General features: G+C 65.5%; 42 protein-coding genes and 1 tRNA gene (1 of these 43 running past the window's edge). 28 read left to right on the forward strand and 15 right to left on the reverse strand.

What is annotated here, in order from left to right:
• The 3 genes in view from H165_RS0108125 to nudC are tightly spaced (at most 43 nt apart) and all read left to right on the forward strand, a layout consistent with a single transcriptional unit that may run on beyond the window.
• Positions 1-341, forward strand: partial view of a crotonase/enoyl-CoA hydratase family protein gene (locus H165_RS0108125; protein ID WP_017938427.1) — the end only. The gene continues 472 nt to the left of window position 1, outside the view; the window shows 341 of its 813 coding nt (coding positions 473-813); its start codon lies off the left edge, out of view; it ends in the stop codon at positions 339-341.
• 43 nt (positions 342-384) lie between these two features.
• Complete coding sequence (locus H165_RS0108130) at positions 385-2,055, forward strand: FimL-related protein (RefSeq protein WP_026146463.1); 1,671 nt, start codon at positions 385-387, stop codon at positions 2,053-2,055.
• A gap of 1 nt (position 2,056) precedes the next feature.
• The gene (gene nudC, locus H165_RS0108135; RefSeq protein ID WP_017938429.1) at positions 2,057-2,887 is read left to right on the forward strand and encodes an NAD(+) diphosphatase; all 831 of its coding nucleotides are present in this window, start codon (positions 2,057-2,059) and stop codon (positions 2,885-2,887) included.
• A 20-nt stretch (positions 2,888-2,907) separates the two neighbouring features.
• Here the strand turns inward: nudC and H165_RS0108140 are convergent, their stop codons facing one another.
• Positions 2,908-3,693, reverse strand: coding sequence for a TSUP family transporter (locus H165_RS0108140; RefSeq protein ID WP_017938430.1), 786 nt, complete (start codon positions 3,691-3,693; stop codon positions 2,908-2,910).
• A gap of 100 nt (positions 3,694-3,793) precedes the next feature.
• On the opposite strand from H165_RS0108140, the gene H165_RS0108145 reads away from it, so the two are divergent.
• A complete protein-coding gene (locus H165_RS0108145; RefSeq protein WP_017938431.1) occupies positions 3,794-4,444 on the forward strand; it encodes a hypothetical protein in 651 nt (216 codons plus the stop codon).
• Between the two features lie 3 nt (positions 4,445-4,447).
• Here the strand turns inward: H165_RS0108145 and H165_RS0108150 are convergent, their stop codons facing one another.
• The 3 genes from H165_RS0108150 to H165_RS0108160 all read right to left on the reverse strand — a co-directional run bounded on the left by H165_RS0108150 (position 4,448) and on the right by H165_RS0108160 (position 7,454).
• The gene (locus tag H165_RS0108150; protein ID WP_017938432.1) at positions 4,448-5,215 is read right to left on the reverse strand and encodes a DODA-type extradiol aromatic ring-opening family dioxygenase; all 768 of its coding nucleotides are present in this window, start codon (positions 5,213-5,215) and stop codon (positions 4,448-4,450) included.
• Between the two features lie 100 nt (positions 5,216-5,315).
• Positions 5,316-6,044 carry a sulfite exporter TauE/SafE family protein gene (locus H165_RS0108155; RefSeq protein WP_017938433.1) on the reverse strand — a complete coding sequence of 243 codons (729 nt, stop codon included), beginning with the start codon at positions 6,042-6,044 and terminating at the stop codon, positions 5,316-5,318.
• A 72-nt stretch (positions 6,045-6,116) separates the two neighbouring features.
• Positions 6,117-7,454 (reverse strand): flavin-containing monooxygenase, encoded by a 1,338-nt coding sequence (locus H165_RS0108160; protein WP_017938434.1) that lies wholly within the window; start codon positions 7,452-7,454, stop codon positions 6,117-6,119.
• Positions 7,455-7,595: 141 nt separating this feature from the next.
• Between H165_RS0108160 and H165_RS0108165 the strand changes: the two genes are divergently transcribed.
• The gene (locus H165_RS0108165; protein ID WP_026146464.1) at positions 7,596-8,345 is read left to right on the forward strand and encodes a spermidine synthase; all 750 of its coding nucleotides are present in this window, start codon (positions 7,596-7,598) and stop codon (positions 8,343-8,345) included.
• Here H165_RS0108165 and H165_RS0108170 read toward each other — a convergent pair.
• Complete coding sequence (locus H165_RS0108170; RefSeq protein WP_017938436.1) at positions 8,342-8,536, reverse strand: hypothetical protein; 195 nt, start codon at positions 8,534-8,536, stop codon at positions 8,342-8,344. The genes H165_RS0108165 and H165_RS0108170 overlap by 4 nt on opposite strands.
• A gap of 343 nt (positions 8,537-8,879) precedes the next feature.
• Between H165_RS0108170 and H165_RS0108175 the strand changes: the two genes are divergently transcribed.
• Positions 8,880-10,541, forward strand: a complete 1,662-nt coding sequence (locus H165_RS0108175) for a DEAD/DEAH box helicase (RefSeq protein ID WP_017938437.1) — start codon at positions 8,880-8,882, stop codon at positions 10,539-10,541.
• 68 nt (positions 10,542-10,609) lie between these two features.
• Here H165_RS0108175 and H165_RS0108180 read toward each other — a convergent pair whose 3' ends face one another.
• Together H165_RS0108180 and H165_RS0108185 are read right to left on the reverse strand one after the other, a co-directional pair.
• Positions 10,610-10,891: a hypothetical protein gene (locus H165_RS0108180; RefSeq protein WP_017938438.1), complete on the reverse strand. Its 282-nt coding sequence runs from the start codon at positions 10,889-10,891 to the stop codon at positions 10,610-10,612.
• A gap of 8 nt (positions 10,892-10,899) precedes the next feature.
• On the reverse strand, positions 10,900-11,634 hold the full coding sequence (locus tag H165_RS0108185) for a phosphoadenylyl-sulfate reductase (protein WP_017938439.1): 735 nt from the start codon (positions 11,632-11,634) through the stop codon (positions 10,900-10,902).
• 184 nt (positions 11,635-11,818) lie between these two features.
• Between H165_RS0108185 and thrH the strand changes: the two genes are divergently transcribed.
• A complete protein-coding gene (gene thrH, locus H165_RS0108190; RefSeq protein ID WP_017938440.1) occupies positions 11,819-12,436 on the forward strand; it encodes a bifunctional phosphoserine phosphatase/homoserine phosphotransferase ThrH in 618 nt (205 codons plus the stop codon).
• Between the two features lie 44 nt (positions 12,437-12,480).
• Here the strand turns inward: thrH and pabB are convergent, their stop codons facing one another.
• Positions 12,481-13,824: an aminodeoxychorismate synthase component I gene (pabB, locus tag H165_RS0108195; RefSeq protein ID WP_026146466.1), complete on the reverse strand. Its 1,344-nt coding sequence runs from the start codon at positions 13,822-13,824 to the stop codon at positions 12,481-12,483.
• A gap of 160 nt (positions 13,825-13,984) precedes the next feature.
• On the opposite strand from pabB, the gene H165_RS0108200 reads away from it, so the two are divergent.
• From H165_RS0108200 to H165_RS0108230, 7 genes are all read left to right on the forward strand, one after another.
• On the forward strand, positions 13,985-16,696 hold the full coding sequence (locus H165_RS0108200; RefSeq protein ID WP_017938442.1) for a winged helix-turn-helix domain-containing protein: 2,712 nt from the start codon (positions 13,985-13,987) through the stop codon (positions 16,694-16,696).
• Positions 16,693-19,404 carry a winged helix-turn-helix domain-containing protein gene (locus H165_RS0108205; protein WP_040640602.1) on the forward strand — a complete coding sequence of 904 codons (2,712 nt, stop codon included), beginning with the start codon at positions 16,693-16,695 and terminating at the stop codon, positions 19,402-19,404. Before H165_RS0108200 ends, H165_RS0108205 begins: the two co-directional genes overlap by 4 nt.
• 209 nt (positions 19,405-19,613) lie before the next feature.
• Positions 19,614-20,081, forward strand: coding sequence for a DUF6160 family protein (locus H165_RS0108210; RefSeq protein WP_017938444.1), 468 nt, complete (start codon positions 19,614-19,616; stop codon positions 20,079-20,081).
• A gap of 90 nt (positions 20,082-20,171) precedes the next feature.
• A complete protein-coding gene (locus tag H165_RS0108215) occupies positions 20,172-20,933 on the forward strand; it encodes a C39 family peptidase (protein WP_017938445.1) in 762 nt (253 codons plus the stop codon).
• Positions 20,934-21,041: 108 nt separating this feature from the next.
• Positions 21,042-22,010, forward strand: a complete 969-nt coding sequence (locus H165_RS0108220; RefSeq protein WP_231492907.1) for a transporter — start codon at positions 21,042-21,044, stop codon at positions 22,008-22,010.
• Between the two features lie 15 nt (positions 22,011-22,025).
• Positions 22,026-23,618 carry an outer membrane protein transport protein gene (locus H165_RS0108225; RefSeq protein ID WP_026146468.1) on the forward strand — a complete coding sequence of 531 codons (1,593 nt, stop codon included), beginning with the start codon at positions 22,026-22,028 and terminating at the stop codon, positions 23,616-23,618.
• Between the two features lie 9 nt (positions 23,619-23,627).
• Positions 23,628-24,788 (forward strand): MalM family protein, encoded by a 1,161-nt coding sequence (locus tag H165_RS0108230; RefSeq protein WP_017938448.1) that lies wholly within the window; start codon positions 23,628-23,630, stop codon positions 24,786-24,788.
• 66 nt (positions 24,789-24,854) lie between these two features.
• Here the strand turns inward: H165_RS0108230 and H165_RS0108235 are convergent, their stop codons facing one another.
• From H165_RS0108235 to rloA, 3 genes are read right to left on the reverse strand one after another with little or no spacing between them, the layout of a single operon-like run.
• The gene (locus H165_RS0108235; RefSeq protein WP_017938449.1) at positions 24,855-25,847 is read right to left on the reverse strand and encodes an alpha-L-glutamate ligase-like protein; all 993 of its coding nucleotides are present in this window, start codon (positions 25,845-25,847) and stop codon (positions 24,855-24,857) included.
• Positions 25,848-25,850: 3 nt separating this feature from the next.
• Positions 25,851-27,377, reverse strand: coding sequence for an osmotic stress tolerance membrane protein RloB (gene rloB, locus H165_RS0108240; RefSeq protein WP_017938450.1), 1,527 nt, complete (start codon positions 27,375-27,377; stop codon positions 25,851-25,853).
• A 5-nt stretch (positions 27,378-27,382) separates the two neighbouring features.
• Positions 27,383-27,919, reverse strand: coding sequence for a retropepsin-like aspartic peptidase RloA (gene rloA, locus H165_RS0108245; protein ID WP_017938451.1), 537 nt, complete (start codon positions 27,917-27,919; stop codon positions 27,383-27,385).
• 250 nt (positions 27,920-28,169) lie between these two features.
• Between rloA and H165_RS0108250 the strand changes: the two genes are divergently transcribed.
• The 5 genes from H165_RS0108250 to prpF all read left to right on the forward strand — a co-directional run bounded on the left by H165_RS0108250 (position 28,170) and on the right by prpF (position 34,975).
• Positions 28,170-28,889: a GntR family transcriptional regulator gene (locus H165_RS0108250; RefSeq protein WP_017938452.1), complete on the forward strand. Its 720-nt coding sequence runs from the start codon at positions 28,170-28,172 to the stop codon at positions 28,887-28,889.
• A complete protein-coding gene (gene prpB, locus H165_RS0108255; protein WP_017938453.1) occupies positions 28,886-29,773 on the forward strand; it encodes a methylisocitrate lyase in 888 nt (295 codons plus the stop codon). Before H165_RS0108250 ends, prpB begins: the two co-directional genes overlap by 4 nt.
• Positions 29,774-29,857: 84 nt before the next feature.
• Positions 29,858-31,015, forward strand: a complete 1,158-nt coding sequence (gene prpC, locus H165_RS0108260) for a bifunctional 2-methylcitrate synthase/citrate synthase (protein WP_017938454.1) — start codon at positions 29,858-29,860, stop codon at positions 31,013-31,015.
• Between the two features lies 1 nt (position 31,016).
• The gene (acnD, locus tag H165_RS0108265; RefSeq protein ID WP_017938455.1) at positions 31,017-33,641 is read left to right on the forward strand and encodes a Fe/S-dependent 2-methylisocitrate dehydratase AcnD; all 2,625 of its coding nucleotides are present in this window, start codon (positions 31,017-31,019) and stop codon (positions 33,639-33,641) included.
• 146 nt (positions 33,642-33,787) lie between these two features.
• On the forward strand, positions 33,788-34,975 hold the full coding sequence (gene prpF, locus H165_RS0108270) for a 2-methylaconitate cis-trans isomerase PrpF (protein WP_017938456.1): 1,188 nt from the start codon (positions 33,788-33,790) through the stop codon (positions 34,973-34,975).
• A gap of 75 nt (positions 34,976-35,050) precedes the next feature.
• On the opposite strand, the gene ppsR is transcribed toward prpF, so the two are convergent.
• Complete coding sequence (gene ppsR / locus H165_RS0108275; RefSeq protein ID WP_017938457.1) at positions 35,051-35,869, reverse strand: posphoenolpyruvate synthetase regulatory kinase/phosphorylase PpsR; 819 nt, start codon at positions 35,867-35,869, stop codon at positions 35,051-35,053.
• 145 nt (positions 35,870-36,014) lie between these two features.
• Here ppsR and ppsA point away from each other — a divergent pair, with 145 nt between their 5' ends.
• Together ppsA and H165_RS0108285 are read left to right on the forward strand one after the other, a co-directional pair.
• On the forward strand, positions 36,015-38,387 hold the full coding sequence (ppsA, locus tag H165_RS0108280) for a phosphoenolpyruvate synthase (RefSeq protein ID WP_026146469.1): 2,373 nt from the start codon (positions 36,015-36,017) through the stop codon (positions 38,385-38,387).
• A gap of 126 nt (positions 38,388-38,513) precedes the next feature.
• The gene (locus H165_RS0108285) at positions 38,514-39,524 is read left to right on the forward strand and encodes an alpha/beta fold hydrolase (protein WP_017938459.1); all 1,011 of its coding nucleotides are present in this window, start codon (positions 38,514-38,516) and stop codon (positions 39,522-39,524) included.
• Here the strand turns inward: H165_RS0108285 and H165_RS0108290 are convergent.
• A complete protein-coding gene (locus tag H165_RS0108290) occupies positions 39,486-40,280 on the reverse strand; it encodes an SDR family NAD(P)-dependent oxidoreductase (RefSeq protein WP_017938460.1) in 795 nt (264 codons plus the stop codon). The genes H165_RS0108285 and H165_RS0108290 overlap by 39 nt on opposite strands.
• 211 nt (positions 40,281-40,491) lie before the next feature.
• Between H165_RS0108290 and rraA the strand changes: the two genes are divergently transcribed.
• The 5 genes from rraA (at position 40,492) to H165_RS0108315 (ending at position 44,101) form a co-directional block, all read left to right on the forward strand.
• Complete coding sequence (gene rraA / locus H165_RS0108295; RefSeq protein ID WP_017938461.1) at positions 40,492-40,980, forward strand: ribonuclease E activity regulator RraA; 489 nt, start codon at positions 40,492-40,494, stop codon at positions 40,978-40,980.
• Positions 40,981-41,273: 293 nt separating this feature from the next.
• Complete coding sequence (locus tag H165_RS0108300; RefSeq protein ID WP_017938462.1) at positions 41,274-41,519, forward strand: hypothetical protein; 246 nt, start codon at positions 41,274-41,276, stop codon at positions 41,517-41,519.
• A 1-nt stretch (position 41,520) separates the two neighbouring features.
• Positions 41,521-42,345 carry a mechanosensitive ion channel family protein gene (locus H165_RS0108305; RefSeq protein ID WP_017938463.1) on the forward strand — a complete coding sequence of 275 codons (825 nt, stop codon included), beginning with the start codon at positions 41,521-41,523 and terminating at the stop codon, positions 42,343-42,345.
• An 84-nt stretch (positions 42,346-42,429) separates the two neighbouring features.
• Entirely contained in the window at positions 42,430-43,020 is a 591-nt protein-coding gene (gene sigX, locus H165_RS0108310) for an RNA polymerase sigma factor SigX (RefSeq protein ID WP_026146470.1), read from the forward strand.
• 112 nt (positions 43,021-43,132) lie between these two features.
• Complete coding sequence (locus H165_RS0108315) at positions 43,133-44,101, forward strand: OmpA family protein (RefSeq protein WP_026146471.1); 969 nt, start codon at positions 43,133-43,135, stop codon at positions 44,099-44,101.
• Between the two features lie 117 nt (positions 44,102-44,218).
• Here the strand turns inward: H165_RS0108315 and H165_RS0108320 are convergent, their stop codons facing one another.
• Entirely contained in the window at positions 44,219-45,502 is a 1,284-nt protein-coding gene (locus tag H165_RS0108320; RefSeq protein WP_017938466.1) for an NAD(P)/FAD-dependent oxidoreductase, read from the reverse strand.
• A gap of 184 nt (positions 45,503-45,686) precedes the next feature.
• Between H165_RS0108320 and H165_RS0108325 the strand changes: the two genes are divergently transcribed.
• Both H165_RS0108325 and H165_RS0108330 read left to right on the forward strand, forming a co-directional pair.
• A tRNA-Val gene (locus H165_RS0108325) sits at positions 45,687-45,763 on the forward strand.
• Between the two features lie 422 nt (positions 45,764-46,185).
• A complete protein-coding gene (locus H165_RS0108330; RefSeq protein WP_026146472.1) occupies positions 46,186-47,304 on the forward strand; it encodes an aromatic ring-hydroxylating oxygenase subunit alpha in 1,119 nt (372 codons plus the stop codon).
• A gap of 64 nt (positions 47,305-47,368) precedes the next feature.
• Here the strand turns inward: H165_RS0108330 and H165_RS18465 are convergent.
• A partial coding sequence (locus tag H165_RS18465; protein WP_017938468.1) for a transposase occupies positions 47,369-47,669 on the reverse strand: 301 nt, incomplete at its 5' end.

Raw genomic sequence — 47,669 nt, forward strand, 5'->3', positions numbered from 1 at the left:
GCCTGCCGCGGATCATCGGCGACGGCCTGGCCCGCGAGCTGGCCTACACCGCGCGCACCATCAGCGGCGAGGAAGCCCGGCAGATCGGCCTGGTCAACCGCACCTACGCCGACTACGACGCGCTGATCTCCGGGGTCTTCGAAATCGCCGCGGAGATCGCTAGCAAGTCCCCGGTGGCGGTGCGTGGTACCAAGCGCATGCTGTCCTACATGCGCGACCATAGCATCGCCGACGGCCTGGAATACGTCGCCACCTGGAACTCGGCCATGCTGCAGTCCGCCGACGTGCGGGTGGCCATGGCCGCGTTCATGAGCAAGCAGAAGCCGGATTTCGCCGATTGAATCCGCTGCGTTCCGTCAATCCTGCGCGGGAGGCGCATTAGGCATGGTTTCCGGAGCTACGTCCCTGGGCATGGTGCGCGACGAGCTGTTCGCCACCATGGATGAAGCCGAACAGAGTCTCGAACACTTCATTGCCGAGCGGCACAACGGCGCGCCCCTGCAGCAGGCGGTGGACAACCTGCAGCAGGTGCGCGGCATCCTCAATCTGATCGAGCTGGCCGGTGCCGAGCTGCTGGCCCAGGAGATCCTCCAGCAGGCCACCGACATTCCCGCCGGCGCCGGCGCGGAGCGCGACGCCCAATTGGCAGCGCTGAGCAATGCCCTGCACGTGCTGCGTCGCTATCTGGAGAACGTCGAGACCCATCGCCAGGAGCTGCCCGAGGTGCTGCTGCCGGCGATCAACGACCTGCGCCAGGCCGGCGGCCAGTCGCCGCTGCCGGAAAGCTTCTTCTTCAGCGCCCGGCTCGACCTGGCGCGTCCGCCGGCGGAGTCGCGCCGACTGGAGCCGGGTGCCCGCGCCACCCTGGTACGCCAGCTGCGCCACATGTACCAGCTCGGTCTGCTGGGCTTTCTGCGTGACCAGAACCCGCAGGCCGGCATCAAGCTGATGGCCCGCGCCTTCGCCCGTCTGGACAGCCTGTTCGCCGGCGAGCCGAACGGCCGGCTGATCTGGATCGCCGCTGCCGCCCTGGAGGCGCAGCGCGACGGCCAACTGCTGCCGCGCAAGTCGCGCAAGCAGCTGTTCGCCCGTCTGGACCGCGAACTCAAGCAGCTGCTCGGCAACCCGCGGTACGAGGTACCGCGCAACCTGCTCAAGGAACTGCTCTACCTGGTGGCCCTAGCCGACAGCCAGGGGCCGCTGGCCAGCGAGGTGCGCGAGGTGTTCGGCCTGGCGCCGCTGCCGTTCACCGATCAGCTGCTGGAAGAGGAGTACCAGCGTCTCTCCGGTCCCGGACAGTCGGTGATGCGTTCGCTGTCCTCGGCGATCCGCGAGGAGCTCGCCGGAGTCAAGGACTTGGTCGACCTGATCGAGCGCGGTACCGCCGGAGCGGACAGCTTCTCCACCCTGCACGCGCAACTGGCCAAGCTGAGCAAGACCCTCGGCATGGTCGGCCTGAGTTCGGCCAGTGCCGCTCTGAGCAGTCAGTTGCCGGTCGTCGGTCAGTGGATGGAGAGCCGCCAGCCGGACGTTCAGGCGATGAACAAACTGGCCGACGCCGTGCTCTTCGTGGAAAGCATGGTGGCCAACCTGGAACGCGGCGAACGCCGCGAGGCGCGCGCCGTCAGCGGCCCGCAGGACGAACTGGATTCCTTCGCCCAGCACCAGCTGATCGAGGCGCGCATCGTGGTGATCGACGAGGCGCGGGCCGGCCTGGCGCTGGCCAAGCGGGCGATCACCTCCTATCTGGAAGCCGGCGGCGACAAGCTGCACCTGGCCAACGTGCCGTTCAGCCTGCAGGCGGTGCGCGGCGGCCTCTGGTTCCTCGGTCAGGAGCGCGCGGCCGCCCTGATTGGCGCCTGTGCCGAGTACATCCAGAAGCAGATGCTGGAAAACGCCCAGATGCCCTCCGAGCAGATGCTGGAGACCCTGGCCGATGCCCTGACCAGCCTCGAGTACTACCTTGAGGGCGGCGGTGCGCTGCGTCCGGAAACCAACCCCAGCGTGCTCGACCTCGCCGCGGAAAGCGTGCGGGCGCTCGGGATGGCAGCCTGAGATGGCGGGTTGGCAGACCACTCCGCCGCTCGACGACAGTCTGCCGGGCGGCTGGTGCGTGGTCCGCGGCCCGCAGGGCTTCCTTCTCGACGACAACGGGGTGCTGTTCCCGCGTCCCTGGCTACAGCAGCAGGGGCTGCCGCAGGTGGCTGAGCACGGCCTCGGCTACTTCGATGGCGAGCCGGTCTGGCTGGTGCTCCTCGACCAGGATACCGACCTGCCGGGCTGCCGCTGGCAGGGCATGCGGCCGTTCATGCTGCAGGCCGACTACCCGACCTTCCGCATGCTCTCCTTTGCCGAACAGGTGGCCAGCTGGAGTCGCGATCACCGTTTCTGCGGGCGCTGCGGCAGCCGCAACCTGCTGGTGCCCGGGGAACGCTGCATGCGCTGCCCGACTTGCGGCCTGGACAGCTACGCGCGCATCTCGCCGAGCATGATCGTGCTGGTCACCCGTGGCGACGAGATCCTCCTGGCCCGCTCGCCGCGCTTCGTTTCCGGCATGTACAGCACCCTGGCCGGCTTCGTCGAGCCTGGCGAGTCGGTGGAGGAGTGCGTGGCGCGCGAGGTGCGCGAGGAAGTCGGGGTGGAGGTCCGCAACCTGCAGTACCTGGGCAGCCAGGGCTGGCCCTTCCCCCATTCGCTGATGCTCGGCTTTCACGCCGAGTACGCCGGTGGCGAGATCACCCCGCAGCCCGAGGAGATCGAGGACGCCGCCTGGTTCCATATCGAGCGTCTACCGCCGCTGCCCATGCCGCGCTCCATCGCCCGCTATCTGATCGACCTCTACGTGGCCCGCCGCCTCGGTCTGCCGGAGCCTTCGCTGCAGCGCTGAAGCTGAGGCCTGGCGTTCGCTCAGGCCATGCCGAACCAGTGCTGCCAGGCCAGGCGCGCAGTGAGCGCCAGCACCACCAGGATGAATACCGGGCGGATGAACCTGGCGCCGCCGCGGATCGCCGTGCGTGCGCCGAAGAAGGCGCCGGCCATGAGGGCCAGCCCCATGCTGATGCCCAGCACCCAGGCTACCTGGCCGGCGACGATGAATACGCCGAGCGCCGTGGCGTTGCTGACGAAGTTCATGGTCCGCGCCACGCCGCTGGCCTTGAGCAGGTCGAGGGGATAGAGCAGCAGGCCGGAGACCGTCCAGAAGGCCCCGGTGCCGGGGCCGGCCACCCCGTCGTAGAAACCCAGGCTCAGGCCGTGCGGCCACTGGCGGCCTTGGGGGATCGCGGCCTCAGCCAGCAGCGGCGCATCCGGCGTGCGACTGAACAGCAGGTACAGGCCGCAGGCGAACACTACCACTGGCAGCATCTGGTTCAGCCAGGCCGCCGGCAGCCAGTGGGCCAGCAGGGCGCCGAGGAGGGCCCCGGCGAAGGTGCTCAGCAGTGCCGGGCGCCATTGCCGCGGGGTGAACAACTTGCGCTTGTAGAAGGTGAAGCTGGCGGTGCCGGAGCCGAAGGTGGCGCACAGCTTGTTGGTGCCCAGCACCAGGTGAGGTGGCAGGCCGGCGGTGAGCAGGGCGGGTATGGTCAGCAAGCCGCCGCCTCCCGCGATGGCGTCGATGAAGCCGGCGAGGAAGGCGACGCCGGCGAGGATCGCCAGGGTGAGAGGGTCGATGGCGAGTTCGAGGGGGAAGGGCATAAAAAGTTCGACTTGTGTCCGATTGTGGGAGGCGGCAACTGGTAGCTGCTCTGCTCGCTGCGCATAATGCCGGCTATTTTCAGCGCTAGGAAATGTGTTTATGCAGTATGACGGTTTGGCCTGGTGCATCGCATTGCTTGCACTGCTGGCTTTCCTGGTGGCCGGGCGGATCCTGTTCGATCGCCACTGGCTCCTCGGCTGGCTGCGCGGCACCCTCGGCCTGGGCTTCCTGGCCCTGGCCGTTCTGGTGGGGGGGTGCGCCTACGACCTGATGAGCTACACGGCGCTGCCCCAGGGCAAGCCGCTGGTGACCCTCAGCTTCGCCGCCGAGGGGCCGCAGCGCTACCGGGTCACCCTGCTGGAGGGGAGCGAGGAGCGCAGCCTGCTGCTGGAAGGCGATCTCTGGCAGCTGGATGCCCGGCTGTTCCGTTGGAAGGGCCTGGCCGAGCTGATCGGTCTGGCTCCCGGCTACCGCCTGGAGAAGCTCTCCGGGCGTTTCCTGGCCATCGAGCAGCAGGAAGTGGCCCTGCACGCCCAGGCGCAGCTGGCGCAGAGTCCCTACGGCATCGATTTGTGGCGCTGGCTGCGCCTCGGCCAGCATGACCTGCTGATCTTCGATGCCCAGGCCCTGCGGGTCAGTTACCTGCCGATGGTCGATGGCGCTGTCTATGCAGTGTCCCTGACCCCCACCGGGTTGCTCGCCCAGCCGCTCAACCAGGCCGCCGAGCAGGCGCTGAAGGAGTGGCGCTGAGACTCAGTCGAAGCGGTATACGTCCATGCCCAGGGCGCCCATGGTGAAGCCCTGGTAGACCACGGAGAAGCGCTCGCCGGCGCCGTAGGCGAAGTACAGCGGCAAGAGGTGCTCGTCGCTGGGGTGATTGCGGAGGGCATGGGGCGCCTGCCGGCGGTAGTCGACCAGCGCCGCCTCGTCGCCGCTGGCCAGCTTCTCCACCATCCAGTCGCGGAAAGCCCGCGCCCAGGGCGCGACCGTGCCGTCCGCGGCATTCCGGTACAGCTCGCGCAGGTTGTGGGTGATGCTCCCCGAGCCGATCAGCAGGACGCCCTGCTCGCGCAGTGCGCGCAAGGCCCGGCCGATGTGGACCTGCAGCTCCGGCCCCAAGTGGCTCGGCAGAGACAGCTGGAGCATCGGGATGTCGGCTTCGGGGTACATCAGCATGAGCGGCACCCAGGCACCGTGATCGAACGGCCGTTGCTCGTCCAGCGCAGCAGGCAGGCCCTGTTCGCCGAGCAGTTCGACGATCTCGCCGGCCAGTCGGGGAGCGCCAGACGCCGGGTATTGCAGGGCGTAGAGCTCGGGCGGAAAGCCGTAGAAGTCGTGCCAGGTCTCCGGCCGTTCGGCTCCGGTGAGCAGCAGCCCGTGGCTTTCCCAGTGCGCGGAGACCACCAGGATGGCCTTCGGCCGGGGCAGTTCGGCGGCCAGCCGGGCGAGGACCGGGCCGCTGTCGCCCGGCTCCAGGGCCAGCATGGGGGAGCCGTGGGAGATGAACAGGCTTGGCAGCATGACGACACTCCTGGGGGAAGGGCGGCTATCTTCGCCGCTCCGGCACCCGGCCATCCAGAGCGATTTTTCGAGGATTCCCATCGAATCTTCCGCGGCGCGTTCAGCGGCAGATCAGCAGCGCTCCGGTGACGCACAGCAGGAGGTGGAGGCCGATGCGGAAATGCCGTTCCTCGATCCGCTGATGCAGGTGCTCGCCCAGCAGCACGCCGATGACCAGCAGCGGCAGGTAGGCGGCGATCTGCGGTAGGGCCGGGGCCAGGCTGCCGCGCAGCAGGAAGGCCAGGGTCAGGCAGCCGTTGAGGATGAACCACACGCACACCAGGGTGGCGCGCAGGCGCGCCTTGTCCAGCCGGGTGCCGGCCAGGGCCTGGACCAGCAGTGGACCGCCGGAGGCGAACAGGCCATGGCTCAGGCCCGCGGCGCCGATCTGCAGGCGGGTCAGCCAGTCCGGCGGCGGGACGCTGGGCCTGCCTTGGCTAAGGTGCAGCAGTTCGCGCAGGGCGAAGCCGAGGATCAGCAGGCCGAAGCCGCGTTTCAGCACCAGGTCGTCCAGCCAGGGGCCCAGGGCCAGGCCGAGCAGGGTGCCGGTCAGCATCAGTGGCAGGATCGCCCGGCTCAACAGGCGTCGCTCGACGGCCGCGCGCAGCTTCCAGACCAGGAAGCCGCTCATGCACACATTGAGGCTCACCAGCACCGGCAGGATGGTCGGGATCGGCAGCAGCAGGGCGCCCAGGGACAGGGCGATCACCACACTGCCGAAGCCGGTCATGGCCTCCAGGGTATAGGCGAGGAAGATGCAGGCGCCCAGCCACAGCCAGGGGTCGATCATAGCGATTCCGTGCGGGGGACTCGTAGGGGAAGGGCAGGCCGGGGCACTGGACGGCCCCGGCGCTGGTTCGGCTCAGTGCTGGGCAACGGGGCGGGACGGCGCCAGCGGCTGGCTGGATAGTCCCTGGCGCAGCTCCTCGCTGTGGTGGCGCACGCTTGCCCGGTAGCTGTCCTTGTGCACGTAGTAGGCCATGCGCTCGAGGTTCAGGTAGTGGTAGCCGCCGTCCACCCGTACCCTGGCCTTGTCCCGCTTCAGCTGCTTGAAGCGCAGTGCGGCGGGGCTGCCGGCCTGCAGCTGGCGGATGTACAGGGCGACCAGCTCGGCCTGCTCGTCGCGGCCCTGCCAGCCGAGCCCGGAGGCCTCCACCATGCCCATCATGAACAGGTCGTCGTATTCCGGGTGGAACACGTTAAGGTACAGCTGCGGCGCGCCGGCGCCCTGGGGCCAGTTGAGGTGGGCGCGGTCGATGAAGGGGTAGTCCAGCTTGTAGCCGGTGCCCAGCAGGATCAGGTCGTACTCGGCCTGCTCGCCGTCACTGAAGGTCACCTGCTGGCCGTCGATGGCGGCGATGTCGCGGCGCGGCCGGATGTCGCCGTGGCCCAGGTGATGCAGCACCAGGGAGTTCATCACCGGGTGGGATTCGTAGAGCCGGTAGTCCGGATCGGGCAGGCCGTACTGCGAGGGCTTGCCGACCAGGGCGCGGATCAGCAGGCCGTCGAGGAACTGTTTGATGGGCCGCGGCAGCTTGATGGCGCCGCCGAAGGTGTCGGTGGGTCTGCCGAGGATGAACTTGGGCAGGAAGTAGTAGCCGCGGCGTACCGAGATGTCCACCGAGGCGGCCCGGTGCACGGCGTCCACGGCGATGTCGCAGGCCGAGTTGCCGCAGCCGACGATCAGCACCCGCTTGCCGGCGAAGATGTCCGCCGAACGGTAGGCGCTGGAGTGCAGCAGCTCGCCGCTGAACTCGCCGGGCAGCCGGGGCAGGTTCGGGGTGTGCAGGGTGCCGTTGGCGATCAGCACGCCGTCGACCAGCCATTCGCGGCGCTCGCCGGCCTGTTCGCTGGTCAGCTTCCAGCCCTTCTCCAGGCGCTCTACGGCGAGCACCCGGGTGTTGAACTGGTAGTGTTCGTAGAGGCCGAAGTGCCGGGCATAGTCGCGGAAGTAGCCGCGCATCTCGCTGTGGTGTGGGTAGACCGCCACTTCCGGGCGCATGGGGAATTCGCTGAACTCGGTGGTGCTCTTCGAGGAGATCAGGTGCGCCGAGTCGTACATGGTGCTGTGCGGGTTGTCGATGTCCCACAGGCCGCCGACGTCGCTGTGCAGCTCGAAGCCGACGAAGGGAATGCCGTGCTTTTTCAGTTGCCGGGCAGTACACAGGCCCATGGGGCCGGCGCCAATGATCGCGTACATGGGAACCTCGAGTTTCTTGTCGGTATGGCGGAATTATCCCGTGACCGCAGGGCCGGTCTTCAATGACAATCGGCGCCGTTGCGAACCGGGTGCGGGGCCCGGGATGTCATCCGGGAGAGGTCGATGGCCGACGATCATCAACTGCAAGAGGAGCGCCTGCTCGCCGAGGTGCGCGATGCCTTCGGGGTGATCCGAGTGGTGGAGGTGGGCGACTACCGCTTTCTCGAGTTCGGCGAGGAGGCTATCGAGCAGAGCTGTGTGTTCACTGCCGACCCCTGCTGGCTGGAGTACGACTACACCCGCGCCATGCTGCTCGCTGCGCTGGCTCATCCGCGGCCGGAGAGCGCGCTGTTCCTCGGCCTCGGCGCGGGTACCCTGACCCAGGCCTGCCTGAAGTTCCTGCCCCTCGAGGACGTGGAGTGCATCGAGCTGCGCCCGGAGGTGCCGCGCCTGGCCATGGAGTTCCTGGGCCTGAACGACGATCCGCGGCTGACCCTACGGGTCGGCGATGCCGTCGAATTGCTGCCGTCCGCGGAACGCGCCGACCTGATCTTCGTCGATCTCTACACCGACAGCGGCCCCGGCGCCGCGCACCTGGCCTGGAGCTTCCTGGAAGCCTGCCAGCGCAAGCTGGAACCGGGGGGCTGGCTGGTCATCAACCAGTGGGGCACCGACTGCGGCAAGCCGCTCGGTGCCGCACTGCTGCGCGGGCTGTTCCATCGCCACTACTGGGAGATCCCGGTGAAGGAGGGTAACGTGATCCTGCTGGTGCCCGCCGAGCTGGAGCAGGCCCTGGACCTCGCCGGGCTGGCGGCGCGGGCCGATGCCCTGGCGCCGCGCCTGGGCTATTCGCTGCAGCCGCTGCTGGAGGTGCTGCGCCCGGCGTCCTAGGCAGGTCGGGCCGCTGAAGTGGACCCGGGCGGCGTTTTGCATGGTGCGCGGGCCTCGGCGGTATCCTCGCTGGCCATCAGCGCCGGCACCGGGGTGGCGATGGCCGCCGCGTCGCCCTCGCTGAGCGCCCGGCGGTCCAGGCCGATCAGGAAGAAGTGGCCGCGGACGCGTCCGTTGGGAGTCTGGCTCATCGGGCATCCTTGTGCCGGATAGGGACTAGTCCTGTATGGAGCGCGGGGCGGGATTGTCCAGGGGGGCCGGGAGACCGCCCGGCGCCGGGATGCAAAAACTCGCCTCTCAACCAGGATTTTCCTGTATAGTTCGCGCTGGCCGTTGCTCCGGCCGCGTTTGAGGTAATGCAGTCTCCCCCGAAGCCCGCTTCGGCCGCGTGTCCGCTCTGCGGACTACCCTTGACGATTCATCCATCCACATTTCGCAAATCCCCAGCTATCTGGCTGCCAGGGTGACCCTAGGGTCGTACACGGCATGCGCAGCCTTGGGCATGGGTTTTTGCGGATTCAGAGGCAAAAACCCATGACTCAGGTATCCGGCGGATTCGCCGAGCTCGACCTTCTTCCCAGTATCGTCGCCGCGGTGCACGCCACCGGCTACGAGGAGCCGTCGCCGATCCAGGCCCAGGCCATTCCGGTGATCCTCGCCGGCCACGACATGATCGGCCAGGCGCAGACCGGCACCGGCAAGACTGCCGCCTTCGCGTTGCCGATCCTCTGCCGCATCGACCCGGATCGCAAGGAGCCCCAGGCCCTGGTGCTGGCGCCGACCCGCGAGTTGGCCCTGCAGGTGGCCACCGCCTTCGAGACCTACGCCGCGCAGATGCCCGGTGTGCGCGTGGTGGCCATCTACGGCGGCGCTCCCATGGGGCCGCAGCTCAAGGCCATCCGTCAGGGGGCGCAGATCATCGTTGCCACCCCGGGGCGCCTGTGCGACCACCTGCGCCGCGATGAGCACCTGCTCTCCACCGTGCACCACCTGGTGCTCGACGAGGCCGACGAGATGCTCAAGCTCGGCTTCATGGAAGATCTCGAGGTGATCTTCAACGCCATGCCGGAGAGCCGTCAGACCGTGCTGTTCTCAGCCACCCTGCCGGCCTCCATCCGCGCCATCGCCGAGCGCCACCTGCATGAGCCGAAGCACATCAGGATCGCCGCCAAGACCCAGACCGTGGCGCGCATCGACCAGGCGCACCTGATGATCCACGCCGACCAGAAGATCCCGGCGGTGCTGCGCCTGCTGGAGGTCGAGGACTTCGACGCGCTGATCGCCTTCGTGCGCACCAAGCAGGCCACCCTGGATCTGACCTCGGCCCTTGAGGCCAAGGGCTACAAGGTCGCCGCGCTGAACGGCGACATCGCCCAGAACCAGCGCGAGCGGGTCATCGAGTCGCTCAAGGACGGCCGACTGGACATCGTGGTGGCCACCGACGTGGCGGCCCGCGGCCTGGACGTGCCGCGCATCACCCATGTGCTCAACGTGGACATGCCCTACGACCCGGAGTCTTACGTACACCGCATCGGCCGCACCGGGCGTGCCGGCCGCGAAGGCCGCGCGCTGCTGCTGGTCACCCCGCGCGAACGGCGCATGCTGCAGGTGATCGAGCGGGTCACCAACCAGAAGGTCGCCGAGGTGCGCCTGCCCACCGCCCAGCAGGTGCTGGAAGCGCGCATCCGCAAGCTGACCGCCAGCCTGCAGCCGCTGCTGGAAGGTTCCGAGGCCAGCCATGGCGAGCTGCTCGACCGTCTGCTCACCGATCTCGGTTGCGAGCCGCGCCAGTTGGCCGCCGCGCTGCTGGCCAAGCTCACCCAGGGGCAGACCCTGGATCTGGAGCAGTTGGAGCGCGAGACCCCGCTGGTGCCCAGCGCACCGCGCGAACGTGCCCCGCGCAGCGGCGAAGGCCGCGAGCCGCGCGAACGCCGCGCTCCGCCGCCGCTGGCCGAAGGCAGGGTACGCTGCCGCACCGCCCTGGGGGCGCGCGACGGCATCGCCGCACGCAATCTGCTCGGCGCCATCCTCAATGAAGGCGGTCTGGCCCGCGAGGCCATCGGCCGCATCCAGATCCGAGAGACCTTCAGCCTGATCGAGCTGCCGGAGGAAGGCCTGGATCGCCTGCTCGGCAGGCTCAAGGACACCCGCGTCGCCGGCAAGGCGCTGAAGCTGCGCCGCTACCGCGAGGACTGATCCGGCAAGGTCTCCGGAAAGAGAAGCGGCCCGGCCTGCTCAGCACGCCGGGCCGTTTGCCGTGTCGGTTACTGGCTTTCAGCCGCCAGCACTTCCTGCAGGAAGCGTAGGAACACGGTGTAGACCTGTTCGCCGCCGTCCTCCCGCTGCACCACGAAGAAGGGGGCGCTGGCCACGCCGTAGTACTGGCTGGCCAGCCAGCCGGCGCTGGTCGGGTCACGCTCGTCGGCCACCAAGATGCGGTCGATGCGTCCGAGCAGGCCGCGCCTTTCCAGCTGCTGCAGCACGTCCCGGCACTTGGCGCAGTCCTGGCCGTCGGCCAGGACTTTCTTCACCAGAGTGATGCGCATGGGGGCTCTTACTTCTTGGCGATCAGGTTGCCGGCATGCAGGCCGCATTCCTTCTGGGTGGCTTCCTCCCACCACCAGCGGCCTTCGCGCTCGTGCTGGTTGGGTAGCACCGGGCGGGTGCAGGGCTCGCAGCCGATGCTGATGTAGCCGCGCTCGTGCAGGCTGTTGTAGGGCAGTTCGAGCATGCGGATGTAGGCCCAGACTTCCTCGCTGGTCATCTGCGCCAGCGGGTTGAATTTGTACAGGGGCTTCTCCGGGGTGGAGAAGGCGCCGTCCAGCTCCAGCACCGCCACCTGGCTGCGGGTGCCGGGACTCTGGTCGCGGCGCTGTCCGGTGGCCCAGGCCCTGACGGTGGCCAGCTTGCGCTTCAGGGGCTCGATCTTGCGGATCCCGCAGCATTCGCCGTGGCCGTCCTTGTAGAAGCTGAACAGGCCTTTTTCCTTGACGAAGGGCTCGAGCCGCGCGGGATCGGGGGAGAGCACCTCGATGGCGATGCCGTAGTGCTCGCGTACCTGGTCGATGAAGCGGTAGGTTTCCGGGTGCAGGCGGCCGGTATCCAGGCTGAACACCTTGACGTTCTTGTTCAGCTTCCAGGCCATGTCCACCAGCACCACGTCCTCGGCGCCGCTGAAGGAGATCCAGAGGTCGTCGCCGAAGTGCTGGAAGGCGAGCTTGAGGATGTCCTGGGGGGATTTGTTGGCGTAGGTCGTCGCCAGTTCGGCGACGTCGAAGGGATGGCTCATCAGGCGGATTCCTAGGCTGGCGTTCGTACGCTCTGTGGCCGGCGATGGTAGCAAATGTGGATTTATGCGCCTAAATAACCATCTGAAAGCATCACTGCATGTTTTGAATATAAGCGGCGCGTTGCACCGGGCGAGGCGAGCCGCTAGAGTGCCGCCTTTCGTCCAAAACCGCTGGGAGTCTGCTGTGGAAATCGCCTGTCTCGACCTGGAAGGGGTTCTGGTTCCGGAGATCTGGATCGCCTTTGCTGAAAAAACCGGTATCGATGCGCTCAAGGCGACCACCCGGGATATCCCCGACTATGACGTGCTGATGAAGCAGCGTCTGCGCATCCTCGACGAGCACGGCCTGAAGCTGCGGGACATCCAGGAAGTGATCGCCACCCTGAAGCCCTTGGAGGGCGCGGTGGAGTTCGTCGACTGGCTGCGCGAGCGCTTCCAGGTGGTGATCCTCTCCGACACCTTCTACGAGTTCTCCCAGCCGCTCATGCGCCAGCTGGGCTTCCCGACCCTGCTGTGCCATCGCCTGATCACCGACGAGAACGACCGTGTGGTGGACTACCAGCTGCGCCAGAAGGATCCCAAGCGCCAGTCGGTGATCGCCTTCAAGAGCCTCTACTATCGGGTGATCGCCGCCGGCGATTCCTACAACGATACCGCCATGCTCTCCGAGGCCCACGCCGGCATCCTGTTCCACGCGCCGGACAACGTGATCCGCGAGTTCCCGCAGTTCCCCGCGGTGCATACCTACGAGGATCTCAAGCGCGAGTTCATCAAGGCTTCCAACCGCCAGCTGAGCCTGTGATGCACAAGGCCGGGAGCCCTGTGGCTTCCCGGCCTTGTCCCGCCTTATAGCCCTTCCAGGGTTTCCAGTAGCACCCTTACCTTGGTCAGCGACTCGCGGTATTCGGCCTGCCAGTCGGAGTCGGCCACTATCCCGCCGCCACCCCAGCAGCTCACCTGACCATCCTTCACCAGCAGGGTGCGGATGGTGATGGAGCTGTCCATTTCCCCGCGCACGTCCAGGTAGAGCAGGGAGCCGCAGTAGATGGATCTGCGGGTCGGTTCCAGCTCGTCGATGATCTGCATGGCACGGATCTTCGGTGCGCCGGTGATGGAGCCGCCGGGGAAGCTGCCGGCGAGCAGGTCGAGGGGGTCCTTGCCGGGCACCAGCTCGCCTTCCACGCTGCTGACCAGGTGGTGCACGTTGGGGTAGCTCTCCAAGGCGAACAGCTCGGGTACCCGCACCGTGCCGATCCTGCAGCTGCGTCCCAGGTCGTTGCGCAGCAGGTCGACGATCATCAGGTTCTCGGCGCGGTCCTTGGTGCTGGCCTGCAGTTCGGCGGCATAGGCGCGGTCCTCGTCGGGCGTGCGGCCGCGCGGGCGGGTGCCCTTGATCGGCCGGGTCTCCACCCGATTGCGGCTGACCCGCATGAAGCGCTCGGGGGACAGGCTGAGGATGGCGCCGCCGTCGTCCAGGGTCAGGAAGCCCGCGAAGGGCGTCGGGCAGCTGGTGCGCAGGGCGAGGTAGGCGCTCCACGGATCGCCCTCGCAGGGCGCGCGGAAGCGCTGGGTGTAGTTCACCTGATAGCAGTCGCCGGCCTGGATGTAGGCCTGCACCCGTTCGATGGCCTGTCGATACTGTCCTTCGTCGATATCCGGGCGGAACGGTGCCAGCAGGCGGAAGGCACCGGCTTCTACGGGCGCCGGCTGGCTGAACAGGGCGATCAGCCGCTCGCGCTCATCGGCGGGCAGGCGTGGATGGAAGACCAACTGGCTGACGCCGGCCTGGTGGTCGCTGACCAGCGCCCAGGCGTACAGGCCGAAGCGTGCGTCGACCAGGCCCAGGTCGTCTACGGACTGGCCGGGCAGGCGTTCCAGGCGCCGGCCGAAATCGTAGGCGAGGTAGCCGAGCAGGCCGCCGGTGAAGGGCAGCTCGCAGCCCGCCGGTGCTTCGGCGCGACCGAGGCTGGCCAGCGCGGCGCGCAGGCGTTGCAGGAAGTCGTTGGCCGATTCGTCGGGCGCAGGTGCTAGCTCTGCCATTGGCCAGGCACTGAGAAGGTCATAGCGTCCGCGTTCCGCTCGTGGGCGTCCGGCGTCGAGCAATACTGCGCCCGGCGCATGGCGGATGACGGCGAAGTAATCGGCGGGGTCGGCCCGGTAGGGCAGTGGGTGTAGCGTGCAGGTTGGCATGCGTGGCTCGGACAGGCGCGTGGGCCGATTGTAGTCTGCCCTTGGTATTCGTCCTAGAGCCTGCGCACGGGTTTGCTTGGGGCGCAGCTCGCTGATTAGTATGCGTGGCAGCGAAGAGAGCAGCGTCGTGCCAGAACAATAACCATCAGGGATCAGAAGCATGGATTTAGTGCTGGATCCAGCCGCCAAAAACTTGCAGCGTTTCAAACTCTCGTTGCCCCAGATACCGGTTGACTACCTGCCGCGGCCCCAGATCGAGGCTGCCTTGGAGGGGCATACCCATGCCCGTGTGTTGTTGTTTTCCGCGCCCGCCGGCTTCGGTAAGACCTGTGCGCTGGCCTATCTGGCCGAGAGACGCCTGCAGGCCGGGGGGGCGGTCGCCTGGCTGTCCCTCGGACCCGAGGACGACGAGCCTTCCCGTTTCTTCCTCCAACTGATCGAGGCCCTCGGCGCGGTGGCGCCGGGACTGGGCGCGGATGCCCAGGGCTATCTGCGGAACGCTCCGCAGGTGCCGGTAGCGGTGGTGATGGAGAGCCTGCTGGCGGACCTCGCCCGCTGCGCTCGCCCGCTGCTGCTGGTGCTCGACGACCTGCACTTCATCTGCGACCCGGAGCTAATCGCCTCCCTGGACCGCCTGGCCCGGCTCGCCCCGGAAGGCTTCGTGCTGGCCATCGGCAGCCGCGCCCGGGTGCCGCTGCGCCTGGCCACCTGGCGCGCCCACGACCTGCTGCTGGAGATCGGCCCCGACGAGCTGCGCCTGAGTCGCGAGGAAACCCGCGACTACCTGGCCAGTCACGGCCTGGAGCTGGACGACAGGGCGCTGAATGCCCTCTACGCCCAGACCGAGGGCTGGATGGTCGGCGTGCAGCTCAACAGCCTGCTGCTGCGCCACCAGCCGGAAGGCGCGCAGCCGCTGGCGCCTGTCGGCGGCGACCCGGTGGCGGTGGGCGACCACCTGCTGCGTTCGGTGTTCGAACAGTTGCCGGCGGACATGCAGGAAGTCCTGCTGTCCCTCGGCGTGGCCAGCCAGCTGTGCGGCGAGCTGGCCAATGCGCTGACCGGACGCCAGGACGGTCAGGCCCTGCTGGAGCGCCTGGAGGCCATGCAACTGTTCCTCCTGCCGCTGGACCGCGAGCGCCAGTGGTACCGCTTCCACAACCTGTTCGCCGAGTTCCTCCGCGCACGGCTCAAGGAGCGCGATCCGGATCGCCTCAAGCAGCTGCACTTCAATGCCAGCCTGTGGTTCACCAACCACCACATGCAGAACCTCGCCATCGAGCATGCCTGCCTGGCCGAGGACGCCCACATGCTCGCCGCGCTGATCGACGGCTGCGGTCTGGAGCTGATCAACCGCGGCCAGCTCAGTCTCATCTACCGCTGGCGGCAGAAGGTCCCCGACGAGGTGGCCCAGAACTTCCCGGTGCTGGTCCTGGCCGACGTCTGGACGCGAGCCAGCGAGCTGTCGCTGCCCGAGGCCAACCGAATGCTCGACGAGCTGCTGGAGCGCTGGGGGCAGGGCGGGGCGGACCCGCAGTTGAGCGACAAGGTCCTCGCCGTGCTGGCCATCAAGGCGGTTCTGGCCATGCAGAAGGACGACCTGCCGGGCTGCATCGCCCTGGTCCGTAAGGTGGAGCCGCAACTCGGCCGCCACGCCGCCTTCCTGGAAACGGCGATCCTCGTACTCGGCGCCCTGGCCCACGTGATGCTCGCCCAGCCGGAACAGGCCCGCCGCCTGCTGGCCCTCGCCCAGCAGCGCAAGCATTTCCTCGAAGGTCGCTACCTGGACATGCAGCTGGCCAACGTGGAGATCCTCCTGTATCTCGAACAGGGCCAGGTCAAGCAGGCCCAGTTGCTCTTCGAGCAGATGCGCTCGCGGCTGCTGCCCTGGTTCGGCGAGCGCTCCCGGGCGCGCCTGCTGCCGACCATCACCGAGGCGCTGATCGCCTACCAGCAGGCCAACTTCGAACAGATCGAGGAACACCTGCGCTGGGCGCTGAACACCGTGGACGTGATCAACCCGGTGGACTTCTACGCCCAGGGCATGCTGGCCCTGGCCCGCACCCTGCGCCTCCAGGACCGCCCCAGGGAAGCCCTGGCGAGCTTGGCCCTGATGCAGAACCTGGCCGCACGCAACCATGCCTGGCGCTTCTATGCCCAGGCGGTGGCCGAGGAGATCGCCATCCTTCTCCAGGAGACGGGTACCGACCGTCTCAAGCGTGCCGAACAGCGCTACAGCGCCGTGGATTGGGCCAGGCTGGCCGGCCATTACCCGCGCATGACGTTCAATCCGGTGGTCTGGGCGCAGGGCCTCACGCGCATCCGCTTGCAGCAGGCGCGCGGTCACTACAGCGAGGCGCTGCACGAGATCACTCAGCTGCGCGGCCAACTGCAGAACGGCTGGCACGGCCTGCAGCGCCTGCGCCTGGACCTCCTGGCGGCGCTCAGCTACCAGCGCCTGGGATATCAGGAGCGTGCCCGCTCGCTGCTGGTGCAGTGCCTGGTGGTCGCCGAGCGCGGGGAAGTCCGCAGCCTGTTCGTCGAGGAAGGCGAGGCGATCCAGCAGATGCTCCAGCAGCTGGAGGCGGCCGAACGGCAGCCGGCCATGCAGGGCTTCATTCGCAGCCTGCTGGCGATCTGGCCGGGGCAGGCGGCACGCAAGACCCTGGAGGCGCTGGAGGAGGGGCTCACCGAACGCGAGCGCGAGGTGGTCCACCTGGCCGCCAGGGGCATGTCCAACGAGGAGATCGGCCAGCAGCTGGCCCTTGCCCTCGGCACGGTCAAGTGGCACCTGCACAACATCTACGAAAAGCTCAAGGTGCGTAACCGGACCCAGGCCATCCGCCGCGCCCGCGAACTGGGTCTGCTCGACTGAGGAGTCGTACCGTGATCAATCCGGATTCCCTGCCGTTGCTGCACACCAAGCTGTATCCGGCCCCCGTCGGCAGTCGCCCGCAGTTGTTGCGCACGGCGCTTATCGAGCGGCTGCTCGCTGCCCGCGAGCGGCGCATGGTGCTGCTCTGCAGTCCCGCCGGCTATGGCAAGAGCACGCTGCTCAGCCAGTACCGGCAGCGCCTGCTGGATGAGGGCGAACGGGTCGCCTGGCTGTCCTGCGACGAAACCGACAGCGAGCCGCAGCGCCTGCTGCGCTACCTGATCGCGGCGCTGCGCACCGTCGAGCCAGCGTTCGGCCAGCGCGTGTCGAGCTGCCTCGCCGGGATGGGCGAGCTGCAGGTGGAGCCGCTGCTGGATGCCCTGATCGCCGATCTACAGGGCCTGAGCGGCACCGTGCATCTGATCCTGGACGACTTCCACCGGGTTCGTCACCCGGCGCTGCGCGAGGCGGTGAACTACCTGCGCGCACGCCTGCCGGACAACCTTCGGCTGATCGCCAGCATGCGCTACCGCTCCCATCTGTTAGAGCTGCGGCCGGTGCCGGACTGGCTGTTCTTCCTGCAGGGCGAGGATCTGCGTTTCAGCCGCGAGGAAAGCGCGGCCTATTTCCGCGAGGTCAAGCACCTGCCCCTGAACGCCCGGCAGCTCGGCCTGCTGTACAAGCGCACCGAGGGCTGGATCACCGGGCTGCATCTGGCGGCACTGTCGCTGCGGCGCCACGCCGATCCCGACGCCTACCTGACCGGCACCGAACGGCACATCGCCGACTACCTGGCAGAGGACGTGTTGAACGGTCTTTCCGAGGCCATGCTGCAGTTTCTCGAGCAGACCTCGGTGCTCGACGAGCTCAGTGGTGAACTCTGCGATGCCCTGACCGGGCGCCGCGACGGCGAGGACATGCTTCGGCGGCTCCATACCCAGCAGTTGTTCCTCATTCCCTTGGACGGCAGCGGCCAGTGGTTCCGCTATCACCAGCTGTTCGCCGAGTTCCTCCAGGGCCGACTGGCCAAGCGCGGTGACGCTTCGCTGCTGCTGCATGCGGCGGCGCGCTGGTGCGACAGCCACGGCCTGCCCGAGCGGGCGATCCGTTACGCGCTGCGCGCCCGCGACTTCAGTTTCGCCTCCGACCTGCTGGAGCGGCACGGCCCCCGGCTGGTGGCCGGCAACGAGGTGTACGAGATCCTTGGGCTGTTTAGGAACCTGCCGGCGGAGGTGATCCATGAATACCCGGTGTTCCAGTTGTTCTATGCCTGGCAACTGGCCTTCGACCAGCAGTTCGCCGAGGCCGAGGCGCTGATCGAGGACGTTAGCGCCCGGCTGATGCAGGGCAGGGGCACCATGCTGCACTTCGGCAAGCTGGCGATGCTCGGCATCGCCCAGGTGCTCAAGGCGCTGGTGTTGCTCTACCAGGACAAGCTGGAAGCCTGCCTGAAGATTGCCCGCCAGTGGTTGGGCATGGTGCCGGACAGCCAGCCTGTGTTTCGCGCTGCGCTGTCCTGCGTGCAGGCGGCCGCCTATGCGCTGCTCGGCGAGTATGGCGAGGCTGACAAGTCGATCGGCGTGGCCCGCGACTGCCTGAGCCGCACCGACAGTGAGTACCTGCAGGTGATGGCCAGCCTGATCGAATCGCTGATCTGCAAGGAAAACGGCGAGCCGGCGCGTGGTAGCGAGCTGCTGGAGGCGGCACGGGATAGGGTGGAACGTCTATACGGGCCGAGCAACCGGGTTGCCGGTCCGCTGGCTTTGGCCTACGCCGATCTGCTCTACGAAGCCGACCGCCATGCAGCGGTGCTGGACGAGTTGCCGCGTGCCACCACCTGGCGCGACGTGGGCACGCCGGTGGAGCTGATCAGCCGCGGCCAGCTGGTGATGACCCGGGCGCGCTTCTTCGCCGGTGAGACGGAGCAGGCCCTGATCCAGCTCGACGAGTGGCTGGCCGAGCTGCAGGGGGCGCGTTTCGAGCGGGTGTACGCCCTGGCCATGGCCTGCAAGGTGCACTTCCTGCTCTGGCTGCGTCGACCCAACGAGGCCGGACGGGTGTTCCTGCAACTGCAGCAGCACATGGCCGGACTGCCGGAGGGGCGCTATGGGGATGCGGAAGTGGCCCTGGCTCTGAGTGAGGCGCGCCTGGCCCTGAGCGAGCGGCGCGCCGACCGCGCCCAGGCCGCTCTGGAGTCCTGCCTGGCCAAACAGACGGCCGTGCGCCACGGCGACCGCCGCCTGCGTCTGGGGCTGTTACTTTCCGTGGCGTACTGGCGCAAGGGTAACAGCGAGAAGGCTGGCAACCTGTTCCGCGACACCCTGGAAAGAGCCTGGAACAACGGCTATCGCCGGCTGTTCCTCGATGATGCCCTGTGGTTGCTGCCGTTCTGGGAAAGCTGGCAGTCCGCCGAGCCGGAGCGCGCCGCGGCCTGGCCGGAAATGGCCGAGCGGCTTCGCGAACAGTGCGCCAGGCTCGCCGTCGATCACCAGAATCTCGAGGAAAATCAGGATATTAGTCACAGGGAGCGGGAAATCCTGCGGTTCGTCGCGGCAGGCCTATCGAATCGCGACATCGCCCAAACGGTGCATCTGTCCGAGGCGACCATCAAATGGCACCTGCACAACCTGTTCTCCAAGCTGGGAGTGCGCAGCCGCACCCAGGCGGTGCTCAAGGGCAAGAGCATGGGGCTTTTGAGCGAGCTGTGAGGGGCCGGACCCGTCCATCCCTTGGATAGGCTGGCAGGGGGAGGGGGCATCGGTAACTTAGCGGCCAGGGCACGATGCTTCACGAATCCGGACCGGCGATACCTAGGGAAGCCATCGCGGATCCGGAGGTCGGCGTGAGCCGGCCCGGTTGCCCCAGGACAGGACGTCAACGGCAACAACCCAACCTGTGAACCTTGGAGAGAACAACAATGAAAAAAGGCTTCAAACAACTGGCCCTCGCTGCCGTTCTGGCTGCCCCCTTCATGGCTCAGGCCGATCTGAAGTCCATGGACGACAGCGCCCTGGCAGCCGTTACCGGTCAGGATGGCATCAGCATTTCCGGTGACTTCAGCGGTTCCATCGGCAACATCGCCTACCTGGATCGTGATGGCTCGACTGTCGGCCGTCTCAACCTCAGCAACATCGTCATGGATGGCTTCAAAATCACCGATGACAGCCCGCTGACCGTGGACGTGGTTACCACCTCGATCGGTGGCGATGATACCCAGCAGCTGGCCATCGGTCTGCCGAGCATGACCGGTAAGGTCACCATCGGGGCGATCAACGTCGGCGGTGCCTACGCCAGCGGCGCCCTGACCGGCGGAAGCACCCTCGGCGGCCTGGAAATCGCCGACATCGACATGGGCGGCACCACCGTCAAGATCTGGGGCCACTGATCCCGTCTTGATGGTTTGATCCGGAACGCCCCGTCGGCCCGGCCGGCGGGGCTCGTTCCTTGAGAGCAGTCGCTACGCCGGAACTTGTGGATGATCGAGATTCTCGTGGGCAGCCTGATTGGCCTGTTCGGCTTCACCGAGGCGGTGGACACCAAGCCACCGGCGCAGGGGACGGTCAATCTGACCCAGGCCATGGTGCCCAACGGTCCCTTGCGGGAAAGCGTGACCCTGGAGCCGATGAGCCAGTTGCAGTTTCGCAGCGTGATCCGTCAGGCCTACGACTACAGCTGCGGCTCGGCCGCGCTGACTACCCTGCTGGACTACTACCTGGGGCGCAACCTGGAGGAACACCAGGTCATGGAGGGGCTGCTGCAGTATGGCGAGGTGGAGAAGATCGTCGAGCGGCGCGGCTTTTCCCTGCTGGACATGAAGCGTTACGTCGCAGCCTTGGGCTACCAGAGCGGCGGCTTCCGGGCCGACTTCGACGACCTCGAGGCACTGGAGCACCCGGCCATAGTGCCGATCCACTATGCCGGCTTCAAACATTTCGTGGTGGTGCGCGACGTCTACAACGACCACGTCTTCGTCGCCGACCCGGCGCTCGGAAACATCAGTTTCACCCGCGTACGTTTCGAGGAGATCTGGGACCAGAACGTCCTGTTCATGATCTTCCCTGGTGATCAGGAGCCGCACAATGCATTGGCGCTTGGCGAGCATGACCTTCGCCTGGTCGACGACCGTACCGTCAGCCTGCTGGCGTTCCGCGATTTTCCGCAGATGAGCAAGTTCATGGAAATCCAGGCCGACCAGCTCGGGGCCGACGGCGACATTCAGTACATCCGCCGCAAGTGAGCGGTGGAAACCATTCAGGGCATCCGGGCCGTGCGTGCATTCGCCCGGTATAACAAGAATCTACGGGGGATAGCCTCAATGGGGTTCAAGGGGGGCGCATGGCTTGCCATGCTAACGTTGCTGGTTGCCGCTCCGTCATGGGGCGTCGAAATCGACGAAGCGCGGGAGGCCTTGAGCAAGAAGGAGGACGACGCCGACACCACCAAGGCGCTGGAGGAAGTCTTTCAGGCCGCCGAGAAGAGCTACACGCTGCTCAAGAAGGGCGAGCGTACGCTGACCTACGGCTTCGACTACTCGATGATGCGCGATACCCAGATCCAGAGCGTCAGGACCGGTAACGAGGTGTATAGCGTGCTGGCCCTGCCGGAGGCGCAGCACACCTTCACCAACTCCTTCACCTTCGACTACGGCATCTGGGACAACCTGACCTTCAGCATGCGCCTGCCGCTGGTGGCCAAGTACGACACCGAGCGGGAGATCGACGTCTACGGCCTGGGCGACATTTCCCTGAGCCTGCGCTGGCAGCCCTGGGCCTCGGTGCGTGGCCGCCCGGTGTACACCCTGTACGGCACCCTGGGCCTGCCGACCGGCACCAGCCCCTACGACATCAACAGCAGCAAGGACCTGGCAACCGGCAACGGCTACTACAGCATCGGCGGCGGCCTGAACATGTCCTACGTGATCGACCCTGTGGTGCTGTTCGGTTCCCTCGGCTACACCTACAACCTGCCGGTCACCGGCCTCCACCAGGTGCGCGGCGGACGCGAGCTGAACAAGGTCGAGCCGGGCTCGACGCTCAACTTCAGCATGGGCTTCGCCTACGCGCTGTCCTACGACGTGTCGCTGGCGACCTCCTACCAGATGGCGCACAGCTTCAAGCCGACCTACACCTTCGCCGATGCCAGCTACGAGGGCTCGGAGCAGACCAGCGCGATCATGAACTTCTCGCTGGGCATGCGTACCGCGCCCGACTACATCGTCAACGTCAACGCCGGTTTCGGCCTGACCGAGGACTCCCCGGACATCCTGCTGGGGCTGTCGCTGCCCCTCGATATCAAGGGCCTGAAGGCCCAGTAGCGCAGCGGAGTTCCCATGACGATGCGAATCACAGCGCTCGCAAGCGCCATTGCGTGGACGACCCTGCTCTTTAGCGGGGCGGCGCAAGCGCAGATGGCCCAGAACCTGACCATCGGCAACCCCAAGGCGATGGCCCTGGGCAATGCCATCACCGCCGACTCCAGCGGCATAGACGCGGTGCACTACAACCCGGCGGCCCTGACCAAGCTCAAGGGGCGTCAGACCACGGTGAAGTTCATTACCTGGATGATGGACATCCGCGCCGACTTCGATGCGCCGCCGGACTACGGCAGCAGCTTCCTGGGCCTGAACGACGACCCGGTCAAGAACCGCTCCAGCCGTACCACCACGGCGGCCATGTACCTGCCCGGCCTGGGTGGGGCCGTCGATGTGCCGATGCTGTTCGCACCGCTGGCGGGCATCTCGATCAACCCGCCGGGCTCCAAGCTGACCTTCGCCACCAACGTCTACGCTCCCCAGGCGCTGGGTTATTCCCGGGATGGCGATGATCCAGGCCGCTACCAAGGCAAGGAGGTGGTGCTGCAGCGCATTACCTACTTCTCGCCGTCGCTCGGCTACCAAGTCAACGATGAGCTGTCGGTGGGCCTGTCCATCGGCTTCTCCCACCAGGCAGTGGCGCTCAACCAGGACTTCCGCGCCCCAGGCATTCTCACCGGATTCACCGGCGTGGCCCAGGATCTTCTTTGCATCATCGAGGGCAACCCCTTCGAGGTATTGCTGAATCTCTGCGGTGGCGACATGGGGCCCTTCACCGATATCGGCAATCTGGACATCGACATGCAGCAGTCGCTGTCGCCCACCTGGAACTTCGGCGTGCTCTGGGAGCCTACCGACTGGTTCGCCTGGGGCGCGGTGTACCAGAGCGAGGCGAAGATGCACCTGCAGGGCAAGTACCGGATGAAGTACTCGGAGGACTGGCAGGGCTTCTGGCGCGGCCTGGACAGCTCGCTGATCGGGGTGATCTTCGATAGCATCACCCCGGACGGGGTGTTCGCCGAGGAGTCCGGCAACGTCTCCATGGATCTGACTTATCCGGCACACTTCGCCACCGGCATCAAGCTCAAGCCGCACCCGCGCTGGCAGATCAACTTCGACCTGAAGTGGACCGACTACGCGGCCTGGGACAAGTTCGTGCTGGAGTTCGACCGCAAGCTGGACATCCTCAAGATCGCCCGGGTCTTCTCGCCGGACAACGCCACCGAGACCTCCATCATCCTCGACCGCGACTATGAATCGGTGTGGAGCTGGGCTGTCGGCGTGCAGTACGACGTCAACGACCGCCTGAGCCTGCGTTTCGGTTTCGAGCCGCGACCCTCGGCGATTCCCGGCAACAAGGCCGACGTGCTGGCGCCCTTGGGCGACGCCAAGCTCTACGGCCTCGGCCTGGGCTACCGCTGGGACAAGGACACCATCATCGACATCGGCTTCAACTACCTGACCAGCAAGCAGAGCATCCCTTCGGGAGTCAGCTGCAACGTCAACTGCACCAGCATCGACAACATGGTCTACAACCCCTATGCCGACCTGGACATCGAGACCCGCGTCAAGGCCTACATCCTGGCGCTGACCTACCAGACCACCTTCTGAGTCACTGCCATGCGGAGTTCGTCGCCACTGCCACTCCTCCTGCTGTGCAGCCTGCTGGTTCTGCCGGCGGCCCACGGCCAGGGCCGCTACCTGACCTGGGTAGACGATCAGGGCAGGGTGCACAACACCTTCGTCGACAGCCAGTACAGCGAGCTACAGCGCCAGGCGGCGCGGCGGGCCAGCCTCGCCGAGCGCATCCGCTTGAACCAGGGCCAGGGTGCCCAGTGGCCGGGTACGGCGACGACCGGGGAGGTGAAGCGCCGTTACTTCACCTGGGTGGATGCCAACGGCAATCTGCAGAACAGCTTCTACGCCGGCGACCGCGAACTGCTTAGCGGGCGCCCGGACCAGCTGCTGCCGAATGGTGAGCGTTTCAGCGATTACATCGATGCCGATGCGCTGGAAGGCCGCGGCTACGTGCGCCCGGGGCAGGACGAGCGCTACTACACCTGGGTGGACGAGCAGGGCCGGATGCGCAACTCCCCGGTGCTGCCGGCAGCGAAACGCTCCGGTGGTAGCCAGCCGATCCGCTTCACCGAGGGCCGACAGATCGAGTTTGCCAGCCGCCAGCCGCTGCTGCCGGCCCTCGACGGCCAGCCGACCGAGGCCATGCAGGCCTTGCTGGCCGGCAGCAGTCCGAAGGGCGACGGCCTCTACCAGGAGCTGGTGAACCTCTGCTGCGCCCAACTGGCCGACAGTGACTTCACTGAGCTGTCCGCCGACGAGCCGCGCTACGAGGAGCTGAACCGTTTCTCGCCGAGCCTGGACTTCCCCATGGGGCGCAGCTACTACGCGGCCCTCAAGCTGCCGCGCTCGCACCTGACCTATGGCCTGCGGGTGCGCAGTTTCGCCAACAAGGGTCTGGTCTATCCCTCGCTGCTGTTCCTCGACGAGCATAAGCGGCCGACCCGGCTGGTCAGCGATGCGGTCTACCAGTTGCACCCGGAAACCTGGTACCGCTACGCCTTCATCGAGGGCACCGTGCCGGTCCACGCCGAGGCCGGCGAGCGCTACGTACTACTGATCACTACCAACGAGGACCGCAGTCTGAAGACCCTCGACAACAAGCCCTTCAAGCGCCCGCTGCAGGCTCTCGAGCTGGATGCCGCCGGCATGCAGGCCCATGCCCACGGTGACGAGGGGGGCTTCGAGCTGGCGGTGGTGCGCTAGGAAGTCCTGCCGATCGTAACGAAGAAGCCCGGCGAGTGCCGGGCTTTTCGTGTGGAGGGGCGGGGATCAGGCCTCGGCCTTCGCCGGATGCACGTGGCCGAACGTCTCCTGGGAGAATTTCACCCGTTCCTCGACGTTTTCCTGGATGCCCTTGGCTTCCAGCTCCGCCAGGCGCGCCTCGATGGCATGGGTGCGCTTGGTCAGGCCGCAGTCATTGGCGATCTGGATGTTCAGGCCGGGGCGGGCGTTGAGTTCGAGGATCAGCGGGCCCTTTTCCTGGTCCAGCACCATGTCCACGCCGATGTAGCCTAGGCCGCAGAGTTCATAGCAGCCGGCGGCGAGTTTCATGAAGCCGTCCCAGTTGGGCAGCTGCACGCCGTCCACCGCGTTGCCGGTGTCCGGATGCTTGCTGATCTTGGCGTTCAGCCAGGTGCCCTTGAGGGTCACTCCGGTGGCCAGATCCACGCCCACGCCGATGGCTCCCTGGTGCAGGTTGGCCTTGCCGTTGGACTGGCGGGTCGGCAGGCGCAGCATGCCCATCACCGGGTAGCCTTTGAGGACGATGATGCGGATGTCTGGAACGCCTTCGTAGCTGATGCTCTTGAAGATCGGATCCGGGGTCACCCGGTACTCGATCAGCGCGCGGTCGCGGTGCCCGCCGAGGGAGTACAGACCGGTAAGGATGTTGGAGATCTGATGTTCGATCTCCTCGTGGCTGATGATCCGCCCGGAGACCGTCTTGTAGCGATCCTCGAAGCGGTCGGCGATCACCAGGATTCCGTCGCCGCCGGCGCCTTGCGCCGGCTTGATCACGAAATCGCTGTGCTCGCCGATGATCGAGGAAAGCTTCTCGATGTCCTTTTCGGTCTCGATGATCCCGTACATTTCAGGCACGTTGATGCCCGCCTGGATGGCACGCTGCTTGGTGAGGATCTTGTCGTCGACGATGGGGTAGAGGCGCCGCTCGTTGTACTTCAGCACATAGTCCGCGTTGCGCCGGTTGATGCCCATGATGCCCTTGGCTTCCAGGGCTTTCCATCGCTTGATCAGGCCGAACATGGCTCAGTCCTTCAGGAAGGCTTTGAAGCGGAACAGCTCGGTCAGCCGGTAGCCGCGGTAGCGACCCATCGCCAGCATGAAACCGACCAGCACCAGGAGTACCGCCGGGAAGGTGAACACGAAGTACACCAGCTCGGGCACCTTCATCAGCAGGTAGGCCAGTGAGGCGGCGAACAGGGTGCCGACCGCGGCCTTCATGGCGTGGGCGGCACCGCGCTCTTCCCAGGTGATCGACAGGCGCTCGATGCTCATGGTCAGGATCACCATGGGGAACAGGGCCACCGACAGGCCGCTGTCGAAGCCCAGCTTGTGGCTGAGCAGGCTGATGGCGGCGATGGTCACCACCACGAAGGTCAGCACCACCGACAGGCGCGGCAGCATCTGCAGCTTCAGATGCTCCAGGTAGGAGCGCAGCGATAGGCCCAGCGCGGTGATCACCGTGAATAGGGCGATGCCCCATTGCAGGCCGGTTTCGCGGAAGGCCAGTGCGATCAGCACCGGGGTGAAGGTACCCAGGGTCTGCAGGCCGATCAGGTTACGCAGGATCAGGATCACCAGCACGCCCAGGGGGATCATGATCATGATCTGGAAGGTCTGTTGGGTCTGCAGCGGCAGGCCGTACAGCGAGTACTCGAGGAAGCCGGCCTCGGTGCTCTCGTCGGTCAGCTTGGCCAGGTGGATGGCGTTGATTTCGCTGCTGTTGAGGTTGAAGCTGACCTGCGCGCGGCGGCCGCCGTCGACGCTGATCAGCGGCTCGTCGCCGAACCACCAGATCAGACGGTCGGCCGGCAGGCCCTGTTCGCCGGTTTCCGGGTTGAAGTACAGCCATTTCTCGCCGTTGAAGCTGCGTACCCAGAGTTCCGGACTCTGCTGCACGTCGGCGATCAGGCGGATGGTGTGCAGGCGCTCCATCGGTACGTGGGCGATGGACAGCAGCAGCTCGATGGCCTTGGCCTTGTTGGCCACCGAGGTATCGCCGCCGAGCAGCAGCTTGACGTTGTCGTCGCTGGTGTTGTTGACCCGCTTGATGGTCTCGGTGATGAAGGTTTCGACGTCCGCCGAATGCTGGCGGATGGGAGCCAGCAGGGCTTCCGCGGCGATCTTCTCGGGGCCTTCCACGGGCAGGCTGTCGCGGAAGATCGGCCCCTTCGGCTTGGGCTGCTCGCCGCTGTAGCGCTTAGTCAGCACCAGGCGGTAGTAGAGGGTCTGATTGCCGCTGGCGCGGCGTGCCGACCAAGTGACTCGGCGGTTGCCGTCGGCGCGGTTGATGCTCACGCCGTAGTTACGCGACACGAAGCTCTCGTTCAGGCTGACGTAGTCCTGGGTCAGGGGCGGCACGAAGAGCTGCACCTTCACCGGGCTGTTCGGGCTGGCCTGGAATTCGACCTTGGCGTCGATGTTCCACAGATCGTCGGTCTCGTCCTCGGTCACCGGGATGCCGAGCACGAAGATCTGGTAGGCAGTGATCAGAAGACCCAGGATCACCAGCACGCCGATCAGGGCTTTCAGATGGAGGTTGAGAGAGCGCATGTAGATTACTCTGCTGAGTTTGCGTCAGTGGCGCAGTCCGGTTTACCGGCTGCGTATTTAAGGCTTGGGTCGACCAGGGCTCCGAAACGCTTGAGAGCTTCGGAGCCGATCAGGAGGGGGTATTGGAACGCGCTTCGGTCGGTCAAGTTCACTTCGATGTTGCGCAGCGTGCTGCCCAGGCAGACGCTCAGTTCGATCACCGGACGGGCCGTGTAGTTCTTCTCTTCCTCGGCGTTGTAGTCGCCGGCGCGGCGCTTGATCTTGCTGATCCGCGCCAGCGGGCGCTCGATCGGGGTCTCCTGGGCATCATCGGTGCCCAGGTAGAAGCGCACCCAGGTTTCCCCATCGCGCTTGAAGCGTTCGATGCCGCGCGCGCTCAGCGAGGCGGTCTTGGCGCCGGTGTCCAGTTTGGCGGCGAGTTCGGCGCCTAGCTCGGGAAGGGTGGCGTACTCATTCAGACCATAGATGGTCTTCTCGGCAGCGAGACTCAGGCCGGGCAGGAGGAAAAGGCAGAACGGCAGGGCAAAGGGCTCGAGTCTCATAAGTCCTGTGGATATGGAACGGTCGCGTGGAGTCTAGCAGGAAGACCGGCATTCCCGGTCAGGCGGCGCGGCATTCTAGCACCCTGGCATGTCAGCGGCGACAGGCGAATCAAGCCGTGGCGATCCGAGGGATGCTCGGTCGAGCGTTTTCGATTATCAGACGATTGTCGACAATTCTGTTTTCGCGTTTGACGGGATTGGCTTTGGCGTTTAGCCTTCATGGCAATTCACTGTCAATGTGTCGACAATCATGCTGGACGTGACAACCCCCAACCCGGTAGCCCAGGACGAGGCCGAGACGCTCTCGGAACATGTCTTCCGGCGCATTCAGTCGGCCATCATCAAGGGCGAGATCGCTCCCGGCAGCAAGATTTCCGAGCCGGAACTGGCACGTACCTACGGTATCAGCCGTGGCCCGCTGCGCGAGGCCATCCATCGCCTGGAAGGTCAGAAGCTGCTGGTGCGGGTACCGCACGTCGGCGCCCGGGTGGTGTCCCTCAGTCATGCGGAGCTGATCGAGCTGTACGAGATCCGCGAATCCCTGGAGGGCATGGCCTGCCGCCTGGCCGCCGAGCGCATGAGCCAGGCGCAGATCGACGAGCTGCGCCGGGTCCTCGACCTGCACGAGCAGGATGCCGCCTTCCAGGCCGGGGTCGGCTACTACCAGCAGGAAGGGGATTTCGACTTCCACTACCGGATCATCCAGGGCAGCGGCAATCGCACCCTCGCCAAGCTGCTCTGCGACGAGCTCTATCAACTGGTGCGCATGTACCGCCTGCAGTTCTCCGCCACGCCGAACCGGCCGCGCCAGGCCTTCGCCGAGCACCACCGCATTCTCGACGCCATCGCCGAGCGTGACGGCGAGCTGGCCGAGCTGCTGATGCGCCGCCACATCGGCGCTTCCAAACGCAACATCGAGCGTCACTTCCAGGACGCCCAGAAGACAGCCAAACCAAGAGGTGAGTCATGAGTCAGCTTTCCCCCGGCCAGCGTTTCCGCCAGGCCCTTGCCGAAGAGAAACCGTTGCAGGTCATCGGCGCGATCAACGCCAACCACGCGCTGCTGGCCAAGCGTGCCGGTTTCAAGGCCATCTACCTGTCCGGTGGCGGCGTGGCGGCTGGCTCCCTAGGCCTGCCGGACCTGGGCATCAACACCTTGGACGATGTGCTCACCGACGTGCGGCGCATCACCGACGTCTGCGACCTGCCACTGCTGGTGGACATCGACACTGGCTTCGGCCCCAGTGCCTTCAACATCGAGCGCACCGTGAAGAGCCTGATCAAGGCCGGTGCCGCCGCCTGCCACATCGAGGACCAGGTCGGCGCCAAGCGTTGCGGCCACCGTCCGGGCAAGGAAATCGTCTCCACCGAGGAGATGGTCGACCGTGTCAAGGCCGCCGTGGATGCCAAGACCGACCCCGAGTTCTTCCTGATCGCACGCACCGACGCCATCCAGGCCGAGGGCGTGGACGCCGCCATCGAGCGCTGCCAGCGCTACATCGAGGCCGGAGCCGACGGCATCTTCGCCGAGGCGGCCTACGACCTACCCACCTATCAGCGCTTCGTCGAGGCCCTGAAGGTGCCGGTGCTGGCCAACATCACCGAGTTCGGCGCGACCCCCCTGTTCTCCCGTGACGAGCTGGCTTCGGTCGGCGTGGCCATCCAGCTCTTCCCGCTGTCCGCCTTCCGCGCCGCCAACAAGGCAGCCGAGAGCGTCTACACCTCGATCCGTCAGAACGGCCACCAGAAGGACGTGATCGAACTGATGCAGACCCGCGCCGAGCTCTATGACCGCATCGGCTACCACGCCTTCGAGCAGAAGCTCGATGCATTGTTTGCCGCCGGCAGGAAGTGATCGACCGAGGGCAGGGCGCAGCCGGGTTGCCTGCCGCCCTGTCAGTGGAAAGAACACAGAACAACAAGATTCGAGGAGATATCCATGAGCAGCACTGAAACCACTCCTGGCTTCAAGCCGAAGAAGTCCGTGGCCCTGAGCGGCACCGCCGCCGGCAACACCGCGCTGTGCACCGTCGGGCGCAGCGGCAACGACCTGCACTACCGCGGCTACGACATCCTCGACATCGCCAATACCTGCGAATTCGAGGAAATCGCCTACCTGCTGGTCCACGGCAAGCTGCCCAACGTCGCCGAGCTGGCCGGCTACAAGGCCAAGCTCAAGTCCCTGCGCGGCCTGCCGGCCGGAGTCAAGGCGGTGCTCGAGGAGTTGCCGCCCTCGGCACACCCGATGGACGTGATGCGCACCGCGGTCTCCACCCTCGGCTGTCTGGCGCCGGAGAAGGACGACCACAACCATCCGGGCGCCCGCGACATCGCCGACAAGCTGATGGCTTCGCTGGGCTCTGCGCTGCTCTACTGGTACCACTACAGCCACAACGGCAAGCGCATCGACGTGGAGACCGACGACGATTCCATTGGCGGTCACTTCCTGCACCTGCTGCACGGCGAGAAACCCCGTGACTCCTGGGTGCGCGCCATGCACACCTCGCTGATCCTCTACGCCGAGCACGAGTTCAACGCCTCCACCTTCACCTCGCGGGTGATTGCCGGCACCGGCTCGGACATGTACTCCTGCATCGCCGGCGCTATCGGCGCCCTGCGCGGGCCCAAGCATGGCGGTGCCAATGAAGTGGCCTTCGAGGTACAGAAGCGCTACGACAACCCGGACGAGGCGGAAGCCGACATCCGCGCTCGCGTCGAGCGCAAGGAAGTGATCATCGGCTTCGGTCACCCGGTCTACACCGTCTCAGATCCACGCAACAAGGTGATCAAGGAAGTCGCCCGGCAGCTCAGCCTGGAGCAGAACAACACCAAGATGTTCGACATCGCCGAGCGCCTGGAGACTGTGATGTGGGACATCAAGAAGATGTTCCCCAACCTCGACTGGTTCAGTGCCGTCAGCTACCACATGATGGGCGTGCCCACCGCCATGTTCACTCCGCTGTTCGTGATTGCCCGCACCGCCGGCTGGTCGGCCCACGTCATCGAGCAGCGCATGGACGGCAAGATCATTCGCCCGAGCGCCAACTACGTCGGTCCCGAGGACCTCGAGTTCGTGCCGCTCAAGGAGCGCAAATAACATGAACGACACCCTGAATAGCCAATACCGCAAGCGGCTGCCCGGCACCCAGCTGGATTACTTCGACGCCCGCGAGGCGGTGGATGCCATCAAGCCCGGCGCCTGGGCCGGCCTGCCGTACACCTCGCGGGTGCTGGCCGAGCAGCTGGTGCGCCGCTGTGAACCGCAGGAGCTGACCGCCGCCCTGGAGCAGCTGATCTACCGCAAGCGCGACCTGGACTTCCCCTGGTATCCGGCCCGGGTGGTCTGCCACGACATCCTCGGCCAGACCGCGCTGGTCGACCTGGCCGGCCTGCGCGACGCCATCGCCGAGCAGGGCGGTGATCCGTCCAAGGTCAACCCGGTGGTACCGACCCAGCTGATCGTCGACCACTCCCTGGCCGTCGAGGCGCCGGGCTACGATCCGGACGCCTTCGCCAAGAACCGCGCCATCGAGGAGCGGCGCAACGAGGACCGCTTCCACTTCATCGAGTGGACCAAGACGGCCTTCAAGAACGTCGACGTGATCCCGGCCGGCAACGGCATCATGCACCAGATCAACCTGGAGAAGATGAGCCCGGTGATCCAGGTTCGCGACGGCGTCGCCTTCCCGGACACCTGCGTCGGCACCGACTCGCACACCCCCCACGTGGATGCCCTGGGGGTGATCGCCATCGGCGTCGGTGGCCTGGAAGCGGAAACCGTGATGCTCGGCCATCCGTCGATGATGCGCCTGCCCGACATCGTTGGAGTCAAGCTCGCCGGCAAGCGCCAGCCCGGCATCACCGCCACCGACATCGTCCTGGCCCTGACCGAGTTCCTGCGCAAGGAGCGGGTGGTGGGTGCCTACGTCGAATTCTTCGGCGAGGGCGCGGACAGCCTGTCGATCGGCGACCGCGCCACCATCTCCAACATGTGCCCGGAGTACGGCGCCACCGCGGCGATGTTCTACATCGACCAGCAGACCATCGATTACCTGCGCCTGACCGGCCGCGAGCCCGAGCAGGTCGCGCTGGTCGAGCAGTACGCCAAGGTCCTTGGTCTGTGGAGCAGCGCGCTGGTCACCGCCGAATACGAGCGGGTGCTGGAGTTCGACCTGTCCAGCGTGGTGCGCAACATGGCCGGCCCGTCCAACCCGCACCGCCGACTGCCGACCACGGCGCTGGCCGAGCGCGGCATCGCCGACGAGGCCAAGCTGGCCGCGGCCCGTGCCGAGGAGGCCCAAGGCCTGCTGCCGGATGGCGCGGTGATCATCGCCGCCATCACCAGTTGCACCAACACCTCCAACCCGCGCAACGTGGTGGCTGCCGGCCTGCTGGCGAAGAAGGCCAACGCCCTGGGGCTGGTCCGCAAGCCCTGGGTGAAGACTTCCTTCGCGCCGGGCTCCAAGGTCGCCAAGCTGTACCTGGAAGAGGCCGGTCTGCTGCCGGAGCTGGAGAAGCTTGGCTTCGGCATCGTCGCCTATGCCTGCACCACCTGTAACGGCATGTCCGGTGCCCTGGAGCCGAAGATCCAGCAGGAAATCATCGACCGCGACCTCTATGCGGTGGCCGTGCTGTCCGGCAACCGCAACTTCGACGGGCGCATCCACCCCTATGCCAAGCAGGCCTTCCTGGCCTCACCGCCGCTGGTGGTGGCCTATGCCATCGCTGGGACCATCCGCTTCGACATAGAGCAGGATGCCCTGGGCTACGACGCCAACGGCAAACCGATCACCCTGAAGGATCTGTGGCCCAGCGACGAAGAGATCGATGCCATCGTGGCGGCCCACGTCAAGCCGGAGCAGTTCAAGCAGGTCTACATCCCCATGTTCGACCTGGGTACCGTCAAGGAAGCCGAGAGCCCGCTGTACGACTGGCGCCCGATGTCCACCTACATCCGCCGTCCGCCCTACTGGGAAGGCGCCCTGGCCGGCGAGCGGACCCTCAAGGGCATGCGGCCGCTGGCGATCCTCCCGGACAACATCACCACCGACCACATCTCGCCGTCCAACGCCATCCTGCCCAACTCGGCGGCCGGCGAGTACCTGGCGAAGATGGGCCTGCCGGAGGAGGACTTCAACTCCTACGCCACCCACCGCGGTGACCACCTGACCGCCCAGCGCGCCACCTTCGCCAACCCGAAGCTGTTCAACGAGATGGTGCGCAACGAGGACGGCAGCGTGCGTCAGGGCTCGCTGGCGCGGGTCGAGCCGGAAGGCCAGGTGATGCGCATGTGGGAAGCCATCGAGACCTACATGAACCGCAAGCAGAACCTGATCATCATCGCCGGTGCCGACTACGGTCAGGGCTCGAGCCGTGACTGGGCGGCCAAGGGCGTGCGCCTGGCCGGTGTCGAGGTGATAGTCGCCGAAGGTTTCGAACGTATCCACCGCACCAACCTGGTGGGCATGGGCGTGCTGCCGGTGGAATTCAAGCCGGGCACCACCCGCCTGACCCTGGGGCTGGACGGCACCGAGACCTACGACATCGAGGGCGAGCTGGCGCCGCGTTGCGACCTGACCCTGGTGATCCACCGGCGCAACGGTGAAGTACAGCGGGTGCCGGTGACCTGTCGCCTGGACACCGCGGCGGACGTCAGCGTGTACAAGGCCGGCGGCGTTCTGCAGCGCTTCGCCAAGGACTTCCTTAGCGGCGCAGTGGCCTGACGGACAGCCCCCTCTCCCAGGTATGGGGGAGGGCTGGGGAGGGGACAATAAAGGGCGGCTCCGAGTCGTCCGTCAGTCCCTCTCCCTCAGCACCTCTCTCACCCGCGGGAGGGGCTCTCACCATCTTCACCAGCCAGGACTCAAGCATGGCCCAGCAACCCCAGATCAAGATTCCCGCCACCTACATGCGTGGCGGTACCAGCAAGGGTGTGTTCTTCCGACTGGAGGACCTGCCGGAGCGCTGCCAGGTGCCCGGCGAGGCCCGCGATCGCCTGTTCATGCGAGTGATCGGCAGCCCCGACCCCTATGGCGCGCACATCGACGGCATGGGCGGTGCCACCTCCAGCACCAGCAAGTGCGTGATCCTCTCCAGGAGCAGCCAGCCCGGCCACGACGTGGACTACCTCTACGGCCAGGTATCCATCGACAAGCCGTTCGTCGACTGGAGCGGCAACTGCGGCAACCTGTCCACCGCTGCAGGTGCCTTCGCCATCCACGCTGGCCTGGTGGATCCGGCGCGCATCCCGCAGAACGGCGTCTGCGAAGTGCGTATCTGGCAAGCCAACATCCGCAAGACCATCATCGCCCGGGTACCGGTGAGCAACGGCCAGGTTCAGGAGACCGGCGACTTCGAGCTGGACGGGGTGACTTTCCCGGCGGCGGAGATCGTTCTGGAGTTCCTCGATCCGTCCGACGACGGCGAGGAGGGCGGGTCCATGTTCCCCACCGGCAACCTGGTGGACGACCTGGAGGTGCCCGGCATCGGCACCCTCAAGGCCACCATGATCAGCGCCGGCATCCCCACGGTGTTCGTCAACGCCGAGGACATCGGCTACCAGGGCACCGAGCTGCGCGAGGACATCAACGGTAATCCCGAGGCCCTGGCCCGCTTCGAGGCGATCCGCGTGGCCGGCGCCCTGCGCATGGGGCTGATCAAGTCCCCGGAAGAGGCCGCCACCCGCCAGCACACCCCGAAGATCGCCTTCGTCGCCCCACCCAAGGACTATCTGACTTCCAGCGGCAAGCAGGTGAAGGCCGGGGAGATCGACCTGCTGGTGCGTGCCCTGTCCATGGGCAAGCTGCACCACGCGATGATGGGCACCGCGGCGGTGGCCATCGGCACTGCTGCGGCCATCCCTGGTACCCTCGTCAATCTGGCGGCCGGTGGCGGTGAGCGCACCGCGGTGCGCTTCGGTCATCCCTCCGGGACCTTGCGGGTCGGTGCCGAGGCCAGGCAGGTGAACGGCGAGTGGACGGTGACCAAGGCGATCATGAGCCGCAGTGCGCGCATCCTCATGGAAGGCTGGGTGCGGGTGCCGGGCGACAGCTTCTGAGCGCTTGGTAGACGAAAATGAGAAAAGGCTCGAAGTTTCGAGCCTTTTCTCTTTGCTGTCAGGAAGTTGCAGCTATTACTTGAGGCGTCGTTCGACGCCTTTTTCCACGAGGATCTTCGCCGAGATTTCCTCCACGGAGAAATGCGTGGAATTGATGAAGTTGATGCCCTCGCGGCGGAACAGGTTCTCCACCTCGCGCACTTCGAACTCGCACTGGGCGAAGCTGGCGTAGCGGCTGTTGGGCTTGCGTTCGTGGCGGATCGCCGCCAGACGCTCGGGGTCGATGGTCAGGCCGAACAGCTTGTGCTTGTAGGGCTTGAGCGCGGCCGGCAGCTGCAGGCGCTCCATGTCGTCTTCGGTGAGCGGGTAATTGGCGGCACGGATGCCATACTGCATGGCCATGTAAAGACAGGTGGGGGTCTTGCCGCAGCGCGATACACCGATGAGGATCAGGTCGGCTTTGTCGTAATAGTGGGTGCGGGCGCCGTCGTCGTTGTCGAGGGCGAAGTTCACCGCCTCGATACGCTCCATGTAGTTGGTGTTGCTGGCGATGGAGTGGGACTTGCCCACCGAGTAGGAGGAGCGGGAACTGAGTTCCTGTTCCAGGGGCGACAGGAAGGTCGAGAAGATGTCGATCATGAAGCCTTGGGACTGCGCCAGGATATCTCGGATTTCCTGGTTCACCACGGTGTCGAAGATGATCGGGCGGGCGCCGTCTTTCTCGGCAGCGGCATTGATTTGTTGTACCATTGCGCGCGCTTTTTCGACGCTGTCGATATACGGGCGCGTCAACTTGTTAAAGGAAATGTTCTCGAACTGCGCCAACAGACTCTGACCCAGGGTTTCGGCAGTGATGCCGGTGCCGTCTGAGATGAAGAAAGCGGTTCGTTTCATTTGCGCGTGGGCCTTAAGCTGGAAATGATTCTTGGCTAGAATAGGCCCCCCTTTCGCCGGGCCTGCACTGGCCGGCATTTTGACCTATTTGCCGGCAACAAAGCCACCGCGAGCGGCGTTCCGGACACAAAGTGGAGAGATCACCTTGGTTGAGTACGTAGTTTCCCTCGATAAGCTCGGCGTCCACGATGTTGAGCGTGTAGGGGGCAAGAACGCCTCCCTGGGCGAAATGATCAGCAACCTGGCGGGCGCCGGCGTGTCGGTTCCCGGTGGTTTCGCTACGACCGCCCAGGCCTATCGTGACTTCCTCGAGCAAAGTGGCCTGAACGACCGTATCCATGCCGCCCTGGACGTCCTGGACGTCGACGACGTCAACGCCCTGATGAAGGCCGGTGCGGAAATCCGCCAGTGGGTGATGGATGCCGATCTGCCGCCTCAGCTGGACGCCGATATCCGCAGCGCCTATGCGCAGCTCTCCGGCGGCAACGACAACCTGGCGGTCGCCGTGCGCTCCTCGGCGACCGCAGAAGACCTGCCGGATGCCTCCTTCGCCGGCCAGCAGGAAACCTTCCTGAACATCCGCGGCGTGGAGAACGTGATCCGCGCCGTCAAGGAGGTGTTCGCCTCCCTGTTCAACGACCGTGCCATCGCCTACCGGGTGCACCAGGGCTTCGACCACAAACTGGTCGCTCTGTCCGCTGGCGTGCAGCGCATGGTCCGTTCGGAAACCGGCACCGCCGGGGTGATGTTCACCCTGGACACCGAGTCCGGTTTCCGTGACGTGGTGTTCATCACCGGCGCCTACGGCCTCGGCGAGACCGTGGTGCAGGGCGCGGTGAACCCCGACGAGTTCTACGTGCACAAGCCGACCCTGGAAGCCGGTCGCCCGGCGATCCTGCGCCGCAATCTGGGCAGCAAGGCCATCAAGATGGTCTACGGCGACGAAGCCAAGGCCGGCAAGTCGGTCAAGGTGGTGGACGTTGACCCGGCCGAGCGCGCCCGCTTCGCCCTGAGCGATGCCGAGGTCACCGAGCTGGCCAAGCAGGCGATGATCATCGAGAAGCACTACGGCCGCCCGATGGACATCGAATGGGCGAAGGACGGTGACGACGGCAAGCTGTACATCGTCCAGGCTCGTCCGGAAACCGTGAAGAGCCGCGGCAACGCCAACGTCATGGAGCGCTATCTGCTCAAGGAGAAGGGCACCGTGCTGGTGGAAGGCCGCGCCATCGGTCAGAAGATCGGCGCCGGCAAGGTCCGCGTGATCAACGACATCGCCGAGATGGACAAGGTCCAGGCCGGCGACATTCTGGTCTCCGACATGACCGACCCGGACTGGGAGCCGGTCATGAAGCGCGCCGCCGCCATCGTCACCAACCGCGGCGGACGTACCTGCCACGCGGCGATCATCGCCCGCGAGCTGGGCATCCCGGCAGTGGTCGGCTGCGGCAACGCCACCACCGTGCTGAAGGACGGCCAGGGCGTGACCGTGTCCTGTGCCGAGGGTGATACCGGCTACATCTTCGAGGGCGAGCTGGGCTTCGACGTGCGCCAGAACTCGGTGGATGCCATGCCCGAGCTACCGTTCAAGATCATGATGAACGTCGGCAACCCGGACCGTGCCTTCGACTTCGCCCAGTTGCCCAACGCCGGCGTGGGTCTGGCCCGTCTGGAATTCATCATCAACCGTATGATCGGCGTGCACCCCAAGGCACTGCTGAACTTCGCCAGCCTGCCGGCCGACATCAAGGACAGCGTGCAGAAGCGCATCGCTGGCTACCCGGATCCGGTGAGCTTCTACGTCGAGAAGCTGGTAGAGGGCGTCAGCACCCTGGCCGCGGCCTTCTGGCCGAAGAAGGTCATCGTGCGCCTGTCGGACTTCAAGTCCAACGAGTACGCCAACCTGATCGGCGGCAAGCTCTATGAGCCGGAGGAAGAGAACCCGATGCTCGGCTTCCGCGGTGCCTCGCGCTACATCAGCGAGTCCTTCCGCGACTGCTTCGAGCTGGAATGCCGCGCCATGAAGAAGGTGCGCGACGAGATGGGCCTGACCAACGTCGAGCTGATGGTGCCCTTCGTGCGCACCCTCGGCGAGGCGTCCCAGGTGGTGGACCTGCTCGCCCAGTACGGTCTCAAGCGTGGCGAGAACGGCCTGCGTGTCATCATGATGTGCGAGCTGCCGTCCAATGCGCTGATGGCCGACGAGTTCCTCGAGTACTTCGACGGCTTCTCCATCGGCTCCAACGATATGACCCAGCTGACCCTGGGCCTGGACCGCGACTCCGGCATCATCGCCCACCTGTTCGACGAGCGTAACCCGGCGGTCAAGAAGCTGCTGTCCAGTGCCATCCAGGCCTGTCGCAAGGCCGGAAAGTACATCGGCATCTGCGGTCAGGGTCCGTCCGACCATCCGGACTTGGCCAAGTGGCTGATGGAGCAGGGCATCGAGAGCGTCTCCCTGAACCCGGACTCGGTGCTGGAAACCTGGTTCTTCCTGGCGGAGAGCCAGCAGGGCTGAGCGCATCCCTGATGTGAAGAAGGGCGGGATTTTCATCCCGCCCTTTTTCGTGGTGTGCCGTCCGGCTGCCGTTTTCGAGCTACTGCCGGCAGGATGCCGGCAGTTTCCACTGTGTACGGTCGTGGTATGCAAAGTAGTAGCGAGCTGTTTCCCGTGACGCTGGCAAGCGCCGAGTTGCGGGGCGATCTCTGTGAGGATGTCTATCGACTGAAGCCGGGCAACAGTCCCGACTTCAGCGTCGAGCTGGCGGTCACCCGCCTGGGCGTGCATGGCCGCGACGAGCAGCGCGGCGTACCGGTGCTGCTCCTGCACGGCAGCTTCTCCAACCGGCGCTTCTGGTATTCGCCGCGCGGCCTGGGCCTCGGTCCTTTCCTGGCGCGTGCCGGCTTCGACGTGTGGATCCCGGAGATGCGTGGCCACGGCCTGTCTCCACGCAACCAGGAGTATCGGCGCAACCGGGTGGCCGACTACGCCCGCTACGACCTGCCGGCCATCGCCGCTTTCGTCCGCGAGCAGACGGCTCAGGCACCGCACTGGATCGGCCACTCCCTGGGAGGCATCACCCTCGCCGCCGCGCTCGGCGGGCGTTACCTGGGCGCTGAGGATGTGGCCTCGGCGGCGCTGTTCGGCAGCCAGGTCAGCCGAACCTGCTGGCCGCTGAAGATTCCACCTGTGGAGTGGAGCGGGCAGCTGCTGCTGCGCTGTCTGGGGGAACTGTCTGGGACGCGGCTCAAGCGTGGTCCCGAGGACGAGCCTCTCGGGGTGGGGCTGGAGGTGCTGCGCTGGCACGGCCTGTTCGGCCGCTTCGGCGAGCGCGGCAACGACTGGTGGGCGGGGCTGGCCGGAGTGACGGTGCCGGTGCTGGCGGTGGCCGCCGAGGCGGACCGCGAGGATCCGCCCTGGGCCTGCCGCAAGCTGCTCGAGCAGTTCGGCTCGGAGTGCCGCCACTATTACTGCCTGGGCCGCCGACACGGTCATAGCGACGACTACGGGCACATCGAGATGCTGGTCAGCAAGCCGGCCCAGGTCGAGGTCTGGCCGCTGGTCGAGCACTGGCTGCGCCACCAGGCGTTACCCGACCAGACTACCGTCGGCGCATCAGGCAATCGAGCGCAGGACGCCGCCATCCACCCGTAGGGCCGCACCGGTAGTAGCGGAGGCCTGCTCGGAAGCCAGGTAGACCGCCAGGCTGGCAACCTCGTCCACCGTTGCCAGGCGACGGATCAGCGAGGTGGGGCGGTGCTCGGCGATGAAGTCGCGCTCCATCTGCTCCACCGGCACCCCTTCCTTCTGCGCCAGCGAGGCGAGGAAGCCTCCGATGCCCTCCGAGCGGGTCGGCCCCGGGAGGATGGAGTTGACCGTCACTCCGGTGCCCGCCAGGGTCTCCGCCAGGCCCCGGGAGACGGCCAGCTGCGCGGTCTTGGTCATGCCGTAGTGGACCATCTCGGCGGGGATCTGCAGCGCCGACTCGCTGGAGATGAAGAGCACCCGGCCCCAGTTGCGCTGCCGCATGCCGCGCGCATAGTGGCGGGCCAGGCGCACGCCGCTCATCACGTTGACCTCGAAGAAGTGCAGCCAGTCCTCGTCGGGAATGTCGAAGAAGCCCTTGGGCTCGAAGATGCCCAGGTTGTTGACCAGGATGTCAGCCTCCGGAACCTGCCGGATGAAGTCGGCCGATCCGGCGGCGCTGCTGAGATCGGCGGCCACGCCGGTGACCCTGGCCTGCGGCACGCTGCTGCGTAACAGCTGCAGGGCCTCGTCGACCCGTGCCTGGGTACGCCCGTTGATCACCACTTCGGCCCCGGCCGCCGCCAGTCCCCGGGCGATAGCCAGACCGATGCCGGCAGTGGAGCCGCTGACGATGGCACGTCGGTGGGAAAGGTCGATGTTCATGGTGAGCCTCCTGGCAATGCATGGATGGATATGTTGATCGCTTCCGCTGGGGCGAGTTCAGGGCCCGGAGATGAGCGGCCGGGTGGTTTTGCCTCGTCTTTTGGAAGCATTCCGCTTAGCCGGGCATCCGGCTAAGATGCGACCCTGACGCGCGTTACGGTCATTTCGGCGTCGGTCACCGATCGCTTTTCCATCCTAAGGAGCTTTTCCCATGCAATACGTCACTCCCGACCTCTGTGATGCCTACCCGGAGCTTGTTCAGGTGGTCGAGCCGATGTTCAGCAACTTCGGTGGTCGCGACTCCTTCGGCGGCGAGATCGTCACTATCAAGTGTCATGAGGACAACTCGCTGGTGAAGGAGCAGGTGGAGCAACCCGGCAAAGGCAAGGTGCTGGTGGTCGATGGCGGTGGCTCCCTGCGGCGCGCGCTGCTCGGCGACATGCTGGCCGAAAAGGCGGCGAAGAACGGCTGGGAAGGCATCGTGGTGTACGGCTGCATCCGCGACGTGGACGTGATCGCGCAGACCGACCTGGGCGTTCAGGCCCTGGCCAGCCACCCGATGAAGACCGACAAGCGCGGCATCGGCGACCTCAACGTGCCGGTGACCTTCGGCGGCGTGACCTTCCGCCCGGGCGAGTTCGTGTATGCCGACAACAACGGCATCATCGTCTCGCCCAAGGCACTGTCGATGCCCGAGTGAGGTAGCGTACCGTCCCGCCGTGGCGGGGCGGGGCTTTCCGTGCCATGGCCATGCACGACGAGCAGAATGCCCAGTGGAGGCTGGTGCATGCCTTCGTCCTGGACGGGCAGGGCAGCGCCCGGTCCATCGCCCGCAGGAGCGGGACGCCCGCAGCTCGCCGCCAACCGCGACATACCCCGGATCATGCCCAGCTGTCGCGCAGCCGGCCGGCCTGTTCCGCTACCTGCGCCGGCTTTGATGTGTGACCTGCCGACCTTCTGCAGCGTCTAGCCGAAACAGCCCGCGAGGTATGCATGCGCGATCCATTTGAAGAATCTCTCCGTGATCTGCTGAAAGTGTCGCCAGCCACCCACGATGACGATGCGGCGCTCGGCCGGGTGTTGAAAACCGCCAACCGCCAGGTGGGCGCGGGCGATCTGTTCAGCATGCTGGGCCACTGGTTCGAGGCGATCATGCGCGCTCTGAACAGCGGCTCGGCCCATATCGCTCCCGTTTCCCGTCGTACTTCTTCCGACCGTACTGCTGATAAGGCCAAGTAAGATGGAATTCGATCCCTGGACCCAAGCCCTGGTCAACGCCATGACCAACGTATGGACGCCCGTGGCTGGCTTCATCCCGCGCCTGTTTGGCGCCCTGATGGTGGTGCTGCTGGGCTTCGTGGTCGCCAAGCTGCTCGATGCGCTGCTCTCCAAACTGCTTGCCAAGCTGGGCCTGGATCGCCTGATGGCTGGCACCGGCCTGACCAAGATGCTCTCGCGCATCGGCATCCAGGTGCCGGTTTCCACCCTGGTAGGCAAGATCGTCTACTGGTTCGTGCTGCTCATCTTCCTGGTTTCGGCCGCCGATTCGCTGGGCCTTGGCCGGGTGTCCGCCACCCTCGACGTGTTGGCTCTGTACCTGCCCAAGGTGCTGGGCGCGGCGCTGGTGCTGATCGTCGGCATGCTGCTTGCCCAGTTGGTCAACAGCCTGGTGCGCGGCGCCGCCGAGGGCGTGGGGCTGGATTACGCAGGTGGTCTGGGGCGCATTGCCCAGGGACTGGTGATCATCATCAGCATCTCCGTGGCCATCGGCCAACTGGAGGTCAAGACCGAGCTGCTCAACAACGTCATCGCCATCGTGCTGATTTCCGTCGGCCTGGCGGCGGCGCTGGCTCTGGGGCTTGGCAGCCGCGACGTGGCTGCGCAGATCCTCGCCGGCATCTATGTGCGGGAATTGTACGAAGTCGGGCAACAAGTGAAGATTGGCGAGGTCGAAGGGCTGATCGAGGAGATCGGCACGGTGAAGACCACCTTGCTCACCGAGGAAGGGGTGCTGATTTCCGTCGCCAACAAGCTCCTGCTGGAACAACAGGTAAGCAGCCGCTGAGCAAACCCTGCTAATGTATGCCGCCGTGCGGCCCGCGGTGACGGGCCGTGGCGACTCCTTACCTGACCGTCGGCCTGACCCGTTTTGAACCGAACCCAACCACTGCCCAGTCGCTACGATCCTCGTGAGCTCTCGGATGAAGAGCTGGTGGTGCGTGCCCACAGCGAGCTGTTCCACGTGACCCGCGCCTACGAGGAGCTAATGCGCCGCTATCAGCGGACGCTCTTCAATGTCTGTGCGCGCTATCTGGGCAACGAGCGAGATGCCGACGACGTCTGCCAGGAAGTGATGCTGAAAGTTCTCTATGGCCTGAAGAACTTCGAGGGCAAGTCCAAGTTCAAGACATGGCTATATAGCATCACTTATAACGAATGTATTACTCAGTACCGTAAGGAGCGCCGCAAGCGGCGCTTGCTGGATGCACTGAGTCTGGATCCGCAGGAAGAGGCATCCGACGAAAAGGCACCGGTCATTCCGGAGTCGGGCGGACTCGATCGCTGGCTTGTGCACGTCAATCCTATCGACCGTGAAATCCTCGTACTGCGTTTCGTTGCGGAGCTGGAATTCCAGGAAATTGCCGACATCATGCACATGGGGCTGAGTGCCACCAAGATGCGTTACAAGCGTGCGCTAGACCGCCTGCGCGACAAGTTCGCGAGTGCCAGCGAAGCCTAGTCGGAAGAAAATTTCTCACTGAATAAGCCAATTCAGGTAGAATTGGCCGCTCAAGTTGTCGGACCCCACAAGGCTCCGGCGACTTAAAGTCCATCAAGATGGGGATTTACGGATGAAATTGAAGAATACCTTGGGTGTTGTCATCGGTTCCGTGCTGGCAACTTCTTCGCTGGCCGTTATGGCGCAAGGTCAAGGTGCTGTCGAAGGCGAGCTCTTCGTCAACCGCTACTTCGCGGATTCCACCCGCGGCTACGCTCATGACGAAGGCAACCAGTTCGGCGGTAGCCTCGGCTACTTTCTGACCGATGACGTGGAGCTGGCCCTGTCCTATAGCGAGTACCACGACATTCGCACCCAGGCGACCAACAAGAACATCAAGGGTGAGAGCGGCGCTCTGACCGCTCTCTACCACTTCGGTGAGCCCGGCGTAGGCCTGCGCCCCTACCTGTCGGCTGGTGTTGGTCATCAGTCCATCGGCCAGGAGGCCAGCGGCCGTGACCACACCACTCAGGGTATCCTGGGTGCCGGCCTGAAGTACTACTTCACCGAGAACTTCTACGCTCGTGGCGGCGTGGATGGTCTGTACAACTTCGACCGCGGCGACTCCGAGTGGATGGCTGGCGTGGGCGTCGGCGTGAACTTCGGTGGCGGCTCCAAGCCGGCTCCGGTTGTTGCCGCTGCTCCGGAACCGACTCCGGAACCGGCCCCGGTCGTTGAAGAAGCTCCGCAGACCGTGCGTGTCGAGCTGGACGTGAAATTCGACTTCGACAAGTCGGTGGTGAAGGAAGAAAGCTACGGCGACATCAAGAACCTGGCTGACTTCATGAACCAGTACCCGCAGACCACCACCGTGGTGGAAGGTCACACCGACTCCGTGGGTACCGACGCCTACAACCAGAAGCTCTCCGAGCGCCGCGCCAACGCCGTTCGTGACGTGCTGGTCAACCAGTTCGGCGTGAGCCCCGAGCGCGTCGACTCCGTCGGTTACGGCGAATCCCGCCCGGTGGCTGACAACTCCACCGCCGAAGGCCGTGCGATCAACCGTCGCGTGGAAGCTGCCGTGGAAGCCCAGGTCAAGTAATCAACTGACCTGATGCTCGTGAAAAACCCGGCCAAGGCCGGGTTTTTCTTTGTCTGGAGAAAATGCCGGCTGCCCGGCAGATCCATGCCCGCGACTGCGCGCGGGCATGGGGCGTACTCAGATGCCGAGCTTGTCGCGCAGGTCGTAGTACCAGGCGCCCATGGCCGTGAAGGGTACCCGGAACAGGCGGCCGCCGGGGAAAGGGTAGTGAGGTAGCTCGGCGAAGGCGTCGAAGCGTTCCGCCTGGCCGCGCAATGCCTCGGCCAGGGCCTTGCCGACCACATGGGTGAAGGTTACCCCGTGACCGCTGCAGCCCTGCGAGTAGTAGAGGTTGTCGCCTAGCCGGCCGACCTGCGGCAGGCGCGACAGGGTCAGCAGGAAGTTGCCGGTCCAGGCGTAATCGATCTTCACGTTCTTCAGCTGCGGGAAGGTCTTCAGCATCTTCGGCCGGATGATCGCCTCGATGTTGGCCGGATCCCGCGCGCCATAGACCACGCCGCCGCCGTAGATCAGACGCCTGTCGGCGGACAGCCGGTAGTAGTCGAGCAGGTAGTTGCAGTCCTCGACACAGTAGTCCTGCGGCAGCAGGCTCCTGGCCAGCTCCTCGTCCAGCGGCTCGGTGGCGATCACCTGGGTGCCGCAGGGCATAGACTTGGCCGCCAGCTCGGGTAGCAGATTGCCCAGGTAGGCGTTGCCGGCGACCACCACGAACCTGGCCTTCACCCGGCCGCGGGCGGTGTGCACCACCGGGTTGGCGCCGCGGTCGATGCGGATCACCGGCGACTGTTCATGGATGACGCCACCCAGCGACTCGATGGCGGCTGCTTCGCCGAGTGCCAGGTTGAGGGGGTGGATGTGCCCGCCGCTCATGTCCAGCATGCCGCCGATGTAGTTGTCGGTGGCCACCACCTCGCGGATGCGCTTGGCGTCCAGCAGCTCCAGCTGGGTATGGCCGTAGCGCTCCCAGAGGCGTTTCTGGGCCTCCAGATGGGCCATCTGCTTCTTGGTGAAGGCGGCGAACACGCCACCGTCCTTCAGGTCGCACTGGATGCCGTAGTGGCTGACGCGCTGGCGGATGATGCGCCCGCCCTCGAAAGCCATGTCGCCGAGCAGCTTGGCGTTCTTCGGGCTGATGCTGCGCTCGATGGTGTCGATGTCGCGACTGTAGCTGTTGACGATCTGCCCGCCGTTGCGACCCGAGGCGCCGAAACCGACCTTGGCGGCTTCGAGGATGGTCACCCGGAAGCCGTTCTCGAGAAGGAACAGGGCGGTGGAAAGGCCTGTGTAACCGGCGCCGACGATGCACACGTCGGTCTCGGTTTCGCCCTGCAGCTCCGGGCGTTCCGGGGCTGGATTGGCTGAGGCGGCGTAGTAGGACTGCGGATAGGCGGTGTGCGTCATTTTGCACCTTTGTTCTTTATTTTTTACGGATGGGTCGATCCTACCTGAGAAGATTTTCCTGGGCTAGGGGCCGTGCGAAATATTCAACGCCGGCCCGAACGGCAAAAAATCTTTTTTTTCAGGCATTTGGGTGAAAAAAGTTGTTGACAGCCCCGGGGAGATGCGTAGAATGCGCGTCCAACGAAGGCACATAGCTCAGTTGGTTAGAGCACCACCTTGACATGGTGGGGGTCGTTGGTTCGAGTCCAATTGTGCCTACCAAACGAAGCCGAAAGGCTCGAGAAAGGCGATCCGTGAGGGTCGCCTTTTTCGTTTCCGCGCGAAAAAATTCGCGCCGTTCGACTCGCCTCCGTCGCAGTGTGGCAGCGGCGCTTCGATGGGCGTCGTTCCTCCCTAGCGCCGGGGTATTCCACGATCGATGCGACCGGGCTCAGGCAAATTTTTTTCTTTCTTGCCTGCATATATTTCGAGCTTTTCCTCCCGCAGCCTCCCCATTAACGTCCCTCCACGTACTGTCCCGGGCTTGCGCTGTTCCCGCCTGTGAGGCGGCGTCTGGCGCAGCGCTTGTGGCGCCGGGGTAGAGGTGCATTACGGCTGTCGGGGCGGGCAGTCAGATCCAGCCATGCCCGTCCCTTTGTTGCGGAGAAGAGTCGATGGGGATTAATCACAACAAAGTCGCTGCCATGGCAGCTCGCCTGCATGAGATTGCAGCGTTGCCGGAGTCCGAGGCGCGCTGCCTGCCCGGGGAGTTCTATACCTGCCCGGATTTCTTCCGGTTCGAGGTGGAGAACTTCCTCAAGAAGGAATGGCACTGTCTGGGACGCGTCGATGAAGTGCCCAATCCTGGCGACTACTTCACCACTCAGCTGTTCGAGGAGTCGCTGCTGGTGATTCGTGGCGACGATGGCATGATTCGCGTGCTGTCCAACGTCTGTCGCCATCGCGGCATGCCGTTGGCCGAGGGCAAGGGCAGTGCCCGCCGCCTGGTCTGTTCCTACCACGCCTGGAGCTACGAACGCGACGGTCGCCTGGCCAATGCGCCGCGCATGCAGGACAAGGGTGTCGGCGCGCACAACTGCAGCCTGCCCAGCTTCAGGACCGAACTGTGGAACGGCTTCATCTACGTCAACCTGGACGACGACGCCGCGCCGCTGGCCGGTCGTCTGGGCAAGCTCGAGGCGCTGCTGGCCAGCTATCAGACCGAGCGGATGCGTCTGGTGCACAGCCAAGAGGAGATCTGGAACACCAACTGGAAGTGTCTGGTGGAGAACTTCATGGAAGCCTACCACCTGTCGGTCGTGCATCCCCAGACCCTACATCCCTACACCCCGACCGGTATGAGCCGCAAGGCGCTGTCCGACGAGGCCTTCACCAGCTACTGCGCCAACTATCCGGATACCGCCGCCTCGCGAGGCCAGGGGGCGCCTGGACTGAGCGAGGAGGAGCGCCGGCGTTCCACCCTGTTCTGCCTGTTCCCCCTGCAGATCGCCAGCCAGGCCGCCACCCTGCTGGTGTCCCTGAACATCCAGCCGCTCGCCGTGGACAAGATCCGCGTGCGCTGGACCATGTCGACCTACGAGAACGAGCTGACAGCCGAGGAGCTGGAAGGGCGCCTCGCGTTGTGGAATGAAGTCAACCGCGAGGATCGCGAGAAGCTGGAGCGCATGCAGCGTGTCCTGGGCTCGCGCCACGCACCCTCGGGCGTGCTCGCGCCGCACGACCTGGAAGGCACCATCTGGGACTTCTACCGCTACCTGTCGCGCCGTATCGCGCCGGCTCTGCCGCTCACCACCGTGCGCTGACGTACCCCCTTTCATCCTTTTGAGAGAGTTTCGTGATGGCCAACGTAACCTGGAAATGTTTGGTTCATCGCGTCTTTCCGGGGAAGGCGGCCTTGATCTTCAGGAAGAAATAGGCTGAATCCCGGAACCCGTAGGCCATACGCTTGATGACCTTAATGCGGTTGTTGACGCCCTCGAGAATGCTGGTGTTCAAGGGAAAGATGGCTGAGGCGAGGATGCCACGCAGGTACTTTCGCAGTCGCTTTGCAAAGGCGATCGCCGGCGCGATGCCGCTTTCGATCGCCAGGCGGTACCAGTCTTTCCATCTTCGGGCGCCGTCTCTGACCGATGGCGCAAACCAGATTTCCTTGATGGCGGTCTTCAGC

The organism is Pseudomonas thermotolerans DSM 14292 (genome assembly GCF_000364625.1).
Taxonomy (GTDB): Bacteria; Pseudomonadota; Gammaproteobacteria; order Pseudomonadales; family Pseudomonadaceae; genus Aquipseudomonas; species Aquipseudomonas thermotolerans.

Coding starts and splice junctions, on each gene's coding strand:
- H165_RS0108300 (WP_017938462.1), top strand. CDS start 41,274: ATGCGCGATCCATTTGAAGAATCTCTCCGTGATCTGCTGAAAGTGTCG.
- H165_RS0108225 (WP_026146468.1), top strand. CDS start 22,026: ATGACGATGCGAATCACAGCGCTCGCAAGCGCCATTGCGTGGACGACC.
- H165_RS0108235 (WP_017938449.1), bottom strand. CDS start 25,847: ATGTTCGGCCTGATCAAGCGATGGAAAGCCCTGGAAGCCAAGGGCATC.
- nudC (WP_017938429.1), top strand. CDS start 2,057: ATGGCGGGTTGGCAGACCACTCCGCCGCTCGACGACAGTCTGCCGGGC.
- H165_RS0108185 (WP_017938439.1), bottom strand. CDS start 11,634: ATGAGCCATCCCTTCGACGTCGCCGAACTGGCGACGACCTACGCCAAC.
- H165_RS0108220 (WP_231492907.1), top strand. CDS start 21,042: ATGCTAACGTTGCTGGTTGCCGCTCCGTCATGGGGCGTCGAAATCGAC.
- H165_RS0108155 (WP_017938433.1), bottom strand. CDS start 6,044: ATGATCGACCCCTGGCTGTGGCTGGGCGCCTGCATCTTCCTCGCCTAT.
- H165_RS0108150 (WP_017938432.1), bottom strand. CDS start 5,215: ATGCTGCCAAGCCTGTTCATCTCCCACGGCTCCCCCATGCTGGCCCTG.
- H165_RS0108200 (WP_017938442.1), top strand. CDS start 13,985: ATGGATTTAGTGCTGGATCCAGCCGCCAAAAACTTGCAGCGTTTCAAA.
- rloB (WP_017938450.1), bottom strand. CDS start 27,377: ATGCGCTCTCTCAACCTCCATCTGAAAGCCCTGATCGGCGTGCTGGTG.
- H165_RS0108215 (WP_017938445.1), top strand. CDS start 20,172: ATGATCGAGATTCTCGTGGGCAGCCTGATTGGCCTGTTCGGCTTCACC.
- H165_RS0108210 (WP_017938444.1), top strand. CDS start 19,614: ATGAAAAAAGGCTTCAAACAACTGGCCCTCGCTGCCGTTCTGGCTGCC.
- H165_RS0108140 (WP_017938430.1), bottom strand. CDS start 3,693: ATGCCCTTCCCCCTCGAACTCGCCATCGACCCTCTCACCCTGGCGATC.
- H165_RS0108315 (WP_026146471.1), top strand. CDS start 43,133: ATGAAATTGAAGAATACCTTGGGTGTTGTCATCGGTTCCGTGCTGGCA.
- prpB (WP_017938453.1), top strand. CDS start 28,886: ATGAGTCAGCTTTCCCCCGGCCAGCGTTTCCGCCAGGCCCTTGCCGAA.
- H165_RS0108290 (WP_017938460.1), bottom strand. CDS start 40,280: ATGAACATCGACCTTTCCCACCGACGTGCCATCGTCAGCGGCTCCACT.
- pabB (WP_026146466.1), bottom strand. CDS start 13,824: ATGCCAACCTGCACGCTACACCCACTGCCCTACCGGGCCGACCCCGCC.
- H165_RS0108330 (WP_026146472.1), top strand. CDS start 46,186: ATGGCAGCTCGCCTGCATGAGATTGCAGCGTTGCCGGAGTCCGAGGCG.
- H165_RS0108305 (WP_017938463.1), top strand. CDS start 41,521: ATGGAATTCGATCCCTGGACCCAAGCCCTGGTCAACGCCATGACCAAC.
- H165_RS0108170 (WP_017938436.1), bottom strand. CDS start 8,536: ATGAGCCAGACTCCCAACGGACGCGTCCGCGGCCACTTCTTCCTGATC.
- H165_RS0108250 (WP_017938452.1), top strand. CDS start 28,170: ATGCTGGACGTGACAACCCCCAACCCGGTAGCCCAGGACGAGGCCGAG.
- acnD (WP_017938455.1), top strand. CDS start 31,017: ATGAACGACACCCTGAATAGCCAATACCGCAAGCGGCTGCCCGGCACC.
- H165_RS0108320 (WP_017938466.1), bottom strand. CDS start 45,502: ATGACGCACACCGCCTATCCGCAGTCCTACTACGCCGCCTCAGCCAAT.
- H165_RS0108130 (WP_026146463.1), top strand. CDS start 385: ATGGTTTCCGGAGCTACGTCCCTGGGCATGGTGCGCGACGAGCTGTTC.
- H165_RS0108175 (WP_017938437.1), top strand. CDS start 8,880: ATGACTCAGGTATCCGGCGGATTCGCCGAGCTCGACCTTCTTCCCAGT.
- prpC (WP_017938454.1), top strand. CDS start 29,858: ATGAGCAGCACTGAAACCACTCCTGGCTTCAAGCCGAAGAAGTCCGTG.
- H165_RS0108180 (WP_017938438.1), bottom strand. CDS start 10,891: ATGCGCATCACTCTGGTGAAGAAAGTCCTGGCCGACGGCCAGGACTGC.
- H165_RS0108230 (WP_017938448.1), top strand. CDS start 23,628: ATGCGGAGTTCGTCGCCACTGCCACTCCTCCTGCTGTGCAGCCTGCTG.
- H165_RS0108285 (WP_017938459.1), top strand. CDS start 38,514: ATGCAAAGTAGTAGCGAGCTGTTTCCCGTGACGCTGGCAAGCGCCGAG.
- prpF (WP_017938456.1), top strand. CDS start 33,788: ATGGCCCAGCAACCCCAGATCAAGATTCCCGCCACCTACATGCGTGGC.
- H165_RS0108160 (WP_017938434.1), bottom strand. CDS start 7,454: ATGTACGCGATCATTGGCGCCGGCCCCATGGGCCTGTGTACTGCCCGG.
- rraA (WP_017938461.1), top strand. CDS start 40,492: ATGCAATACGTCACTCCCGACCTCTGTGATGCCTACCCGGAGCTTGTT.
- rloA (WP_017938451.1), bottom strand. CDS start 27,919: ATGAGACTCGAGCCCTTTGCCCTGCCGTTCTGCCTTTTCCTCCTGCCC.
- H165_RS0108145 (WP_017938431.1), top strand. CDS start 3,794: ATGCAGTATGACGGTTTGGCCTGGTGCATCGCATTGCTTGCACTGCTG.
- ppsR (WP_017938457.1), bottom strand. CDS start 35,869: ATGAAACGAACCGCTTTCTTCATCTCAGACGGCACCGGCATCACTGCC.